Origin of the sequence: Isoptericola jiangsuensis, from assembly GCF_002563715.1 — a bacterium.
Taxonomy (GTDB): Bacteria; Actinomycetota; Actinomycetes; order Actinomycetales; family Cellulomonadaceae; genus Isoptericola; species Isoptericola jiangsuensis.
Window position 1 is genome coordinate 3,470,215 of the sequence record NZ_PDJJ01000001.1, and the last position, 56,108, is coordinate 3,526,322.

The 56,108-nt window shown below is 75.4% G+C and carries 52 protein-coding genes (2 of these 52 only partly in view); 22 read left to right on the forward strand and 30 right to left on the reverse strand.

The features are described 5' to 3' along the window. A protein-coding gene (locus tag ATJ88_RS18430) for a hypothetical protein (RefSeq protein ID WP_170023668.1) crosses the window boundary here: on the forward strand, positions 1-1,289 show its 3' portion. It extends 211 nt beyond the left edge of the window; 1,289 of the gene's 1,500 nt are visible here — the last part of the coding sequence; its start codon lies off the left edge, out of view; it ends in the stop codon at positions 1,287-1,289. A gap of 37 nt (positions 1,290-1,326) precedes the next feature. On the opposite strand, the gene ATJ88_RS15600 is transcribed toward ATJ88_RS18430, so the two are convergent. Then, on the reverse strand, positions 1,327-2,931 hold the full coding sequence (locus tag ATJ88_RS15600; protein ID WP_098464616.1) for a hypothetical protein: 1,605 nt from the start codon (positions 2,929-2,931) through the stop codon (positions 1,327-1,329). Positions 2,932-3,091: 160 nt separating this feature from the next. On the opposite strand from ATJ88_RS15600, the gene ATJ88_RS15605 reads away from it, so the two are divergent. The 4 genes from ATJ88_RS15605 to ATJ88_RS15620 all read left to right on the forward strand — a co-directional run bounded on the left by ATJ88_RS15605 (position 3,092) and on the right by ATJ88_RS15620 (position 6,812). After that, positions 3,092-4,153, forward strand: coding sequence for a zinc-binding dehydrogenase (locus tag ATJ88_RS15605; RefSeq protein ID WP_098464617.1), 1,062 nt, complete (start codon positions 3,092-3,094; stop codon positions 4,151-4,153). 71 nt (positions 4,154-4,224) lie between these two features. Beyond that, the gene (locus ATJ88_RS15610; RefSeq protein WP_098464618.1) at positions 4,225-5,022 is read left to right on the forward strand and encodes a hypothetical protein; all 798 of its coding nucleotides are present in this window, start codon (positions 4,225-4,227) and stop codon (positions 5,020-5,022) included. Positions 5,023-5,055: 33 nt separating this feature from the next. Beyond that, positions 5,056-6,285, forward strand: coding sequence for a homoserine O-acetyltransferase MetX (metX, locus tag ATJ88_RS15615; protein ID WP_098464619.1), 1,230 nt, complete (start codon positions 5,056-5,058; stop codon positions 6,283-6,285). A gap of 107 nt (positions 6,286-6,392) precedes the next feature. Beyond that, entirely contained in the window at positions 6,393-6,812 is a 420-nt protein-coding gene (locus ATJ88_RS15620; RefSeq protein WP_098464620.1) for a VOC family protein, read from the forward strand. Positions 6,813-6,819: 7 nt separating this feature from the next. Here ATJ88_RS15620 and ATJ88_RS15625 read toward each other — a convergent pair whose 3' ends face one another. Further along, a complete protein-coding gene (locus ATJ88_RS15625; protein WP_098464621.1) occupies positions 6,820-7,803 on the reverse strand; it encodes a hypothetical protein in 984 nt (327 codons plus the stop codon). Positions 7,804-7,861: 58 nt separating this feature from the next. Here ATJ88_RS15625 and ATJ88_RS15630 point away from each other — a divergent pair, with 58 nt between their 5' ends. Continuing rightward, entirely contained in the window at positions 7,862-8,821 is a 960-nt protein-coding gene (locus tag ATJ88_RS15630; protein WP_098464622.1) for a zinc-binding dehydrogenase, read from the forward strand. Positions 8,822-8,882: 61 nt separating this feature from the next. On the opposite strand, the gene ATJ88_RS15635 is transcribed toward ATJ88_RS15630, so the two are convergent. After that, positions 8,883-10,685, reverse strand: coding sequence for a restriction system modified-DNA reader domain-containing protein (locus ATJ88_RS15635; RefSeq protein ID WP_098464623.1), 1,803 nt, complete (start codon positions 10,683-10,685; stop codon positions 8,883-8,885). Positions 10,686-10,848: 163 nt separating this feature from the next. Next, positions 10,849-11,169 carry an MTH1187 family thiamine-binding protein gene (locus tag ATJ88_RS15640; protein ID WP_098464624.1) on the reverse strand — a complete coding sequence of 107 codons (321 nt, stop codon included), beginning with the start codon at positions 11,167-11,169 and terminating at the stop codon, positions 10,849-10,851. 96 nt (positions 11,170-11,265) lie between these two features. On the opposite strand from ATJ88_RS15640, the gene cofD reads away from it, so the two are divergent. Both cofD and cofC read left to right on the forward strand, forming a co-directional pair. After that, positions 11,266-12,204, forward strand: coding sequence for a 2-phospho-L-lactate transferase (cofD, locus tag ATJ88_RS15645; protein ID WP_245852481.1), 939 nt, complete (start codon positions 11,266-11,268; stop codon positions 12,202-12,204). After that, on the forward strand, positions 12,201-12,923 hold the full coding sequence (gene cofC / locus ATJ88_RS15650; RefSeq protein ID WP_245852483.1) for a 2-phospho-L-lactate guanylyltransferase: 723 nt from the start codon (positions 12,201-12,203) through the stop codon (positions 12,921-12,923). Before cofD ends, cofC begins: the two co-directional genes overlap by 4 nt. 71 nt (positions 12,924-12,994) lie before the next feature. Here cofC and ATJ88_RS15655 read toward each other — a convergent pair whose 3' ends face one another. Beyond that, positions 12,995-13,978 (reverse strand): aldo/keto reductase, encoded by a 984-nt coding sequence (locus ATJ88_RS15655; RefSeq protein ID WP_098465413.1) that lies wholly within the window; start codon positions 13,976-13,978, stop codon positions 12,995-12,997. 78 nt (positions 13,979-14,056) lie between these two features. Here ATJ88_RS15655 and pdxR point away from each other — a divergent pair, with 78 nt between their 5' ends. Next, positions 14,057-15,544 (forward strand): MocR-like pyridoxine biosynthesis transcription factor PdxR, encoded by a 1,488-nt coding sequence (pdxR, locus tag ATJ88_RS15660; protein WP_098464625.1) that lies wholly within the window; start codon positions 14,057-14,059, stop codon positions 15,542-15,544. Here the strand turns inward: pdxR and ATJ88_RS15665 are convergent. Next, complete coding sequence (locus tag ATJ88_RS15665; RefSeq protein WP_098464626.1) at positions 15,466-16,401, reverse strand: DMT family transporter; 936 nt, start codon at positions 16,399-16,401, stop codon at positions 15,466-15,468. The genes pdxR and ATJ88_RS15665 overlap by 79 nt on opposite strands. Positions 16,402-16,440: 39 nt before the next feature. Between ATJ88_RS15665 and ATJ88_RS15670 the strand changes: the two genes are divergently transcribed. Next, complete coding sequence (locus tag ATJ88_RS15670; RefSeq protein ID WP_098464627.1) at positions 16,441-16,932, forward strand: MarR family winged helix-turn-helix transcriptional regulator; 492 nt, start codon at positions 16,441-16,443, stop codon at positions 16,930-16,932. A gap of 34 nt (positions 16,933-16,966) precedes the next feature. On the opposite strand, the gene ATJ88_RS15675 is transcribed toward ATJ88_RS15670, so the two are convergent. From ATJ88_RS15675 to ATJ88_RS15685, 3 genes are all read right to left on the reverse strand, one after another. Further along, complete coding sequence (locus tag ATJ88_RS15675) at positions 16,967-17,572, reverse strand: nitroreductase family protein (RefSeq protein WP_098464628.1); 606 nt, start codon at positions 17,570-17,572, stop codon at positions 16,967-16,969. Positions 17,573-17,643: 71 nt separating this feature from the next. Further along, positions 17,644-19,782 (reverse strand): YhgE/Pip domain-containing protein, encoded by a 2,139-nt coding sequence (locus ATJ88_RS19055; RefSeq protein WP_098464629.1) that lies wholly within the window; start codon positions 19,780-19,782, stop codon positions 17,644-17,646. Further along, entirely contained in the window at positions 19,779-20,687 is a 909-nt protein-coding gene (locus tag ATJ88_RS15685) for an ATP-binding cassette domain-containing protein (RefSeq protein ID WP_211287528.1), read from the reverse strand. Before ATJ88_RS15685 ends, ATJ88_RS19055 begins: the two co-directional genes overlap by 4 nt. A gap of 82 nt (positions 20,688-20,769) precedes the next feature. Between ATJ88_RS15685 and ATJ88_RS15690 the strand changes: the two genes are divergently transcribed. Beyond that, positions 20,770-21,402 carry a TetR/AcrR family transcriptional regulator gene (locus ATJ88_RS15690; RefSeq protein ID WP_098464630.1) on the forward strand — a complete coding sequence of 211 codons (633 nt, stop codon included), beginning with the start codon at positions 20,770-20,772 and terminating at the stop codon, positions 21,400-21,402. Positions 21,403-21,453: 51 nt separating this feature from the next. Here the strand turns inward: ATJ88_RS15690 and ATJ88_RS15695 are convergent, their stop codons facing one another. Further along, positions 21,454-24,453: an FAD-binding and (Fe-S)-binding domain-containing protein gene (locus ATJ88_RS15695; protein ID WP_098465414.1), complete on the reverse strand. Its 3,000-nt coding sequence runs from the start codon at positions 24,451-24,453 to the stop codon at positions 21,454-21,456. A 209-nt stretch (positions 24,454-24,662) separates the two neighbouring features. Here ATJ88_RS15695 and ATJ88_RS15700 point away from each other — a divergent pair, with 209 nt between their 5' ends. Next, entirely contained in the window at positions 24,663-25,781 is a 1,119-nt protein-coding gene (locus tag ATJ88_RS15700) for an NAD-dependent epimerase/dehydratase family protein (protein ID WP_098464631.1), read from the forward strand. A 667-nt stretch (positions 25,782-26,448) separates the two neighbouring features. On the opposite strand, the gene ATJ88_RS15705 is transcribed toward ATJ88_RS15700, so the two are convergent. The 6 genes from ATJ88_RS15705 to ATJ88_RS15730 form a co-directional block, all read right to left on the reverse strand. Continuing rightward, positions 26,449-26,892 carry an OsmC family peroxiredoxin gene (locus tag ATJ88_RS15705; protein ID WP_098464632.1) on the reverse strand — a complete coding sequence of 148 codons (444 nt, stop codon included), beginning with the start codon at positions 26,890-26,892 and terminating at the stop codon, positions 26,449-26,451. Between the two features lie 59 nt (positions 26,893-26,951). Further along, positions 26,952-28,373: a hypothetical protein gene (locus ATJ88_RS15710; protein ID WP_098464633.1), complete on the reverse strand. Its 1,422-nt coding sequence runs from the start codon at positions 28,371-28,373 to the stop codon at positions 26,952-26,954. Between the two features lie 14 nt (positions 28,374-28,387). After that, positions 28,388-28,975 (reverse strand): RNA polymerase sigma factor, encoded by a 588-nt coding sequence (locus ATJ88_RS15715; RefSeq protein WP_098464634.1) that lies wholly within the window; start codon positions 28,973-28,975, stop codon positions 28,388-28,390. A 210-nt stretch (positions 28,976-29,185) separates the two neighbouring features. Next, a complete protein-coding gene (locus ATJ88_RS15720) occupies positions 29,186-30,871 on the reverse strand; it encodes a glycosyl hydrolase family 18 protein (protein WP_245852484.1) in 1,686 nt (561 codons plus the stop codon). A gap of 98 nt (positions 30,872-30,969) precedes the next feature. Next, on the reverse strand, positions 30,970-33,585 hold the full coding sequence (locus ATJ88_RS15725) for a glycosyl hydrolase family 18 protein (RefSeq protein WP_098464636.1): 2,616 nt from the start codon (positions 33,583-33,585) through the stop codon (positions 30,970-30,972). Positions 33,586-33,839: 254 nt separating this feature from the next. Next, a complete protein-coding gene (locus ATJ88_RS15730; RefSeq protein ID WP_098464637.1) occupies positions 33,840-35,465 on the reverse strand; it encodes a helix-turn-helix transcriptional regulator in 1,626 nt (541 codons plus the stop codon). Between the two features lie 191 nt (positions 35,466-35,656). On the opposite strand from ATJ88_RS15730, the gene ATJ88_RS15735 reads away from it, so the two are divergent. Both ATJ88_RS15735 and ATJ88_RS15740 read left to right on the forward strand, forming a co-directional pair. After that, a complete protein-coding gene (locus ATJ88_RS15735; RefSeq protein ID WP_098464638.1) occupies positions 35,657-37,552 on the forward strand; it encodes a DUF4012 domain-containing protein in 1,896 nt (631 codons plus the stop codon). A 129-nt stretch (positions 37,553-37,681) separates the two neighbouring features. Continuing rightward, entirely contained in the window at positions 37,682-38,380 is a 699-nt protein-coding gene (locus ATJ88_RS15740) for an LPXTG cell wall anchor domain-containing protein (protein ID WP_170023670.1), read from the forward strand. Positions 38,381-38,459: 79 nt separating this feature from the next. Here the strand turns inward: ATJ88_RS15740 and dtd are convergent, their stop codons facing one another. Genes dtd through ATJ88_RS15765 form a run of 5 tightly spaced genes read right to left on the reverse strand, consistent with a single transcriptional unit; the run spans position 38,460 to position 40,954 of the window. After that, positions 38,460-38,885: a D-aminoacyl-tRNA deacylase gene (gene dtd, locus ATJ88_RS15745; protein WP_098464640.1), complete on the reverse strand. Its 426-nt coding sequence runs from the start codon at positions 38,883-38,885 to the stop codon at positions 38,460-38,462. Continuing rightward, entirely contained in the window at positions 38,882-39,910 is a 1,029-nt protein-coding gene (locus ATJ88_RS15750; protein WP_098465415.1) for an asparaginase, read from the reverse strand. The genes dtd and ATJ88_RS15750 overlap by 4 nt, the downstream gene beginning before the upstream one ends. Continuing rightward, on the reverse strand, positions 39,904-40,230 hold the full coding sequence (locus ATJ88_RS15755) for a DUF2516 family protein (RefSeq protein ID WP_098464641.1): 327 nt from the start codon (positions 40,228-40,230) through the stop codon (positions 39,904-39,906). Before ATJ88_RS15755 ends, ATJ88_RS15750 begins: the two co-directional genes overlap by 7 nt. Before the next feature lie 9 nt (positions 40,231-40,239). After that, positions 40,240-40,662: a type II toxin-antitoxin system VapC family toxin gene (locus tag ATJ88_RS15760; RefSeq protein ID WP_098464642.1), complete on the reverse strand. Its 423-nt coding sequence runs from the start codon at positions 40,660-40,662 to the stop codon at positions 40,240-40,242. A gap of 4 nt (positions 40,663-40,666) precedes the next feature. Continuing rightward, complete coding sequence (locus ATJ88_RS15765) at positions 40,667-40,954, reverse strand: type II toxin-antitoxin system Phd/YefM family antitoxin (protein ID WP_098464643.1); 288 nt, start codon at positions 40,952-40,954, stop codon at positions 40,667-40,669. Between the two features lie 148 nt (positions 40,955-41,102). Between ATJ88_RS15765 and ATJ88_RS15770 the strand changes: the two genes are divergently transcribed. Beyond that, positions 41,103-43,106 carry an MDR family MFS transporter gene (locus ATJ88_RS15770; RefSeq protein WP_245852486.1) on the forward strand — a complete coding sequence of 668 codons (2,004 nt, stop codon included), beginning with the start codon at positions 41,103-41,105 and terminating at the stop codon, positions 43,104-43,106. 3 nt (positions 43,107-43,109) lie between these two features. Here ATJ88_RS15770 and ATJ88_RS15775 read toward each other — a convergent pair whose 3' ends face one another. Genes ATJ88_RS15775 through ATJ88_RS15785 form a run of 3 tightly spaced genes read right to left on the reverse strand, consistent with a single transcriptional unit; the run spans position 43,110 to position 45,980 of the window. Further along, positions 43,110-44,243: an FUSC family protein gene (locus ATJ88_RS15775; RefSeq protein WP_098464645.1), complete on the reverse strand. Its 1,134-nt coding sequence runs from the start codon at positions 44,241-44,243 to the stop codon at positions 43,110-43,112. A 7-nt stretch (positions 44,244-44,250) separates the two neighbouring features. Next, positions 44,251-45,420, reverse strand: a complete 1,170-nt coding sequence (ygfZ, locus tag ATJ88_RS15780; protein ID WP_098464646.1) for a CAF17-like 4Fe-4S cluster assembly/insertion protein YgfZ — start codon at positions 45,418-45,420, stop codon at positions 44,251-44,253. Further along, the gene (locus ATJ88_RS15785; protein ID WP_098464647.1) at positions 45,417-45,980 is read right to left on the reverse strand and encodes a heme-binding beta-barrel domain-containing protein; all 564 of its coding nucleotides are present in this window, start codon (positions 45,978-45,980) and stop codon (positions 45,417-45,419) included. Before ATJ88_RS15785 ends, ygfZ begins: the two co-directional genes overlap by 4 nt. A 153-nt stretch (positions 45,981-46,133) precedes the next feature. Between ATJ88_RS15785 and ATJ88_RS15790 the strand changes: the two genes are divergently transcribed. Then, positions 46,134-46,511, forward strand: coding sequence for a DsrE family protein (locus ATJ88_RS15790; protein ID WP_098464648.1), 378 nt, complete (start codon positions 46,134-46,136; stop codon positions 46,509-46,511). Positions 46,512-46,529: 18 nt separating this feature from the next. On the opposite strand, the gene ATJ88_RS15795 is transcribed toward ATJ88_RS15790, so the two are convergent. Continuing rightward, positions 46,530-46,979: a DUF4395 domain-containing protein gene (locus ATJ88_RS15795; RefSeq protein WP_098464649.1), complete on the reverse strand. Its 450-nt coding sequence runs from the start codon at positions 46,977-46,979 to the stop codon at positions 46,530-46,532. Then, positions 46,976-47,440: a thiol reductase thioredoxin gene (locus tag ATJ88_RS15800; RefSeq protein WP_098464650.1), complete on the reverse strand. Its 465-nt coding sequence runs from the start codon at positions 47,438-47,440 to the stop codon at positions 46,976-46,978. The genes ATJ88_RS15795 and ATJ88_RS15800 overlap by 4 nt, the downstream gene beginning before the upstream one ends. Positions 47,441-47,576: 136 nt before the next feature. Here ATJ88_RS15800 and ATJ88_RS15805 point away from each other — a divergent pair, with 136 nt between their 5' ends. Further along, complete coding sequence (locus ATJ88_RS15805; RefSeq protein ID WP_098464651.1) at positions 47,577-48,230, forward strand: YceI family protein; 654 nt, start codon at positions 47,577-47,579, stop codon at positions 48,228-48,230. Between the two features lie 28 nt (positions 48,231-48,258). On the opposite strand, the gene ATJ88_RS15810 is transcribed toward ATJ88_RS15805, so the two are convergent. After that, complete coding sequence (locus ATJ88_RS15810) at positions 48,259-48,993, reverse strand: hypothetical protein (RefSeq protein ID WP_098464652.1); 735 nt, start codon at positions 48,991-48,993, stop codon at positions 48,259-48,261. A gap of 86 nt (positions 48,994-49,079) precedes the next feature. On the opposite strand from ATJ88_RS15810, the gene ATJ88_RS15815 reads away from it, so the two are divergent. Both ATJ88_RS15815 and ATJ88_RS15820 read left to right on the forward strand, forming a co-directional pair. Beyond that, positions 49,080-49,823 carry a winged helix-turn-helix transcriptional regulator gene (locus ATJ88_RS15815; RefSeq protein ID WP_098464653.1) on the forward strand — a complete coding sequence of 248 codons (744 nt, stop codon included), beginning with the start codon at positions 49,080-49,082 and terminating at the stop codon, positions 49,821-49,823. 42 nt (positions 49,824-49,865) lie between these two features. Beyond that, on the forward strand, positions 49,866-50,798 hold the full coding sequence (locus tag ATJ88_RS15820; RefSeq protein ID WP_098465416.1) for an alpha/beta fold hydrolase: 933 nt from the start codon (positions 49,866-49,868) through the stop codon (positions 50,796-50,798). Positions 50,799-50,822: 24 nt separating this feature from the next. Here ATJ88_RS15820 and nth read toward each other — a convergent pair whose 3' ends face one another. Then, positions 50,823-51,554, reverse strand: a complete 732-nt coding sequence (nth, locus tag ATJ88_RS15825) for an endonuclease III (RefSeq protein ID WP_098465417.1) — start codon at positions 51,552-51,554, stop codon at positions 50,823-50,825. 211 nt (positions 51,555-51,765) lie between these two features. Between nth and ATJ88_RS15830 the strand changes: the two genes are divergently transcribed. Continuing rightward, the gene (locus tag ATJ88_RS15830; protein WP_098464654.1) at positions 51,766-52,443 is read left to right on the forward strand and encodes a Crp/Fnr family transcriptional regulator; all 678 of its coding nucleotides are present in this window, start codon (positions 51,766-51,768) and stop codon (positions 52,441-52,443) included. Between the two features lie 540 nt (positions 52,444-52,983). On the opposite strand, the gene ATJ88_RS15835 is transcribed toward ATJ88_RS15830, so the two are convergent. Together ATJ88_RS15835 and sp36 are read right to left on the reverse strand one after the other, a co-directional pair. Further along, complete coding sequence (locus ATJ88_RS15835) at positions 52,984-53,451, reverse strand: RidA family protein (RefSeq protein WP_098464655.1); 468 nt, start codon at positions 53,449-53,451, stop codon at positions 52,984-52,986. 5 nt (positions 53,452-53,456) lie between these two features. Further along, positions 53,457-53,618, reverse strand: a complete 162-nt coding sequence (gene sp36 / locus ATJ88_RS15840) for a Sp36 family protein (RefSeq protein ID WP_098464656.1) — start codon at positions 53,616-53,618, stop codon at positions 53,457-53,459. Between the two features lie 121 nt (positions 53,619-53,739). Here sp36 and ATJ88_RS15845 point away from each other — a divergent pair, with 121 nt between their 5' ends. Continuing rightward, positions 53,740-56,091 (forward strand): transglycosylase domain-containing protein, encoded by a 2,352-nt coding sequence (locus ATJ88_RS15845; RefSeq protein WP_098464657.1) that lies wholly within the window; start codon positions 53,740-53,742, stop codon positions 56,089-56,091. A 5-nt stretch (positions 56,092-56,096) separates the two neighbouring features. Further along, a protein-coding gene (locus ATJ88_RS15850) for a metallophosphoesterase (protein ID WP_425432704.1) crosses the window boundary here: on the forward strand, positions 56,097-56,108 show its 5' portion. It continues 891 nt past the right edge of the window; 12 of the gene's 903 nt are visible here — the first part of the coding sequence; the start codon lies at positions 56,097-56,099; its stop codon lies off the right edge, out of view.

Genomic DNA, 56,108 nt, shown 5'->3' on the forward strand with positions numbered 1-56,108 from the left:
ACCTGTCCGGGGGCGGCGACCCCCGCACCGTGGTGCTGCGCGGACCGGTCGGGTTCGGCACGTCCGTCGGGCAGGTGCGCTCCTACGAGCGCGAGGGCGACGACGAGTTCTGCACGCAGCTCGTCGTGGGGAGCCCGGAGGAGACCGTCAACGGGATGCCGCGCGCCGGCGCCGTGCACGTCTACTCCTACGACAGCACGGTCGAGGAGTTCCAGCTCCGGGGCCGGGTCACCGCGGACTCGGAGAGCGTGCTGGGCGTCCCGCAGACCGGGGCCCGGTTCGGCGCGACGGTCGCGTCGGCCTCGTTCGCCGAGGAGACCATCGACCCGGTGTCCGAGCTGCTGTGGGTCGGGTCGCCGGGGCACGACCTCACCGGCGCCCCCGACGCGGGCCGCGTCACGTCGTTCGTCCTCACCTCCGGCGACGGCGAGCTCCTCGCGACCGGCGGGGACGTCCTCGACCTGCCGGACGTGGGCGTCCGCGGGTCGGCCGCGGCCGGCGCCCGGCTGGGCTCGGCGCTGTCGGTGCGCGGCACCGTGCTGGCGGCCGGGGCGCCCGGCCTGCGCGTCGGCGGGGACGCCGGCGCGGGCGGCGTCGTCCTCGCGTTCACCCCGCTGGTGTTCCCCGACGAGCCGGAGGACCCCGTCCAGCACGCCCCCGTGCTGGTGCACCAGGACCTCGCGCGCGTCGCGGGCGTCGCCGAGGCGGGCGACGCGTTCGGTGCCGCCGTCCACCTCGTGCCCGTCCGGAACGATCCCGCCGTCGACCTCGTGGTCGGGTCGCCGGGCGAGGACCTGGGCGGGCGGGCCGACGCCGGGATGGTCAGCGTCGGCCGGGTGCACCCCGCCCTGAGCACGCCCGCGGGCGACTTCCGCTCCGTGCACCAGGGCACGCCGGGTTCCGCGGGCAACGTCGAGGCGGGCGACCGGTTCGGCAGCGCCGTGTCGTCGGCGTACCTGCGCTGGACGTGGCGGGTCGTCGTCGGGGTCCCCGGGGAGGACGTCGGGTCGGCGCGGGACACCGGCATGGTGCAGGTGCTCGGCACCGACCAGGGCTGGCACCAGGGCTCCCCCGAGGTCCCGGGCGGCAACGAGACCGGCGACCGGATGGGCGCGACGCTCGGCGGCGACCCCGGGGTCCGCGACGGCCTCGCCCCCGACGTCGGCGTGCCGGGCGAGGACGCGGCCACCGGCGCCGTCATCACCGGTCTCCTGGAGGAGGGTGCCGTCGTCGACCGGGAGCGCGGCACCACGGCGGGGGCACGGTTCGGTCAGGCCCTGGCCCCGTGACGCCCGCCCGGGGACGGTGGTCCCGGAGGACGACGCCTCAGGTGCGGCGGATCCTCAGCGGCGGCGACACGACGGTCGACACGTGCTGCGTGTCGGCGGGCACGTAGCGCACCCGCAGGTAGACGCTGCCGCGCCCACCGTCGGCGCGGCGCAGGAGCTTCGCCGGGATCCGCACCTTCTGGTCGCCGCGGTCGCTCGCGGTGAGCCGCCAGGTCACGCCGGACCGGGTGCGCCAGCCGTCGTTCCGGGCGGACGGATCACGCGTCTGGAGGACGAGCTTCCCGCGCTCCGGCAGCCCGGCCGTGCGCACCCGCACCAGACCGGGCTCGGCGCGGCCCAGGTCCGCGCCGACCCGGTAGGTCGTCGTCGGCATGGTCAGGCGGACCTTCGGGCGCGCGCGCTCCACGGTCGTGCGCAGGGTGCCCCCTCCCGTGTCGTAGCGCGACGACGACGGCGTGAAGCGGACCTCGAACCGTCGCGTGCCCGGCTCCACGGCCGTCGCCCCGAACCAGACGTGGGCACGCCCGTCGACGACGGTCACCGACCGCACGGTCCGCCCGTCGAGGGACAGCACGGCCCTCCCGTCGACCCTGGCGCCGTCCTCCGCGGTGACCTTCAGGGTCACTCTCTCCGCCGTGCCGTAGGTCCACGGGCCGTCGTGGTCCAGGTCGGTCCGCGTCGTCAGCGGCGGCTTCACGGTGACGTCACGACGCACCCGGGGCGAGTCGGCGAACCAGGCCGTCCCGTCGTACCAGACGAAGAACGGGACCGCTGTGCCCAGACCGAAGTGTTCCGGGTCGACGCGGAACGTCGCCTTACCGTCGCGGAGGGACGCCTCGACCGTGGTCGCCGCGCTGGCCCACCGGGACAGCACCACCTCGCCCGCCACGGGGACGTCCGGACCGAGGTCCGACGTGACCCGCACGGTGACCTCGACCGGACTCCCGTGGCGCCAGGTCCGGGGGTGCTCGACGGTGACCGCCACGGGGCGGGGCGCGACGCGGGCGTCCAGCACCCAGGTGCTCAGCACGGTGCCCGTGGCGGTGTCGCGCTGGGTCACGCGGTAGCGGCTGACCCGTTCGGTGCCGGTGACGGGCAGCTCGGCGACGCCGCCGACGAGCGGCGCCGTGCCGAGCACGGTCCCGCCCGTCGAGGCGAGCTCGATCTCCCCTGCGAGCGGCAGGTCCGTGCCGGTGAGGTCGATCCCCACCACCGCGGGGTCACCGTAGACCCGGGCGTCCCGTACCACCGGCCGGGTCGGGGCCACGACCTGCACGTCCGCCGACGCCGTCGACCACGCGCTCGCCGGGTCCGCGCTCGGCCCCTGCCAGACGTCGAGGCGGTGCTCGCCGACGGTCGTGTGGCGGTCGCTCAGCTCGAAGGTCGCCCGCCCGTCGACGAGCGGAACCACGGTGCGCGCCGTCCCGTCGACGGTGAGGAACACCCGCGGGGCGGGCAGCCCGTCGTGCACGGCCTCGATCTCCATCGTGACGGCCTGGCCGGCCCACCATCGATCGGCCACCGTGAGCGTCACGGCGCTCGCGGGCTCCGACGCGGCGGCGGGGACGAGCCCGGTGGCGACGAGCACGGCGACCAGCCAGGCGGCCACGACGGTGGTGGTCCGCCTCGTCCGACGGGGCATGCGGGTCCTCCGAGGGGGATGGGCCGCACGGTCGCGGCGGACGGTGCGCACGGTCGCGGCGGACGGCCGGCGCGCCCAACCTAGCGCGCTTCTCGACCCCTGACCAGGAGGAACACCGGACCTGGTGCAGCACCGCCGCGCGTGGACCTACCGTGGTCCCATGCTCGCCACCGTGATCCACGCCGCCCATGACATCCGCGTCGAGACCCGCCCCGACCCGGTGCTCCGCACCCCCCACGACGCCGTCCTGCGCGTGCTGGCCGCCTGCGTGTGCGGCTCCGACCTGTGGCCGTACCGCGGGGTCGCTCCGACGAAGGCGCCGCACCCGATCGGGCACGAGCTCGTGGGGGTCGTCGAGGAGCTGGGTGCCGAGGTGACGTCGGCATCCGTCGGGGACGTCGTGATCGTGCCGTTCTCGCTGAGCTGCGGGCGGTGCCAGTCGTGCCGGGCGGGGTTCCCGTCCGCGTGCGACGTGGTGACGTTCTTCGGCTCGACGGATCGGGACGGCCACCCGGTGGACGGCGCGCAGGGCGAGCGGGTGCGGATCCCGCTGGCGCAGCACTCCCTGTTCCCGGTGGGTCGCACGGAGGCGGAGGTCGAGGCGGCGGGGCTGCTGCCGCACCTGCTGACACTGTCCGACGTGATGTCGACCGGGCACCACGCGGCGGTGTCCGCGGGGGTCGGCCCCGGTGACACGGTGGTGGTCGTCGGCGACGGCGCCGTCGGCCTGTGCGGCGTGGTGGCGGCGCGGCGCCTGGGCGCGGAGCGGGTGGTGGCGATGTCGCGGCACGCCGACCGCGCGGCGCTGGCCCGGGAGCTGGGCGCCACCGACGTGCTGGCCGAGCGCGGCGAGGAGGGCGTCGACGCGCTGCGGGAGCTGCTCGGCGGCGACCTGGCCGACGCCGCGCTGGAGTGCGTGGGCACCGAGGAGTCGATGGCGCAGGCGCTGGGGTCGGTGCGCGGCGGTGGTCGCGTCGGGTTCGTCGGGGTGCCGAACGGCGGCCCGACGCTGCCGGTCCGCCAGCTCTTCGGCCGCAACCTCACCGTGGGCGGCGGGATGGCGCCGGCCCGCGCCCACATGGCGACGCTCCTCGACGACGTGCTGTCGGGCGCGATCCGGCCGGGCCTCGTGTTCGACGCCGAGATGCCGCTGGCCGAGGCGGCCGAGGCGTACGCGGCGATGGACGAGCGCCGGGCCACGAAGGTGCTGCTGCGGCCCTGAGCGCCCTTGACCCGACCCACTCCCGCCGGGTGTGCACCGGCCGCCGGATCGCGCTGGACTAGGGTTCCGCCGTGCTGAGCAGACCTGTCGGGGCGCCGTCCGCGTCGCTGTCCCCGGTCCGCCTCCGGGACGTGCCCCGCGTCGCGGCGACCCTCGGCCGGGCGTTCGCCCCGGCGCGCAGCCGTGTGCTCGGGGTTGCGGCCTGGCCCGTCTGGGTCGTCCTCCTGGTCCTGCAGGGCGGCTGGGTCCACGACGGCGCGGACGTCGTCGCACGGGTCGTGCGCCGTGGCCCGTGGCTGCAGATCACGAGCGCGGCCCGCGCGGTGCTGCTCGCCGTCGTCGCGGGCGGCACCGTCGGGGTGTTCCTCGGCGCCCTGGGGGTCCTGGTCGAGCTGGGTGACCCGCTGTCCGCCCTGGTGGTGGCCGTGCTGACCTGGCCGGTGGCGGCGATCCTGGTGGTGACTGTCGAGACGGTCCGGGTCAACGTCCGGGTCCTGCGGGTGATCGCGTCGGCGTCACGCGGCGCGTCCGTCGCCGAGCGCCAGGACGACGTCCGCTCCTTCCGGTCGGCCGAGTGGCTGGTGTCCTCCGCGGCATCGCCCGACGCGGCGGGTGGCCTCGTGCTGGTGGCCGAGCACGTCCGGGACCTCGCGGCTCCGGGCGAGGCGGTGGCGGCGGTCGCGGCGTCGCCCGAGCTCGCGCGGCTGTACACCCGGTTCGGGTTGCGCCCGCTGCCGTCGCGCCCGCTGCTGCTGGTGGGCAGGGTCACGGCGGACGTCGCGGCGGACATCACGGCGGACTACGGCGCCACGCCGACCAGGGGCGTCAAGCCGTCTCATCATGTGGTCCCGCATCGTGAGATCGGGTAGGCAGGGGTTCGGACGGGGCTTACCGTCGAGTCCATGACGTCGCCCACGACCCGCGCCGCCGGGACCGCCCCCGCCCTGCGGGCGCCCCGCGGCCCGCGCCGCTCCCCCGCCGGTCCCGTGCCGGCGTCGGGCGCCTGGCGCGAGGGCGACCCCGTCGCCGACCGCCGGTTCGCGGACGTCGGCACGTTCGACCTGGAGAGCGGCGCCCGCCTCCCCGACGTCCGCGTCGCCTACGAGACGTACGGCGAGCTCGCGCCCGACGGTTCCAACGCCGTCCTCGTGCTGCACGCCCTCACCGGCGACGCGCACGTCCACGGCGCCGCAGGCCCCGGGCAGGCCACCGCCGGGTGGTGGGAGTCGATGATCGGCCCCGGCGCCCCGATCGACACCGACCGGTACTTCGTCGTCGCGCCCAACGTGCTCGGCGGCTGCCAGGGCACCACCGGCCCGGCCTCCACCGCCCCCGACGGGCGCCCCTGGGGCGGCCGGTTCCCCCGCGTGACCACGCGCGACCAGGTCACGGTCGAGATCGAGCTCGCCCGCCTGCTCGGCATCGAGAGCTGGGCTGCCGTCGTCGGCGCCTCGATGGGCGGCATGCGCGTGCTCGAGTGGGCGATCCTCGGGCCCGAGGCCGGCATCGAGGTGCGGTCCTTCGCCGCCATCGCCACCTGCGCGCAGTCGTCCGGCGACCAGATCGCCTGGGCCCACCCGCAGCTCGGCGCCATCCGCGCCGACCCCCGCTGGAACGGCGGCGACTACTATGACGCCGCCGACGGCGAGGGCCCGCACGCCGGGCTCGCCGTCGCCCGGCAGATCGCCCACACCACCTACCGCACCGCGTTCGAGCTCGACGAGCGGTTCGGCCGCCTCCCGCAGGGCGGCGAGGACCCGCTGGTCGACGGTCGCTACGCCGTGCAGTCCTACCTCGACCACCACGGCGACAAGCTCGCGCGCCGGTTCGACGCGAACTCCTACCTGCGCCTCACCGAGTCGATGATGACCCACGACATCGGCCGCGACCGCGGGGGCGTCGAGGCGGCGCTCGCCCAGGTGACCGCCCGCCCCCTCGTCGTGGCGGTCGACAGCGACCGGCTGTTCCCGCCCGCGCAGTCGGCCCGCATCGCGGCCGCGCTGGGCGGCGACGTCCCCGTGCGCACCATCGCCTCCGACTTCGGCCACGACGGCTTCCTCATCGAGCACGACCAGCTCGGCCCGCTGGTGCGCGACCTCCTCGGCGAGGTCGCGCGCGCCGACGTCGGGTAGCGGCCACCGCACCTCCGGCGGGTTCGAGGCCGCGCGGGTGTCGGCGGCTGCCCCTACCGTGGATGACGGCCGCCGACGGCGGCGGCCCGTCCCCAGGGAGGTCACCCATGGTCCGTCTCAACCCGTACCTCAGCTTCCAGGGCAAGGCCCGCGAGGCGCTGGAGTTCTACCGTTCCTTCCTCGGTGGCGAGGTCGAGATCAGCACGTACGGTTCGATGCCGGGCATGACCGACGACCCGGCCGAGCAGGACCTCGTCATGCACGGCCAGCTCGAGACGGACCACGGCCTGACCCTCATGGCCGCCGACAACCCCTCCTCCATGCCGTACGTCGCGCCGAGCAGCGGGGTGACGGTCGCCCTCACCGGCGGCCCCGACGACCTGGAGTACGTCCAGGCGGCGGTCACGGCGCTGTCCGACGGCGCGACGGACGTCATGCCGTTCGAGAAGGCGCCGTGGGGCGACCACTACGGCCAGCTCACCGACCGGTACGGCGTCTCCTGGATGTTCGACGTCGGACCCGCCTGACCGCGGCTCAGGCCAGCAGCAGGTCCGCCCGACGACGCTCGAGCAGCTGCAGGTCGAGGTCGACCTCGGCCCGCCGCTCCACCAGGCGGCGTCGCACGTGGTCGACCGCGCCGAGCGCCTCGGTGACGCGGTCCTGCGCGTCCTTGATGTGGCCCGCCACCGCCCAGTCGCTGAACACGTTGTCGAACCAGATGTCGAAGGTGCGGGACAGGCCCTCGACCCCGATCGGCCCGACGCCGCGCTCTCCCACGTCGCCGAGCTCGACCGCGAGGTGCGACAGCGCGGCGTCGGCCGTCCGCACGAGCTCCGCCGCCCGGTCCAGCCGGTCGTGCTTCGCCATGCTCGCGACCCAGTCACCACCGAGGAACGTGTCGTAGGTCGACCAGCCGGCCGCCCGGTCCAGCTCGCGCGCGGCCGCGGCCAGCGCCGACCCGGCGCGCACCGCCGCGGCGTCCGCCTCGTCGATCTCGACGATCTCCGCCTGCCGTCGCCCCGTGGTCGCCGCGACCTCCGAGAGCGCGGCCGCGACCTCGCCGCCGCCCGCGACGAGCCACGCCTCCCGCGCGGCGAACGCGGCCGCCCGGCGCGAGGCCACGTTCCCCAGCCCGGTCACGGCCTGCTCGGCGGCGGCCAGCTCGTCCTCCGCGGCCCGGCAGCGCGCCTCGGCCGTCGCGACCGCGTACTCGGCGGCCTGCTGCTGCGCCCGTTCCGCGTCCAGCCGTTCGGCGCGGTCGCCCCGCAGCGCCGCCCACACCCTCGTCGCGCTGAACGACTCCAGCCGTGCGACGTCCGCCGACTCGTCGGCCAGCCGACGACGCATCGCGGCGACGTCGTCGCGGGCGCGCACCACGACCGCCGCCGCCCGGCCCCGCCGGGCCAGGTAGTCCGCGAGGAGCGTCGCGTCCCGCTGCGCGGCCACCACCAGCGCGGACGTGCCGGTGTCCCCGGCGGCGCCGGTGGCGGGGGGTCCGTCGTGCACGTCGTCAGGCATGGGGCCAACCTAGCCGTCGCGACCCGGCCGGACCGCGGAAGTGGTCTAGCGTGGCCCCATGCTCGCCGCCACCGTCGCCCGCTTCGCTCCCGACTCCCCGCTCGACGGCCTGGAGGTGTCCGACCGGCCGGAGCCCGCTGCGCGGGAGCACTGGACGGTCGTGGACGTGCGCGCCGCCGGCCTCAACCACCACGACCTGTGGTCGCTGCGTGGCGTCGGGCTCGGCCCCGACCAGCTCCCCATGATCCTCGGCACGGACGCCGCGGGCGTCACCGCGGACGGCACGGAGGTGGTGGTGCACGGCGTCGTCGGCGCCGACGGGCACGGCGTGGGCCCGCGCGAGCGCCGCACGCTGCTGTCGGAGAAGTACCCCGGGACGCTCGCCGAGCGGGTCGCCGTGCCCACCGCGAACCTCCTGCCCAAGCCCGCGGAGCTGTCGTTCGCGGAGGCGGCGTGCCTGCCCACGGCGTGGCTCACGGCCTACCGCATGCTGTTCCGCGCCGCCGACCTGCGCCCCGGCGACCGTGTGCTCGTGCAGGGCGTCGGCGGAGGCGTCGCCACCGCCGCGATCGTGCTCGGCGCCGCCGCCGGGCTGGAGGTCGTCGCCACGTCCCGCGACGAGGCGAAGCGCACCCGCGCGCTGGACCTCGGCGCCGCGCACGCCGTCGCCCCCGGGGACCGGCTGCCCGCCCGCGTCGACGCCGTCGTCGAGTCCGTCGGGCAGGCCACCTGGGCGCACTCGGTGCGTTCCGTCCGCCCGGGCGGCACGATCGTCGTCTGCGGGGCGACCAGCGGCGACGCGCCGCCCGCCGAGCTCACCCGCGTCTTCTTCAACGAGATCCGCGTCCAGGGCGTCACCATGGGCACCCGGGAGGACCTCGCCGCGCTGCTGCGGTTCATGGCCCGCACCGAGGTGCGGCCCGTCATCGACTCCGAGGTCCCCCTCACCGACGTCCGCACGGGCCTCGCCCGGCTCGCCGCCGGCGAGCAGACCGGCAAGATCGTCGTCCTGCCCTGACCTCGGACGGCCGCGTCGGCCCGGTCCGCCGGGCCGACGACCGCCCGAGGAGCCGCGCCCGTCAGGCGAAGCGCGCCCGGTAGGCCTCCAGGAGGGACAGCCCCTCCGGCTCCAGCCGCCACACGTTCCAGCCGTCGTCCGTCGGCGCGCCGCTCGCGGCCGTCGCCGCCCGGTCGGGGTGCCGGAACACCGAGCCGTCGGGCAGCTCGATGACGCCGTCGGGGTGCAGCACCGCGTCGAACCGCTGACGGCGACGCGGCCGCTCCCAGACCAGCCGCGTGGGGTGGCCGAGCATGCTCGCCAGCGCGATGAGGTCCCCGTCCACCTCGTCGACCTCGGGTGCCGACGCGGCCGAGGCGTCGTAGAGGTCGCGGTCCGGCGGCGGGGTGTACGACGGCGCCTCCAGCGGGGGCACCTCGAGCCGCGGCAGGTCGTCCGACGCGCTCGTCCAGCGTTCCGGCGTCGACGGGGACCACGGGCGGTCCTCGACCGCCGACAGCGGCACCGACGTGTCCAGCGGGTCGGCGGCCCGCGACGCGGGCGGGTCCCAGGGCGCGGGCTCCGACCGTCGCGCCGGCGGCTCCCACGGTGCGGGCTCGGCGGCACGCGGGGCCGGCGGGTCCCACGGCGCGGGCTCGCTGCGCGGCACCGACCGGCGGAACGTCGGGGCGGCGGCACGCGCGAAGTCGTCGCCCAGCGTGGCCGTGTCGGCGCTGGCCGGGGACGTGGTGCGGCGGGCCAGCTCGGCGAGGTCGAGGTCCTCCGCGGACCCGGCGGACGCCGCGGTGAACGCGGCCAGCTCCGGTGTGACCTCCGGCGCGGGGGCCCCGGGCCGGAAGCGGTCGGCGCGGGACCGGCGGCGCGGGGGCTCCGGCCTGGCCGGCACCGGCGGGGGCGGCGGGACCGGGGTGAGCGCGGGCGCCGGCGGCGCGGGGGGCACCTCCGGCAGCGAGAGGCTGCGGGGTCCGGACTGCTCGCGACGGGCGGCCCGGCTGCGGGGCGCCGGCCGCTCGGCGGGACGCTCGGTGGGGCGCTCCGGCGCGGGGGCGGTCGCCCGGGACGCGGCGCGACGCTCGACGGCGGGGGCCGGCGTCTCCGCCGGACGGGCGGACGCCGGTCGCGCGACCGCGGGCTGCGCCGCCGTCCCGGACCCGGCCGCGGTCCGCGGAGCCTGCACGACCGGCTGGCGGCCCGTCAGCGCGAGCCCCACCTTGACGCCGTCGGCGAACGTGCCGTCGTCGGCGGCGCGCGACGACGCGGGGGCGGCACCGGAGAGCTGCGGCGACGTCGCACCCGAGGCCGGGTGGATCACCAGGGGCGAGACGTCGACGAACCGGCGCCCGTCCTGCGTGTGCATGACACCCATCTTCAGCACCTCGACCGGCATCGTCGGCTGCCGCAGGAAGTCGACGGCGTTGAGGATCTCCTCGCCCGCCTCCTGGCAGATGACGATGAGGCGGGCGCTGGACCGGCCCGGCTGGGAGCGGGTGATGGGCACCGAGTCGTAGAACGCGGCGATGTCGCGCTGGAACGCGTTGGGGCCGCCGTGGTATCGCGAGGCGAGCTCGCCGCGCGTGAGACGACCGGCCCAGCCGGCGTGGTCGAGGGCGCGCGTCAGGGCCGCGCGGTCGAGCTCGGCGACGAGCTCCACGACGACGGGCGAGCCGGTCGCGTCGAGCGCGAGCAGGTGCGGCTCGTCGGGACCCACGCCCTGCGCGACGGGGAAGATCTGCTCGCCGAGGAGGCCGTCGATGTGCGAGTCGACCACGCGGTGCGCGGTGGTCGCCAGGCCCGGTTCGGCACCCGCCTGCTGCCCGGACTGGACGAGGAGGGGCCGGTTGGCGTCGACCTCGAACAGTGGCATGGCGGTGGATCTCCCCGGGGAAAGCACACGGCCCGCATGGCCGCGATTCGACATAGCCTACGGCCGGGTTCCCGGTGATCTGCAACACCCCAGGTCCGTGGCCCGGGTCACGGACACGACGGGCGAGACACGCAGTCCGGACACGTCCGACGCGCCGGGCGCGTCACGCGTGTCCGGACTCCTCCTCGTCGGCCGCGAGGGCCTCCTCGACCCGCTGCACCTTGGCCTCCAGCTGGCCGGTGCGGCCCGGCCGGATGTCCGCCTTGAGGACGAGCGAGACGCGGTTCCCGCCGGCGACGACGGCCTCGGTGGCCCGCTGGATCACGGGCATCACCTCGTCCCACTCCCCCTCGATCTCCGTGAACATCGACGTGGTGCGGTTCGGCAGCCCCGACTCACGGACGATGCGCACGGCCTCGGCGACCTGCTGGGTGACGGACTCGCCCGCACCGAGCGGGGCGACGGAGAACGCGAAGACGGCCATGGGCCCATCCTGCCCCGTCGGACGGTCCCCGCACAGGCCGGGTCGTGCGCGCCCGCGCGGCTCCGGGAGGGCGCCGGCGACGCTTAGGCTCGTCGGGTGAGCATCTCGGTGACGGTCCTGGCCGGTGGCGTCGGCGGCGCCCGACTCGCGCACGGGTTCGCGCTCGCGCAGCCCGGCGCGGCCCCGACGTGCGTGGTGAACGTCGGGGACGACACGGTGCGGCACGGCCTGCACGTCTCCCCCGACCTCGACACGGTGATGTACACGCTGGCGGGCCTCAACGACGAGGAGCGCGGCTGGGGGCTGACCGGCGAGTCGTACGCGGTGCTGGACCGGCTCGCGCGGCTCGGCGAGGACACGTGGTTCACCCTCGGCGACAAGGACCTGGCGACGCACGTGGTGCGCACCGCCCGGCTGCGCGAGGGCGTGCCGCTGAGCGAGGTCACGGCGTCCCTGGCGGCGGCGCTCGGGGTGGCTGCCCGGCTGCTGCCCGTCACCGACGACCCGGTGCGCACGCTCGTGCGGACACCGTCGGGCACGCTCGCCTTCCAGGAGTACTTCGTGCGACGGCAGCACGCCGACGCGGTGCTCGGACTGACGTTCGACGGGGTGGACGCGGCCCGGCCCGCACCCGGGGTGCTCGACGCCGTGACGGGCACGGACCTGCTCGTCGTGGCGCCGTCGAACCCGTTCCTGTCGGTCGAACCGGTGCTGGCGACGCCGGGCGTCCGCGACGCCGTCCGGTCCACCCGGGCGCGACGCGTCGCCGTCAGCCCCATCGTGGGCGGGCGCGCGGTGAAGGGACCGGCCGCGCAGATCCTGGAGACGCTCGGCCACGACGTCTCCGCGCTCGGTGTCGCCCGCCTCTACGCCGGGCTGGTGGACGTCATGGTGATCGACGACGCCGACGCCGCGCTGGCCGGGCCGATCACGGACCTCGGGTTCGACGTCGTCGTGACGGACACGATCATGGGCGGCCCGGCGGGCCGCGAGCGCCTGGCCCGCGAGCTGCTCGGGCTCGCGTCGGCACCGTGACGGCGCAGGCGCCGGTGGTCGCCGTCGTGCCGGTGCGCGACGGGGTGAGCGGGAAGTCGCGGCTGGCGGCGGCGCTCGACCCGGGTGCCCGACGGCGCCTGGTCGTCGCGCTGGCCCGGCACGTCCTGGGGGTGCTGGACGGGTGCGCGGCGGTGGACCGGGTGGTCGTCGTGACGGCGGACCCGGGGTTCGTGGCGGAGGTGCTGGACCCGTCCGGGCACGGGACCGGCGGGCCGGGCCCGGACAAGCGGTCGGTGCCTCCGGCCCGGGTCGGAGGCACCGACGTGATCCGCGAGCCGGCCGGGCGACCGGGGCTGAACGTCGCCCTCGAGCACGCGCGGACGGCGGTGCGCGCCGTCGGGCCCGGTCGTCTCCTCGTGGTGCACGCCGACCTGCCGCTGCTCACCGGGGACGACGTGGCGGCCGTGCTGGCCGGGCCGGGCGACGTGGTGGTCGCCACCGACCGGCACGGCACGGGGACGAACCTGCTGGCCGTCCCGCTCGGGTCGTCCGGCGACGCGGCTCGCCCGTTCGGGTTCCGGTTCGGTGCCGGGTCCCGGGCCGCGCACGAGCAGGAGGCCGCGGCATCGGGTCTGACGTGCGCGGTGGTGGACCGGCCGGGGACGGCCCTGGACCTCGACACCCTGGCCGACTGGGACGACCTCCCGACCGGCGCCCGACGGTGGCTGCGCGACGTCGTCGGGCCCGGGCCCGCCTGAGCAGCCGGCGGTCGCGGGCCCCCGGGCCCGCACCCTTCCCGCCGGGTGGGGGTGCGGGCCCGACGGACTCGTCAGGCGGCGTCGAGCCGCTCGCGCACGTCCGCGGGGAGGTCGAGCTCGGCGGCGTCGAGCAGCTCGTCGAGCTGCGCGACCGAGCTCGGCCCGACGAGCGGGATCACCGGCCACGCGCCGCCCAGCAGCCAGGCGACGGCGACCTGCGACGGCGTGGCGCCGAGCTCGTGGGCGACCTGGCGGAGCTCGGCGATGCGGGCGCGGTTGCCCGCGCGGTCGGCGCCGCCGTAGAGCGGCTTGTCGTCGCGGGCGAACGCGCCCTGGTGCACGGGCGAGTAGGCCACGACGGACAGCCGGGGGCGGCCCTCGACGCCGGTGGAGGCGGCGTAGTCGAGGAGGTCGGCGTTCGCCCAGTCCTGGCGGGCGGGGACGGGCGGCGGGTAGATGTACGAGAAGTTCTCCTGGACGACGGAATAGCCGGGCACGCCCTGCCGCTCGGCCTCGGCGCGGGCCTCGACGACGCGCCACGTGGCGACGTTGGAGATGCCGGTGAGCCCGACGACGCCCTCGGCCTGGAGCTTGCCGAACGCGCCGACGGTCTCGGCGAGCGGGGTGTCGTGGTCGTCGACGTGCCCGTACAGCAGGTCGATCTTCTCGATGCCGAGGTGGCGCAGGCTCTCGTGCGCCTCCCGGGCGACGACGTCGGCGCCGAGGCCCTGGAAGTTCGTGGGCGGGGTGTTGGACAGCGGCTTGCTGCGGTCCTTCTGCGCGGCGCCGAGCTTGGTGGCGATGCGGACCTCGTCGCGGGCGCCGCGGGAGGCGAGCCAGCGGCCGAGCAGGTCCTCGCTGTCGCGGCCGTGCCCGCCGGCCCAGAGGCTGTAGTTGTTGGCGGTGTCGAGGAAGGTGCCGCCGGCGGCGAGGTAGCGGTCGAGGATCGCGAACGACGTCTCCTCGTCGACGAGGGTCCCGAGGTTCATCGTGCCGAGGGCGAGGGTGGAGACGTCGAAGGCGCGGTCGCCGTCGCCGAGGGTGGTGTAGCGCATCATGTGCTCCTGACGTGGGGGTTCGTGCGGCACCGATGACGCTACGGACGGATCGGTCCGGGTGTACGGTCCATTGGCATGGCACCGGACCAGACCGATTCGCGGGTCGACCTGGCGTGGGAGACCCTGCTCGACCTGGAGGCCGACGACGGACCGCTGGTCGAGCGGCTGGAGCACGCCCTCCGCGACGCGGTGTCCACCGGGCGGCTGCCCGCCGGGGCGGCGCTGCCCGCGAGCCGACGCCTCGCCGAGTCGCTGGGGGTCTCGCGGTGGGCGGTCACCGAGACGTACGGGCGGCTCGTGGCGGAGGGCGTGCTGGAGGCGCGCGTCGGGTCCGGCACGCGGGTGCCGTCGTCGGCCCGCCCGGTCGCTCCCCGTCGCCGTCCGGCCACGAGGTCGGCGGCGCGTCCGGGCGCGGTGCCCGGCGCGACGGCGCCGTCGGGCACCCTGCCGCCGACCGCACCCCGTCCCGGCCACGACCTGCGGCCCGGCGTCCCCGACCTGCGGCACGTCCCCCGCGACGCGTGGGTGCGCGCCACGCGGGAGGCGCTGGCCGCCGCGTCCAACGACGACCTCGCGGGCGCCCCGGCGGCCGGGCACCCCGCCGCCCGTACGACCGTGGCGGCGCACCTGCGCCGCGCGCGGCTGGTCGACGCGCCGGACACCGCCGTCGTGCTGACGCGTGGCGCGACCGATGCGACGGCCCGGCTCGCCGCGGCACTGCACGCGGCCGGGCACCGGCACCTGCTGGTGGAGGACCCGTCGTGGCCGGTGCTGCGGGACGTCGCGCGCCGCGCCGGGCTGGAACCCGTCCCGGTGCCGGTGGACGCCGGCGGGGTGGACGTCGACGCGCTCGTGGCGGCGTCGGCGCGGACCGGGGCGCGGGTCGCGCTGCTCACCCCGGCGCACCAGTTCCCCACGGGGGTGCCGCTGAGCGGCGAGCGGCGCGAGCAGGTGCTCGCCTGGGCGCGGTCGGTGGACGGCCTGGTGGTGGAGGACGACTACGACGCGGAGTTCCGCTACGACCGTCGCCCCGTGGCGGCGTTGCAGCGCCTCGACCCGGAGCGGGTGGTGCTGGTGGGCTCGGTGAGCAAGACCCTCAGCCCGGCCGTCGGGGTCGGGTGGGTGGTGCTGCCGGTGGCGTGGCGGGCGGCGTTCGCCGACGTCCCCGGCGGCGGACCGTCGGTGCTCGACCAGCTCACGTTCGCGCGCCTCGTCGCGGGCGGCGGCTACGACCGGCACCTGCGCGCGGCCCGCGGCCGGTACCGGCGCCGCCACGACGCCCTGGCCGCCGCGCTGGACGAGGTGCTGCCGCAGGTGCGGCTGACGGGCCTGGCGGCGGGCCTGCACGTGCTCGCCCACCTGCCGGCGAGCGCGCCGGACGCCGCGGAGGTGGTGCGGGCGGCGGCACGGCTCGACGTCGGGCTGGTCGACCTGCGGCGCTACCAGTGCCGTCCGGCGGCGACGTCGCGGGCGCTGGTGCTGGGCTACGGCAACCTGGCGGACGCCCGGCTGGCCGCGGCGGTCGCGCGGCTGGCGGCGTGCGCCGGCCCGGCGGGGGCCTGACGCCGCCGGCGTCCGCCCGTGCGCTGCCCGAGCAGGACGCCACCGAGCACGAGCGCGGCCCCGACGGCCTGCCGCGGACCGAAGGCCTCCCCCACGAGGAGGGTGCCGAGGACGACGCCGGTGACGGGGTTGAGCAGCCCGACGAGTCCGACGGTGCCGGCGGGCAGGCGGCGCAGGCCGCTGAACCAGGCGAGGAACGCGACCGCGGTCGCGACGACGGCGACGTACGCGAACCCGCCGATCGCGGCGCCGTCGACCGGGGGCGGGCCGCCCTCGACGACGAGCGCCACGGGCAGCAGGAGCAGTCCGCCGGCGGTGAGCTGCCAGGCGGTGACCGCGACCATGGGCTCCGCGGGGGCCCACCGCTTGGTGAGGACGAAGCCGACGGAGGACATGAGCATGGCGGCGACGGACGCGAGGACGCCGACGAGCGGGACGTCCGCGCCGCCGTCGGCGACGAGAACGACGACGCCCGCCATGCCGACGACGGCCCCGGCGGCTCCCCACCGGGTGGGTCGCTCGCCGAGCAGGGGCCAGGCGAGCAGGAGCAGCACGAGGGCGGAGGCCGCCATGACGGTCGAGGCGACGGACGACGGCAGCAGCGTCGCGGCGACGTAGACGAGGACGAAGAACGCCCCGACGTTGAGCGTGCCGAGCACGAGGGAGCGCCACCACCAGTCGCGACGCGGGAGGCGGCGGGCGACGGCGAGCAGCAGGAGCCCGGCGGGCAGGGCGCGGAGCGCGGCGCCCCACAGGGGCTGGTCGGGCGGCAGGAGCTGCCGGGTGACGACGTAGGTGGATCCCCAGGCGATCGGGGCGACCGCGGTGACGGCCACCCACTTCCAGTTCGCTTCCATGGAAGCGATAATCGCTTCCGCGGAAGTTATATTCCGGGGATGGACGAGCCCGACCACGTCGCCCGCATCCAGGACGCCTGGCGCCGCGAACGCCCCGACCTCGACGTCGCCCCGCAGGGCATCATCGGCCGCCTGCACCGCCTCGCCGCCCACCTCGACGACGAGCTCGCCGTCGTCTACGCCCGCCACGGCCTCGGGTTCGGCGAGTTCGACGTCCTGGCCACCCTGCGCCGCGCCGGCGCCCCCTACGAACGGGCGCCCGGCGAGATCGCGCAGCACACCATGGTCACCACCGGCGCCGTCACCAAGCGCCTCGACCGGCTCGTCGCGGCCGGGCTCGTCGAGCGCCGCCGGGCCGAGGACGACGGCCGGCGCCGCGTCGTCGCGCTCACGCCCGAGGGCCTGCGCGTCATCGACACCGCGTTCACCGAGCACATGGCCAACGAGCGCCGCCTCGTCGACCAGCTCTCCGGCGCCGACCAGGCCGCGCTGGCGGACATCCTGCGCCGCTGGCTCACCGCCTACGAGTGACGCGACCCGGCACCGGCCGCCCCCACCCCCCCGCTCACCACGAGCCGCGGTGCACAACCTCGTCCAGCGCCTTGCGCGGCCGCCGCGACGGCGAGCCCGCCGGCCCGCCCGGCGCCGGGTGCCCGACGGCGACCACGCCCGTCGGCTCCCACGCGGGCGGCACACCGAACTCCGCGGCGAACGCCGGCCGCTCACCGCGGCCGATGCCGAAGAAGCAGGCTCCCAGCCCCTCGTCGACGGCCGTCTGGAGCAGCAGCAGGGACGCCATCCCGGCGTCGACGTGCCAGTACGGCACCGGCCAGCGGGACTCCTCGGCGTCCGTCCACCCCTTGTCCGGCTCCGCGTACCGCCCCAGGTAGGCGGCCTTCGACGCGAGCACCACGATCAGCACGGGCGCGGTGCGCATCCCGTCCAGCCACGCCGACATGTCCCGCGGCGACGACGCCGGGGTGGTCGCCGCCCAGAACCGCTCCCGGTCCGCCGGGGTGTCCAGCACGAGGAACGACCAACCCTGCGTGAACCCGGCGCTCGGGGCACGCACCGCATGCCCCAGCATCCGGTCCACGACCTCCGGCGGCACCGGGTCCGGGCCGAACCGACGCACCATCCGCCGACGGCGGACCACCTCACGGAACTCCATGGGCACCAGCATGCCCGCCCCCGCACCGGCCGCGCACCGACCCGCGCCACGACGGCCCGCCCGAGGGTCGCTCAGAGGACGAGCTCGGGCTGGAGGCGCGTCACCGACCACACCCGCTGCCGCCGCGCGGCCACCGCCGTGGCGCTCAGCGCCACCACCAGCACCCCGGCGAGCACGCCCGCCGCACCCAGCGCCGTGGCCAGGCTCCCGCCGTACAGGAGCTGGCGCAGCCCCTCCACGGCGTACGACATCGGCAGCAGGTGGTGCAGCGCCCGCAACGGCTCCGGGATGGTCTGCCACGGGAACGTGCCGCCCGCCGTGACGAGCTGCACCAGCATGAGCACCAGGCCCAGGAACTGCCCCGCGGCCCCCAGCCACACGTTCAGCGCCTGCAGGACCGCCACGAACGTCACCGACACCAGCGCGAGGAACAGCCACGTCGCCAACCCGTACGCCGGCGCGATGTCCAGGGCGAACGTCGTCACGCCCAGCATCACCGTCACCTGCACCGCACCCACGACCGCCGGCACGACCCAGCCGCCCAGCGCCGCCGCCATCGGCGAGCGCCCCGCGGCCAGCGCCCGCGACGACAACGGCCGCACGAGCAGGAACAGCACGTACGCGCCGATCCACGTGGCCAGCGACAGGAAGAACGGCGCGAGGCCCGCACCGTACGTCCCCGCCGACGTCAGCGCCTGGTCCCGCACCTCGACCGGGTTGCCGAGCGTGTCCGCCGTCGCCGTGCGCGTGTCGTCGTCGACGTCCGGCACCTGCCCCAGCCCCTCGGCCAGCCCGTCGCGCAGCTCGCCCGTCCCGTCGGCGACGTCCCCCGCGCCGTCCGCGAGCCGGGTCGTGCCGTCCGCGAGGTCGCCCGCGCCGTCGGCCACCTGCGCGGTGCCGTCCGCGAGCCGCGCGACGCCGTCGAGCAGCGCCGGGGTGGACCCCGCGAGCTGCGCCGTGCCGTCCGCGAGCCGCCCCGCACCGTCCGCGGCCGACGCGATCCCGTCCGCCAGGTCCGGCGTCGCCGCGGCGAGGGTCGCCGCGCCGTCCGCCACCCGCTGCGCCCCGTCCGCCAGGGTGTCGAGCCGGTCGGACGCGTCCGACACCTGCCCGACGGCGTCCGCGACCTCCGCGCGCCGCTCGTCCAGCGCCGGGGTCACCCGGTCCGCGACGTCCGCCGCCACGGCGTCCGCCTGGTCCCGGGTCAGGGTGCCGTCGGCCACCAGCGCGTCCAGGCCGTCGACGAGCGCCGCGTCCACGTCGTCGCGCGCGCCGTCCAGCGCGGGCAGGACCTGCTGCGCCGCGTCAGCCGCCTGCCTCCCGGTGGCCGCCACCTCGGCGTCGCCGTCGGCGACCTGCTGCGCGCCGTCCGCCAGCTCGCGGGTCCTCGCCGGCAGGGACGCCGTCGCGTCCTCGAGGGTGCCCAGCCCGTCGTCGAGCTGCTGCGCGCCGTCGTCCAGCCGGGTCACCGCGTCGCCGAGCGGCGCCACCTGGGCGTCCAGCGTCGCCGCACCGTCCGCCACCCGCCCCGCACCGTCCGCCAGGGTGTGCGCCCCGTCGTCGGCCTCCCGCGCGCCGTCCGCCAGCTCCTGCGCACCGTCGAGCAGCCGGTCCGCGCCGTCCACCGCGTCCGCCAGGTTCGTGTGGATCGACGCGAAGCCCCGCAGGAACTCGTCCGCCGCCTCCGTGCCCACCTCCTGCGCCACCGCGTCCCGCACCCGCCCGACGATCGTGTCCGCGATCGTGCCCGCCAGATAGTTGTTCGCGTCGTTCGTGATCAGCGTCAACGACGCCTGCCGCGGCTCGAACTCCCCCGACGACACCAGGTCCGCCGAGAACGTGCGCCCGATGACGAGCGCCGCGTCGAACCGACCCGACCGCACGCCCGCCTCCGCGTCCCGCTGGGACGTCTCCACCCAGCCGAACCCGCCGTCGTCCAGCAGGTCCGCGGCGACGTCCTCGCCGAACGTCCGCTCCGTCTCGGCGCCCGTCACCGAGTCCGTCGTGGTCGTGCCCTCGTCCAGCACCACCAGCGCCGCCGGCACCTCGTCGAGGTGGCCGTACGGGTCGTGGTTCGCGAACAGGTACAGGCCCGCGTACAGCGTCGGGATCAACGCCATCGCGAGGACCGCCAGCTTCGGCATCGTGCCCGCCATCAGCCGGCGTGCCTCCGACGCCGCCAGGCGCAGCGGCGTGAGCAGCGCGCTCATCGGGTCCCCTCCGGACGTGACGTCAGACGCTCGTCGGACGGCACGTCGTCGGAGGGCACGTCGTCGAGCCGCAGGTCGTCCGGCGGCTCGGTCGGGTCGTCGGCATCGAGGTCGATGTCAGTCTCGACGTCGGGGTCGGTCTCGACGTCGGTCTCGGCGTCCGAGTCGTGCTCGACCCCGACCTCGGCGTCGCCGTCGCCGTCGGCGTCGGCGTCCGGCGCGGTTGCGAGGGCCGCAGGCTCGGCCGGCGCGACGGCGCGGGCGACGACGCGCGGCGGCTCGTGGAGGGAGTCGCCGACGGCGGGCGGCAGGTCGACGCCGAGGTCGCGCGCGGAGGACCGGGTGCACTCGACGAGGACGCCGAGGCCGTCGGCGGCGAGGCCGCGGGCGAGGTCCCACCAGTCGGCGGGGTCGCCGCCGTGCCGGTCGGGCAGGGTGAGGACGACGAACCGGACGGCGGGGTCGGCGGTGGCGAGGCCCGCGAGGACGGCGGTGCGGACGGGGGCGGGGAGCTGGTCGACGCGGCGGCCACGCTCGCCGGACAGGGCACGCTCGTCGAGGAACTGCCGCACGTCGCGGGGGCGGGAGCGGCGCCCGGCGAGGGCGAGCCCCTCGGCGACGACGTCGGCGAGGGTGAGGGCGTCGTCGGGCTCGTTGACGCCGGGGACGTCGACGACGGCGCTGGCGGCGCGCAGGGCCGCGGGACGGGCCTCGACGCCGTCGACGAGGACGCGGCCCGACGACGGGGCGAGCCGGCCGGTGGCCACCAGCGCGAGCGCGGTGTGGCCGTGCCCGGGCTCGGCGGCGACGAGCACGGCCTCCCGGGTGGACCAGCCGAGGTCCATGGTGGCGAGCATGGGCTCGCGGCGTCCGTCGACCGTCACGCGGTCCAGCACGACCTGCATCAAGACTCCCCTTGTTGACTCCCGATCAACAACGCTACGCCTGTTGTTGACCAGCGGTCAACAGGCGCGGTAGAACTGGACCATGACCTCGCACACGCGGCAGGACCCCGCCGAACGGCACCGGCAGCTCCTCGCCGTCGCGTGCGCGCAGGCCGAGGCCCACGGCCTCGACACCCTCACCCCCGCCCTCGTCGCCGAGGCCGCCGGGGCGTCCAAGGCCCTCGTCTTCCACTACTTCGGGTCCACCGCCAAGCTGCGGCGCGCCGTCGCCCTCGACGCCGTGGCCCACCTCGACGCCGCGCTCGAACCCGACGACCTCCCGCTCGCCGAACGCCCCGCCCGCGCCATGACCGGCTTCGTCGACTCCGTCACCGCCCACCGGCACGTCTGGGAGGGCATCTGGCGCGGCACCCTCGCCGACGACCCTGCCACCGCCGACGCCCTCCAGGCCGTCCGACGCCGCCTGCTCGCCCGGCTCGTCGCCACCGCCGACACCCTCGGCTTCACCCCGAACGACCGCCTCCGGCTCCTCGCCGACGGCTGGATCGCCCTCGTCGAGAACCTCACCGCCGCCTGGCTCGCCGGCAGCGACATCGGCCGCGACGAGCTCGAACGCCTGCTGCTGTCCAGTCTCGTCGTGCTCGTCCCCGAGCTGCCCGAACCCGCCCGCAGCGCCGTCGTCGAGCTCACCCGCCGGACCGCCACGCGGCCCTGAGCCCGACCGCCCCCGGCTGCCGGCCGGGCGCGCGGACCGGGGAGCCCGGCGTCAGAGCCGCTCGGCCAGGACCTCCACCAGCGCCTTGCCCTCGACGCCCTCCAGCTGGAGCGCCTGCGTACGGCACGAGAACCCGTCCGCGATGTACGCCTCGTCCTCGCCCCGCGCCCGCAGCGCCGGCAGCAGCGCGTTCTCCGCCACCGCCACCGACGTCTCGTAGTGGCCCTTCTGCATGCCGAAGTTCCCCGCGAGACCGCAGCAGCCCGCCAGCTCGGTCACCGTCGCGCCCGCACCCGCGAGCAGCGCACGGTCCGCCTGGAAGCCCATCACCGAGTGCTGGTGGCAGTGCGGCTGCACCACCGCGGTCACGTCGCTGAGGTCCGGCACCGTCCAGCCCGAACCCTTCGCCGGAGCCGTCGCCGGATCCGTCAGGAGCTCCGCCAGGGTGCGCGTCGCGCGGCCCACCGCGGCCGCGCGCGGGTCGTCGGGGAACAGGTCCTGCAGGTCCGAGCGCAGCACCGCCGTGCACGACGGCTCCAGCCCGAGGATCGGGATGCCGTTCACCGCGTACGGGCCCAGCACCGACAGCAGGTCGCCCAGCCGGCGGCGTGCGCCGTCGAGCTGCCCGGTGGAGATCCACGTCAGGCCGCAGCAGGCCTGCCGGTCCGGGACGATCACGTCGTAGCCCGCGGCGTCGAGCACCTTGAGCGCCGCCTTCGGCACCGACGGCGCGAGGGAGTCGCTGAACGAGTCGGTCCACAGCACGACCTTCGGCCGTCCCGTGCCCGGCGGCGTCCCCGGCTCCTGCCGGTGCGCCATCCCCGGCACGCCCTGCGTCGCGTAACCCAGGCCCCACCAGCGACGGAACGGCATCTCCGCGAACTGCGGCATCTGGCGGCGCGTGTCCATGCCGCCCGCCCACAGCACCGCCCGGCGCACCCAGTCCACCGACAGCACCCGGTTCAGCGTGCGCGGCGCCAGGCCGGCCAGCCGCGCCCACCGGGGCAGCCAGCCGAGCGCGTAGTGGTCCATCGGGCGCAGCTTCCCGCGGTACGTGCGGTGCAGCACCTCCGACTTGTACTGCGCCATGTCCACCCCGGCGGGGCAGTCCGACGAGCACGCCTTGCAGCTCAGGCACAGGTCGAGCGAGTCCCGCACCTCCGGCGCCGCGAGACCGCCCACGAGTGTCCCGTTCACCGCCTCCTGGAGCACGCGCGCCCGCCCGCGGGTCACGTCCTTCTCGTCCTTCGTCGCCTGGTACGACGGGCACATGAACCCGCCCGCGGCATGGTTGTCCGCGCGGCACTTGCCGACGCCGACGCACCGGTGCACCGCCGTCGTCAGGTCGTGGTGGTCGTGCGCGAAGCTGAACCCCGCGTAGCCCGCCTTCTTCGCGACACCGCGCAGCGTGCCCGACCCGACCAGGCCCCGCTCCCCCACCGGCAGGCGCGACGACACCGCGTGCGCCGCCGGACGCCGCAGGTCCGCGTCCACCGCCGCCGGGCGCACCAGGACCCCCGGGTTGAGGACGTCGTCCGGGTCGAACAGCGCCTTGACCTGACCCATCAGCGCGATCGCCTCCGGCGAGTACATCACCGGCAGCAGCTCGGACCGCGCCCGGCCGTCGCCGTGCTCGCCCGACAGCGAGCCGCCGTACCGGCCCACCAGCTCCGCCGCGTCCGTCATGAACGTGCGCAGCACCGACCCCGACGTCTCCATCGGGATGTCGATGCGCAGGTGCACGCAGCCGTCCCCGAAGTGCCCGTACGGCAGGCCGTCCACGCCGTACCGCGCCATCAGCGCGTCCAGGTCGCGCAGGTAGTCGCCCAGCCTCTCCGGCGGGACCGCGGAGTCCTCCCAGCCCGGCCACGCCTGCTCGCCCGACGGCGTCCGGCCCGCCAGGCCCGCGCCGTCCGCGCGGATCTGCCACATCTTCGTCGCCTCGGGGCCCGCCGGGTAGATGGCCGCGCCCAGCGCCGACGACGCGCCCACGATCATCTCCGCGACCTCGCGCGCCTCGCCCGGCGACGTCCCGCCGACCTCGATCATCAGCCAGCCCGCCCCCTCGGGCAGGTCCGGCACCGAGTCCGCGCCCTTCGCCCGGCGCACCACGTCCACCAGGCGGGCGTCCAGGCCCTCGATCGCCAACGGGTCGTGGCGCAGCAGCACCGGCACGTCGTCCGCGGCCGACGGCATGTCCGCGTACCCCAGCACGACCAGCGTCGGCGCCTTCGGCACCGGCACCAGCTCCAGCGTCGCCCCCAGCAGCGTCACCAGCGTGCCCTCGGTGCCCACCAGCATCTTCGCGAGGTCCGACCCGTTCTCCGGCAGCAGGTGCTCCAACGAGTACCCCGACACCTGCCGGCCGAACCGGCCGAACTCCGTGCGGATCAGCGCCAGGTTCGCCCGCACCAGCTCCGCCAGCCCCGGTACCGCCGCGAACGACGCGTCCCCCCTGCCCGCCGTGAACCGGCGGCCCCGGCCGTCCACCACGTCGAGGGCCACCACGTTGTCCGCCGTGCGGCCGTACGCCACCGCGTGCGGGCCGCACGCGTTGTTGCCGATCATGCCGCCCAGCGTCGCCCGGTTCTGCGTCGACGGGTCCGGCCCGAACCGCAGCCCGTGCGGCGCCGCGACCCGCTGCAACGACGACATCACCACCCCCGGGTCCACCACGGCCGTCCGCGCCTCGGCGTCCACCCCGTGCACCGTGTGCAGGTGCTTCGAGAAGTCCAGCACCGCACCCGGCCCGATCGAGTTGCCCGCCACCGACGTGCCCGCCCCGCGCGCCGTCACCGGCACCCTCAGCTCCCGCAGCACGTCCAGGGCCGCCACGACGTCGTCCGGCGACGTCGGGTACACCACGACCTCCGGCACCACCCGGTAGTTCGACGCGTCCGTCGAGTACTCCGCCCGGCGGCGCGTCGTCGTGTCCACCGCCCCGGCGACCACCGTGCGCAGCGCCGTCGCGACCGCCTCACGGGCGTCGGCCGCCGCCCGGCGCGCCTCGCGCTCCGCCTCCTGCTGCGCCGCGAGCGCCGCCGCCTGCACGTCCTGCGGGCTCGGCGTGGCGTCGGGGGTCGTGGCGGGTCCGTCCGGGTTCGTCGACTGGGCAGGCACGGGCCGATTCTGCCACCGCCCGCCGTCGGGGCACCCCCACCGTCCGCCATCGGGACGAGTTCCCAGGTCGCGGCCCCGACGCGCCCGCCGCCGTGCGGGCTCCCCGTGCGGCCCGCCGGACGCGCCGATAGCGTCGCCCCATGCGCGTCGTCGTCGTGGGAGCCACCGGGAACGTCGGGACCTCGATCCTGAGAGCGCTCGTCGACGAACCCGCCGTCACGTCGATCGTCGGCGTCGCCCGCCGCGTGCCGCGCGCCGACGGCACCAGCACCGTCACCCCGCCGTTCGACGCCCCCGAGTGGGTGCGCGCCGACCTCGCCGACCCCGACACCCGCGACGCCCGCCTCGACGAGGCCCTCGCCGGCGCCGACGCCGTCATCCACCTCGTGTGGGCCATCCAGCCCGCCCGCAAGCCCGACGTGCTGCACGACCTCAACGTCGGCGGCGCCCGCGCCGTCACCGACGCCGTCGTCCGCAACCGCGTCCCGCACCTGATCTTCATGTCCGCGTCCGGCGTCTACTCCCCCGGCCCCGCCGACGGGCACGCCATCGACGAGTCGTGGCCCACCGACGGCGTCCCCGGCTCCCCCTACGCCCGCGACAAGGCCGAGGTCGAGGCCCACCTCGACGACGTCGAGCAGCGGGAGCCCTGGCTCACCGTCACCCGGATGCGCCCCGCCATCATGCTGCAGCGTGAGGCCGGCGCCGAGATCGGCCGGTACTTCCTCGGCCCCGTCGGCCGCATCGGTCTGAAGGTCGCCGCCGGACCCCTCGGCCACGCCGTCGGGGGCCTCCTGCGCGGCTGGAACGGCGAGCCCGAACCCGCCGAGCAGCCCCGCTTCCCCCTCGTGCCGTTCCCCGAGGGCGTCCGCCTCCAGGTGCTGCACCCCGACGACACCGCCCGCGCCGTGCGCACCGCCGTCGTCGGCCGCCACGGCGGCGCGTTCAACCTCGCACCCGACGGTGCCCTCACCGGCCAGGACCTCGCCGACCTGCTCGCCGACGGCCGGCGCGTCCCGGTCCCGCTGTCGCTCGCCCGCACGGGCCTCAAGGTCGCGTCCGCGGTCCGCCTCGTGCCCATCGACCCCGGCTGGCTGGAGATGGCCGCCGCCGACGTCGTCATGGACTCCACCCGCGCCCGCACCGTCCTGCGCTGGTCCCCGACCCGCCCCCAGACCGACGTGCTGAACGAGGTCCTCGACGGCGTCCTCGACGGCACCACCGGCGACACCCCGCCGCTGTCCACGAAGGGCAGGTAGCCGAGTCAGCGCAGGGCCACGCGAGTCAGCGCAGGGCCACGCGAGTCAGCGCAGGGTCGTCCGGTGTCGGGACGAGGCGCGCACGGTCGCGTTCACGGGCCCCAGGGGGCCCTCCACTTCGGGTCTGACGACCGTGCGCGCCTCGTCCCGACCCCGGACTTTCCTCACCAGGCGTCTCGCGTGCGTCCGACGACCTCGGCGATCGTTCTTGGGCCGCGCGCTCAAGCCTCGCCGGACGTCCAGGGCCGCGCCGGGCACCCGGCCTCGTGAGCGACGTGGTCGTCGCCGGCTCGCGGGCCGTCCCGTCGTGTCGCGCCGTGCCGACGGCACGACGCTGCGCTGAGTCGCGGCAACCTGCGCTGAGTCACGCGGAATCGCGCTGGGTCGCGGAGACCTGCGCTGAGTGGCGGAACCTTGCGCTGACTCGCGGGCAGTTGCGCTGAGTCGCGGGAGGTTGCGCTGAGTGGCGGGAGGTTGCGCTGACTCGCGTCGGGACGGGACGACGGAGCCGGGGGTCGGGGTGGCCGGGCACGGTCGTCCACCCCGAAGTGGAGGGCCCCCTGGGGCCCGTGAACGCGACCGTGCCCGGCCACCCCGACACCCGTCGAGCGCGACCCCCGGCGAGCGCGACGAACGCTGACTCGCGCGCGGGAACGCTGAGTCGCGCTCAGCCCTCCCAGGTGACGTCGAGCGTGATCTCGCCGACGCCGGTGAGGGCCTTGGACACGGGGCAGCCGGCCTTCGCGGCGTCGGCCGCGGTGCGGAACGCCGCCTCGTCGACACCGGAGGCGTAGCCGCGGACGGTGAGGGCGATGGTGGTGATCTGCGGGGCGCCGGACGAGTCGGCACCGAGGGTGACGTCGGCGGTCACCTCGACCTGCTCGGGGGTGCCACCGACCTTGCCGAGCTCGCCGGAGAACGCCATGGCGTAGCACGACGAGTGCGCGGCGGCGATGAGCTCCTCCGGGCTGGTGACGCCCTCCGCCTCGTCGGCGGCGCGGCGCGGGAACGACACGTCGAAGGTGCCGGTGCCGGAGCTGGTGAGCTCGAGCTGGCCGGAGCCTTCCATGAGGGTGCCGTTCCAGGCGGTGCGGGCGGTACGGACGGGCATGACGTGCTCCTTCGCGGGGTACGGCAGGGACTGACCGACCGTACCCCGCGCGGGGCGGGTCAGGGCGAGCCGAGGTCGAGCGCGTCGTCGGCGACGGCGACGACGGTCCACACGTTGCCGTCGGCGTCGGAGAGCTCGTAGGCGGGCACCAGGAGGGTGGCGCGGTCGGTGCGGTGCTCCTGGGCGAGACCGAGGCGGGCGTCGGTGATGGTGATGTCGCTGACGGGCCAGGGCAGGGGGTCGCCGGCGGTGGGCGGGGCGGGCGGGGTGGTGGGGCCGGAGTCCTGGGGCTCGACCATGAAGCGGGTCTCGAGGGTGGGGCCGAGGGTGACGGGCCACAGGTTCTGCCCGAACCGGGGGTCGCCGAGGCGTTCGACGGCCTCGGCGGGGCTGACGACGGGGTAGGTGCCGAGCTCGGTGCGGGCGGCGAGGAACCCGTCGAGCCAGGCGATGCCCTCGGTGGAGACGGTGGCGCTCCAGGTCGCGCCGGTGCGCTGACCGTCGACGACCTCGTGGGCGGTGACCCAGCGGGTGCCGGGCTCGCCGTCCTGCGAGGGCTCGAACTCGAAGCCGTCGGGGTCGACGCCGAGTCGTTCCATGACGTCGCGCAGCCCGGCGACGGCTTTCTTGGCCGACACGTTCCCCTCAGGCTCGGTGCACACCTGGTCGCCGTCGATCGCGGGCTGCTCCATCTCGGCCAACTCCTGGGCACTCGCTGTCTCGCAGCGCCACGGGTCGGCGGCGGGGTCGTGGTAGCTGAGGTAGGCGGTGGAGTCGGCGGACAGCCAGAGGGTGGGTCCGTCGCCGTCCTGGGGCCCGACGGACCAGGAGCCCCAGTCCCAGCGGGGTTCGCCGGCGACGCCGAGGGCGGCGGCGGCCCGGGCGGCACCGTCCTTCGTCGCGACGTCGGTGGCGTCGTAGGCGTAGGCGGCGGCCTCGGTGCCGCTGGTGGACAGCCCCTCCTGGGAGAAGGCGGCACGGCCGTCGAACCAGCTGGGCACGGCGGTGTCGTAGGACGTCGCGGAGTCCCCGGCGACGGTGGAGTTCTCGGCGGCGAGCCCGTCGGCGGCGACGCGGCCGGCGGGCGCGGGCGCGGGTGCCATCTCGTTCGCGCCCTGCGGACCTGCACCGCCGAGCGTGACGGGGGGAAGCGCGTCGGACGCGGGAGCCGCGCCGTCCGCCGTCGCGGCGCCGACGGCGTACCCGCCGCCTCCCAGGACGACCGCGCCGGCGACGGCGGCGGCGACGAGGCCGGCGGTGCGGCGACGCCGACGGTGGGCGAGCTCGTCGGGCGGGGCGGCCGGGGTCCCGGTGGGGGTGGCGTGCGCGGCGGTGCCCGGGACGGTCTCCCGGGGTGAGTCGTCGGTGCGGCCGCCGGTCAGGGCGTCCACCTTGGCGCGCAGCACGCCCTCGCGGGTCGTGGTGCCGTCGGCGGGGTCGGCCCCGGTGAGCCGGTCGTAGGCCTCGTCTCGTGCGTCCATGTCGGTGGTCCTCCTCACGCGTCGTCGTTCGCGGCTCGTGCCGCCGTGCCGGTCGGGTCGTCCCCGGTGGTGCGCCCGGTGTCGTCGCCGGTCCGTTCGACGTCGGCCCAGGCGGTGCGCAGCCGGGCACGGGCGCGGGACAGGGCGGCGTCGGCACCGCCGCGGGTCACGCCGAGGACGGCGGCGAGGTCGTCGCCGCCGAGGCCGTCCCACGCGACGAGCAGCAGGACGCGGCGGTCCCGGGCGGAGAGGCGTCCGAGGACGGCACGGACGCGGTCGTCGTCGAGGGCGAGCTCGGCGGGGTCGACGTCGTCGGGTTCCTCGGGGACGGCGGCGACGGGCAGCGCGCGGGCCTTGCGGCGGTGGTTCGCGAGGACGTACCCGGCGGTGCGGTACAGCCACGGCAGCTCGCCACCGGTCGGGACGTCGTCGCGGCGGCGCCACGCGGTGGCGAGCACCTCGGCGGCGAGGTCCTCCGCGTCGTCCCGGGACGTCGCGAGGCGACGCACGAAGTAGCGGTGCACGGCCGTGGCGTGCGCGGTGAACAGCGCGTCGAACCAGGCGTCGTCGTGCGGTGGTGGCGCCTCCGTCGTCGTGGTCAACGCTCCTCCTGGCGGTCGTCGTCGATCGCGGGCGCGGGCGCGCCCTCACCCCTCATGTGTGCCGTGCCCGTCCACTCTTGCAGCCGGGACGCCACCATTTCTCCCGGGGACGACGACGACCCCCGACGTGGACACGTCGGGGGTCGTCGTCCGGCCGGTGCGCAGGGGAGTCGTCCGCGCGGCCGGTCCCGGCCGGGGCCGGGGGTCAGGTCAGCAGGTGCCCTGGTCCTCCCAGACGCCCCACTGGCCGGTGGTGCCGGGCTCCTCGCCCGTCGTCCACCACTTGGCCCGCCACTTGTGGCCGTTGTGCACGACGACGTTGCCGCCGGTGTAGACCGCGGAGCGGCTCCACGCGGTGCCGGCGCACGTCGGCGCGGTAGGCGACGGCGACGGGGTCGGCGTCGTGGTGGTGGTCGGCGACGGCGACGGGGTCGGCGACGTGGTGGCCGTCGGCGTCGGCGACGGGGTCGGCGTGACGGTGCCCGGGTTCACCGGGCCCTTGGCGCCAGTGAACAGGCCGGCGGCGACGGCGTCGAGGAGCTCGCCCTGCTCGTCACCGGAGAGGTCCCACCACATGCCGCCACCGAGGCCCTGGGAGCGGATGTACTGCGACTTCTGCGCGATCGTCTGCGGCGTGTCGAGCGACCACCACTGGTCGCCGTTGTAGCGCCACGCGGAACCGGTCGCGGCGTCGTAGTAGCCGGTGCCGAGGTTCTTGAGGATGTCGTAGTCCTCGTTGCCCGCCTCCCACGTGCCGGGGCCGGCGTCGGTGGCGGTGCCCCACGGCTGGGACGACGTGGCGCCCTTCCAGCCGCGACCGTACATGGCCATCCCGAGTCCGAGCTGGGCCGGGTCGATGCCCGCCGAGGTGTACTGCTTGACGGCCTTGTCGACGGAGAACTGCTGCGCGGCCGGGCGGGGGTCCGCCGGGTCGTCGTAGAGGTTGATCTGGTGGCCCGTCAGGGTCTTGTTCCAGGCGCCGTGCAGGTCGTAGCCCTGGATGTTGCCGAAGTCGAGGGACTGGAAGATCCGCGGGTCGTTCCAGCCGCCGGCGGCGATGTCGGCCGGGTTGGCGGGCAGGAACGCGCTGAGCAGGTACTCCTTGCCCGTGGTGGCGCCGTAGGCGTCGAGCTGCTTGCGGAACTCGGCGAGCAGGAGGCGGAAGTTCGCCTTGTCGTTGACGGTGTCGACGTGGTTGCCGACCTCGCCGTTGTTCGAGCCGGGCCACTCCCAGTCGATGTCGATGCCGTCGAACACGCCGGCGGCGGCGCCGGCGCCACCGCGACCGTCGATCGTGGGCAGGTTGCCCTTGATGTAGAGGTTGATGCAGGACGACACGAACTTCTCGCGCGAGGCCTGCGTCGCGGCGGCCTTGGAGAAGTTCTTCGACCAGGTCCAGCCGCCGATGGACAGCATGACCTTGAGGTGCGGGTACTTCGCCTTGAGCTGCTTGAGCTGGTTGAACGAGCCGGCGAGCGGCTGGTCCCACGTGTCGGCGACGCCGGCGACGGAGTTCGCCGCGGTGTAGCCCATGCCGAAGTCGGCCCACGCGTCGCCCGCGCCGTCCGACCCGTTGGGGCCGGTGCCCTGCGCCTTGTTGGCGATGAAGCACTCGAGGGTCTGGTGGTGGATGTTGCCGAAGGAGTAGTTGATGTGGGTCAGCTGCTCCGCGGCACCCGAGGTGACGAGGTCCTGGACCTGGAAGTTGCGGCCGTAGACGCCCCACTGCGTGAAGTACCCGACGTTGCGGTACCCGTTGATGGCGCTGTCGCCGGTCGAGGTCTCGGCCGCCGACGCGCTGGTGGCCGCGACGGCGCCGAGGGCACCGGCGAGCGCGACGGCGGCGCTCGTCAGGGCAGCCACGAGGCGCATCGGCCTGCGTGCTGGTGTGGACATGGTGGTTCCTTCCTGTGGTGCCCGACGTCGGGCGGTGCGGGGAGGCCCGGCCGCGCCGCCTCAGGGGGCGGGCGACGCGACCGGGAGCAGGGGTCGGGTCAGCAGGCGCCCTGGTCGGCCCAGGGGTTGGCGTCTCCGACGGTCGAGGGCGTGTCGCCCTGCGTGTACCACTTGGCCTTCCACGTGCGGCCGGCGTGGGAGACGAGCGCTCCCCCGGTGTAGACCGTCGTGGAGCTCCAGGCGGCGGCGGTGCACTCACCGGTGCCGCCCGTCCCGCCGGTGCCGCCGGTGCCGCCGGTCCCGCCCGTGGGCAGGTCGACGACGGTGACGCCACGCGGGTGGTCGTAGGTGGTGGCGTACTCGGTGCCGTCCACGGTGATCGTCACGTTGGAGAACTGCGCGACGGGCAGCGCCCACTTGAGCTGGTTCGTGATGGAGCCGCCGGCGGGGATGCCTCCGGTCGGGACCGTGAACGTCGCCGTGTGGAAGTTGGCGCCGAGACCGCCGACGTTGGGGCCGCTACGACCCGGGGTCGACGTCGTCTTGTAGCCGGACCAGTCGCTCATCTTGCCCGTGTCGGTGGTGCCGTACTGGAAGGTGACGGTGGCACCGGCGGGGATGTCGGTCGCGCCGTGGTTGGTGAAGACCACCTTGGGCGCGATCGGGTAGTTGCTGTCGCCGAGCGCGAACTCGGTGTACTCGAGGTCGACGTCGAGAGCCTGCGTCGGCATCGCGCGCTCCGCCTTGGTGGCGTCGTAGGCGCCGCCGCCCACGAACTTGGCGTGCATGAGGTCGACGAGCGTGCTGCCCATCTCGTACTGGCCCTTGGCCTGGTCGTACTCGAAGTCGCCCGCGAGCTCCCAGATCATGAGGCCGCCGAGGCCGGTGGAGTTGACGTAGTCGGCCTTGGCGGTGATCGCCTCGGTCGAGTCGCCGGACAGGAACGTCTTGGTCTGCGCGTTCCACCACCACTCGTTCTTCGACACCGGGTCGAAGTGGCGGGTGTAGGTGCCCTCGATGGTGGTGGGGACCTTGTAGGCGGCGGCGTAGTCGCCCACGACGCCCTTCTCGAGGTTGAGGACGTGCCAGATCGGGTTGGCGCCGGCCGGGATGGCGTTGCCCTGCGGGTCGGAGTCGAACCACAGGTTGTCGATGCCGTCGGCACCGTCGCCGCACTTGCCGTTGGTGCCCGCGGGGCAGACGGTGCCCGCGGTGGCGGGGGCGCGGCCGTTCATGCCGTAGGTGCCGCCCTGCACGTTCTGGTGGCCACGGGTGTAGAAGGGCACACCCATGTTGATGCGGCCGCCCTGCATGGCGCCGCGGAAGTAGTGCGCGGCCCAGTCGGCGTTGAGGTAGCCGTTGCCCTCGTAGGCGGTGTACACGCCGCCCGCGGTGAGCTCGGCGTCCTTGCCGTCGTCGAACAGGGCGCCGTTGCCGCCCACGTACTCGTTCCAGGAGCCGTGCAGGTCGTACGTCATCATGTTGACGTAGTCGGCGTACTCGGTGATCTGGTACACCTCCATGCCGCGCAGCAGCCAGCCGGACGACGGCGTGGCGGTGGTGAGCAGGTAGTACTCGCCGTCCTGGGCGCCCGCGGCGTCGAGGTGCTCGCGGAGGGTCTTCATGAGGGCGACGTAGCCGGAGAAGAGCTGCCCGCGCTTGGCGTTGGCGATGGCGAAGTCGTCCGGGTTGCCCGCGTCCTTGTTGGAGGTCGGGTACTCGTAGTCGATGTCGATGCCGTCGAACCCGTAGGTGCGGATCATGTCGACGACCGACTCGGCGAAGACGTCCATGCGGGCCTGCGACTCGGTGAGCGTGTAGAAGCCGCCCGACGCGACGCGGTTGCCGTCGCCGTCGAAGTAGCCGCCGGTCTCGGCCCAGCCGCCGACGGCGGGGAGGACCTTGACGCCCGGGTTGGCCTTCTTGTACTTGGCGAGCAGGTTGAAGTGGCCCGTGTACGGCAGCGTCGGGTCCATCTCGGCGCCCGCGACGCCGGGCCACGTCAAGTCGGTCGCGGAGTTGCCGGGGGCGTCCGCGTTGACCGACACCTTGTAGTCCGGGCCGACGTGCGCGAACGCGTAGTTGATGTGGGAGAGCTTGTCCCAGGGGATGTCGCTCGCCAGGTAGGAGGGCTGGCCGTTCTTGCCGGTGCGCCAGCTCGTGAAGTAGCCGATGACGCGACGGTCGAGGCCGTTGGGGAGGATCTCGCGGCCGTCGGCGTCGTAGACGTCGCAGTAGGGCGTGTCGACGCCCGGGGTGGCGGCCATGCCGTCGGGGCGGCACTTCTCGTCCGGGTTGGTGGTGCCGGGGTCCGTCGTCGGCTCGGGCGAGGGGGTGGTCGTGGCCGTGGGGCTCGGCGACGGCGACGGGGACGCCGTGACGGTCGGGCTGGGCGACGGGGACGGCGACGTCGTGGCGGTCGGCGAGGGCGACGGGGTGGACGTGCCGCCGCAGGCGCCCTGGGAGGCCCAGGCGCCCCAGGCGGTGGAGCCGGGCACCTCGCCCTGGGTGTACCAGCTCGCGCGGTAGTTCTGGCCGCTGTACGAGGCCACCTCACCGCCGCGGTAGACGGTGGCCGCGCTCCACGGGGTGGCGCAGTCGGTGGCGGCCGTGGCGGTCGTCGTCGTGGCGATCGCGGTGAGACCGGTGACGGCGAGTGCGGCGGCGACGCCTGCCGCGGCGATCCTGTGCCGTACCGAGGGTGTTGCTCTCATGGGGGTCTGACTCCTGCTCGCTGGTCGGTCGGTGGAGGCCGAGCACCACGACGGGCCGTGGCCCGCTGTGCTCCTCGTCGAGCACCGTTCAGGGCAAAAGTAAGGACTCTTACCTTTCAAATGGATCAGGGAATCCCACACGAATCGGCCAGGAGGGCCGGTTTTCCGAGTACGTGTTTTCCCGTACTCGGTGAGTGACACCAGTCACTCGTCCGCCGCGCAGGCCGACGACGCCCGCCGGGCAGCAGGTCCGGCTACCGCGCCGGACGCAGCGCCAGCACCACGAGCTCCGAGCGCGACCGCACCCCGAGCTTGCGGAACGCGCGACCCAGGTGGACCTCCACGGTGCGCACCGACACGCACAGCCGCTGCGCCACGTCCCGGTTCGACAGGCCCTCCACGACCAGCCTGGTCACCTCGATCTCCCGCACCGTCAGCAGCTCGGACCAGCCGACCGGGAGCACCAGCTCGTCCGCGCAGGGCATCGCCCGAGCCGCAGCCGGACCCCGCGCAGCCTCGCCCGCCAGCAGCGACGTCGCCCGCGCCACCTCGGACGCCCCGCCCGCCCGGAACGGGGGCAGCACCTCGCGCGAGCCCGCCGCGACCGGCAGCCCACCGCGCCGCAGCGCCGCCACCGCACCCGCGGCGACCTGACGCCGCGGCGCGATCCGGGCCAGGTCGTGCGTCGTGCGGCTGCGCACGCCCTCCCGGTCGTGGTCGAGCCGCCGTCCCACCTCCACCGCCAGCCCGCCCACGACGTGGGCGACCGGCAACCGGGAGGCCGCGTCGTCCAGCACGGCCGACGCCGCCTCGGAGTCGTCCCCGCACAGCAGCACGAGGCTCTGGGCCACCCGCAGGTGTGCCTCCGCCAGCGGGGTCAGCCGTCCGCCCCCGACCACCCAGACACCGCGCCGGGACCAGGCCGGCACGGCCCGGACGGCCGCCAGGGCCAGGACGGTCGCGGCGGCGGCCGGGTCCGCGTCGAGCAGGCGCAGACCTGCGACGACGTCCGCGAGCACGGCCCGGTCCGCCGGCGCGGGCGCGTCCACCGCGACCTGCTCGACCAGGGCCGCCAACGACGCGCCGGGCCCGGCCACCGCGAGGGTCTCGCTCCCGGCGGGCCAGCCGTCCAGCAGCAGGTCGACGGCGACCAGGACCTCGGCGGCCGCCGCCTCCACGGCGCCGGCGCCGCTCCGGCGCGCCCGGTGCAGCCACCGGCGTGCGTCCACGAGGTGACCGCTCCACAGGGCTGCGCGTCCCGCGACCAGGAAGGCCCGCGCACGACGCTCCCCCGTCCCGTGGCTGACCGCCTCGCAGGCGACCTCGTAGGCCGCGAGCGGGTCACCCCGACGCAGGAGCACGCCCGCGAGCTCGACCAGGCCGTCGGCCAGCAGCTCGTCGCCGGTGACGGTGCCGCGGGCGGTGTGCCACAGGGCCACGCCCGTCTCCCCGACGGCACGGGCCGCCCGGGACAGGTCGCGGTGCGCGGCGGTCACGGCGTCGAGGTCGGCCTCGGCCCGCACGCCCTCCAGCCGGGCGGCGTCGACCGGGCGGAACCGTCCGGCGCGGACCTCGAGGATCCCGTCGAGGCCTCCGAGCAGGACGTCGGCGGGGCAGCCCGAGGCCCGGACCAGCACGTCGACGTGGTCGACGACGGCGACGGCGGCCAGCAGGGCGAGCCGGCGCACCGTCGGGTCGCCGGGCGGGGTCGGTCGGGCGGCGAGCGGCAGGTGGTCCGGCAGGTGCGCGGTCCCCGACAGCTGGTCGTGGTCGAGCCCGGCGGCCAGCACGTCGAAGACGTCGCCGTCGCCGTCGCCGAGACGGTCGAGCGCGGCCGCCACGTGCGGCGCCACCGGCGCGCCCGCGGACCTCGGGACCACGGCCAGGGAAGGTCCTCCCGAGTGCGACGTCATCGTCCACCTCCAAGCCTTCCGTACGATGTCATCGCAGGTCACAGGTTTGTCAGGATTCCATCATAAAGCCACCTTCCCGTCACCACGAGTGCTCCGGCGAAACGGGTTCACCCGGTCGCGGGGCCGCCGGCTCCCGCCGCGGGCCGTACTGTGCGGTCATGCCCGACGCGACGGACCGTCACGGGACGCCGCCGGTGGTGCGGCGCGCACCGCACCGCCGCCGTCGCCGCGCCCTCGGCTGGCTGCTCGTCGCGATCCTCGTCGTGGCGGTCGGCGTCGCCGTGTGCGCCGTGCTGATCGTGCGCGACGCCTTCACCGCACGGGACGCGCTCGACGAGGCCGCCGCGGCCGTCCCCGCCGTCGAGCAGGCCGTCCGCGACGGCATGACGGTCCGCGACCCCGACGCCGCGCCGCTCACCGGGACACCGGCCCTGCTCGACCTCCAGCGGTCCACCCAGACGGCTCGCGAGGCGACCGACGGCTGGTTGTGGGCGGCGGCAGCGCACCTGCCGCTCGTCGGGGAGTCCGTCGGCGCCGCGACGACGGTCTCCGCCGTGATCGACGACGTCGCCGACGTGGCCCTGCCCGCCCTGGCGGAGACGGTCGACGCGGCGACCCGGACCGGGCGGACCGAGCAGGGCGGCCTCGACCTCGCCCCGCTGTCGGCGGTGGCGGGCGACGTCACCGCGGCGCGGGAGATGATCGCCGCGTCGGGCGCGGACCTCGCCGCGATCGACACCGCGCACATCCAGGACCGGTTCGCCGAGCCCGTGCAGCTCCTCGACGCCCAGCTCACCGAGCTGGACGTGCTCCTCGCCACCGCCGAGCGCGCGACCGTCCTGCTCCCGGCGCTGCTCGGCGCCGACGGGCCCCGCCGCTACGTGCTGCTGGGGCTGTCCAACGCGGAGCTGCGCGCCGGGGGCGGCATCCCGGGCGCTCTCACCGAGCTCCGCGTCGACGACGGCTCGCTCGGCGTCGGCGCACAGGCGTCGACCGGCGCGTTCGGGCCGTACGCGGAACCGGTGCTGCCGCTCGACCCGGAGGACGAGGCGGCCTACTCCGCACGCCTCGGCCGCTTCGTCCAGGACGTCACGCTCACGCCGGACTTCGCGACGACCGGGCCGCTGGTGGCCGAGATGTGGCAACGGTCCCGCGGCGAGGAGGTCGACGGGGTGCTGGCGACGGACCCGGTCGCGCTGTCCGCGCTGCTGGAGGTCACCGGTCCCGTCGAGATCGACCTGCCGCCCGGGCTCGCGACCGCGCTCGGCACCGGCACGCTGGTCGTCGAGTCGTCGACCGTCGTGGACCTGCTGCTGCGCCGCACCTACGACGTGCTGGACCCCGGGCTCGCGGACCGGTTCTTCGCCGTCGTCGCGGCCGCCGTGTTCGACGAGCTGACGGCGGACGACGTCTCCCCGGCCGCCCTGCTGCCCGCCCTGGAGCGGGTGTCGCACGACCACCGGCTGCTCGTCTGGTCCGCGCGCCCCGACGAGCAGGCCCTGCTCGCCGGCACCCTCGTCGCGGGGACGTTCGCCGACGACCGCGCGCGGGACGCCGTCGGGGTGTTCCTCGACGACCTCGTGGTGGGCAAGCTCAGCGCCTACCTCGACGTGCAGGTCGGCCTCGGGGCGTCGGCGTGCACCGACGCCGTCGGACGCGAGGACACGGTCGAGGTCACGCTGACGAACCGGTTGGACGAGGGCACGGCGCAGGACCTGCCGTCGTACGTCGCCGGCCCCGAGGGCGACCCGGACCGGGGCCGCATGCTGCTCACCGTGTCGGCGTACGGACCCCGCGACGGCGGCCTGCCGCGGCTGGCCCGGGACGGCGGCACGGTCGGGGGCGACACCCTCGAGGTGCACGGTCGCCAGCGGGTCGCGATCACCGTCGACCTGCGGCCCGGGGAGTCCACGGTGGTCGCCGTCACGGTGCCCGCCACGGCCGCGGGCGCACGCGGGGAGGGCTCCGCGGCGCCGGGCACGCTGGAGGTCTGGACGACGCCTACCGTCTCCGCCCCGGGACTGCACGTGCTCGACGTCCCGCGCTGCGGGTGAAACCTCTCTTTCTGCGCGGTTTCACCCGCACCGGACGGTCCGGGCACCCTCCCTCGTCACTAGCGTGGAAGCACTCTGCACGTCGCAGGGGCCGACCAGGAGGGCAGCCGGATGAGTCGACGAGGAGCGGTGCGCAGACGCGCGATGGCGGGGACGGGGCTCGCCGTGGCGCTGCTCCTCGGTGGGGCGGGGACGGCGTTCGCGGACATCGACCCCGAGCCCTCACCCGGGACGTCCGACGACGTGGACGGGTACGCCCCCGAGCCGGTGCTGACGGTGGGGCTGGTGGATCCGGTCTGCGACGGCGACGTCCCCTACCTGCGGTACGCGGTGAGCGTCGAGAACCTCGAGGACCCGCCGGACACCGTGACGATCACCTGGGTGAACCCGGGCGGCGCGAACGTCGTGCAGCCGGACCTGCCGCTGTCCGGCCGGGTCCTGTGGCCGGGTGCGGTGGTCGGCGACGACGGCACGGCGCTCGACTGGCCGGGCTGGCGCCTGGAGGACGGCGTCTGGGTCGAGGGCGACGAGTTCGACTGGGTGCGGCCCAGCGTGGGACTCGAGTTCGAGGTGAACCCGACGGCGACGGCGACCGTCGGCTACCCCGAGTCGTCCCCGGCGTGCGCCACCCCGCCCGGCGAGACCCCGCCCCCGGAGACGACCCCGCCGGGCGAGCCGGGTGACACCCCGACCCCGGGGACGTCGACGACCGAGCTCCCGCGCACGGGCGCCGAGGTGGCCGGCCTCGTCGCGCTGGCCGTCGGCCTCGTGGCCGCCGGTACCGCCGCCGTCCTCGCCGTCCGGCGCCGCCGCACCACCGAGGACTGACCCCCCACGAACCACCGCCGGCCCCGACGCGCACCCGTCGGGGCCGGCGGTGCCTGCGCCCGGGCGCGTGAGGGTCGGCTCAGGTCTCCAGCAGCAGCGTGATCGGGCCGTCGTTGACCAGCTCGACCGCCATGTCGGCGCCGAACACGCCGGTGGCGACCTCCAGGCCCCGACCACGCAGGTCCGCGACGACCGCGTCGACGAGCGGCTCGGCGACGGGCCCGGGCGCGGCGGCCTGCCAGGTGGGGCGGCGGCCCTTGCGGGCGTCGCCGTAGAGCGTGAACTGGCTGACGACGAGCACGGGCGCGCCCTCGTCGGCGGCCGACCGCTCGCCGCGCAGGATGCGCAGCTCCGCGACCTTCCGGGCGATCGTCGCCGCGTCGTCGGGGCCGTCGTCGTGCGTGACGCCGACGAGCACCACGAGCCCGGGACGCTCGATCTTCCCGACGACCTCCCCGTCGACGGTCACGCTCGCGCGGGTCGCCCGCTGCACCACGGCCCTCATGCCTGCTCCTCCCCGGCCGGCCGGCCGGTCGTCGTGGACGGCCCGAACGCCGCCCGCACCTCGCCCACGGACCGGCCGCCGCCGAGCACCGGCGTCCGCGCGAGCGCGTCCAGGGCGTCCGGGTCGACGCCGGGGACGTCGGCCGCGCCGGCGGCCCGCAGCGCGCGGGCCAGCACCGCCGGGCGCGGACGCGAGGCGCCGTCGAGCACCTTGAAGGCGAGCGCCGCTCCGCCGGGCAGCGCGGCCGCGTACACGCCGTCCGCGCCGTCCTTCGCGATCGCGCCCGGCACGGCGCGCATGGCCGCCGTCGCGTCCCGGTGCTCCCCCGCGACCAGCTCGGGGTGGGCGGACATCGCCGCGACGACGCGCGCCTCGGGCGACCCCTCAGGGGCCGTGACGAGCCGGGCGAACCCGCGGGCCAGACCGGTGAGGGTGGTGGAGAACAGCGGGGCCCCGCAGCCGTCGACGGTGGCGTGCTCCGCCCCGTCGGGGCCGCACAGCTCGGCGACCGCGGTCCGCACCGCCTGCTGGAGCGGGTGGTCGGGCGCCAGGTAGCCGTCCGTCGGCCAGCCGGCCGCGACGCACGTGGCGAGCATCGCGGCGTGCTTGCCGGAGCAGTTCTGGGTGAGCCGGTCCGGGCCGTGCCCCGCGGCCTGCCAGGTGACAGCGGTCGCCGGGTCGAGCGGCAGGTCGGGCGTGTTGGCCAGCGCCCGGGGGTCGAGCCCGGCGTCCTGCAGGACCTGTCGCGCGATCGCCACGTGCCGCACGGTGCCGTCGTGGCTCGCGGCGGCCAGCGCCAGCCGGCGAGGTCGCAGGTCGAGCCCGGCGCGCAGCATCGCGACGGCCTGCACGGGCTTCAGCGAGGAGCGCGGCCAGATCGTCGTCGTCGGGTCGCCGACGGCGAGGACGACGTCCCCCGTGGCGTCGAGCACGACCAGGTGGCCGAGGTGCACGGACTCGACGAGGTCGCCGCGGACGACCTCGGCGAGCGGTGCCGCACCCCGGGCGACGGCGGCCGTCACCAGCCGCTGGGGCGCTGCGGGCGTCCCCGGCCGGTGCCGTACGGCTGCAGGCGCGGGCGGACGTCCACGAGGTAGACGATCGCGGCGACGCAGGCGATGAGGTTGAGGAAGCTGCGCGAGGTCACCATGAGGGGCGGCAGCCCGAGGAACCCGATCGCGGTCGCCACCCCGAGGATGAGCAGCCAGATCGGCTTCGTCAGCTTGCCCTCGGACGTGAAACCGCGCGCGGGCCGGCGCAGCGCGTCGACGAGCGCGTAGACCTGCACGACGAAGACGACCACCGCCAGGGCGATCAGGACGTACATCTGGAGGTTGCCGATCACGCGCCCAGGCTACGGCAGGACGCGCAGCCCGTGGGACCGCGCGGCGGCGGCGACGCCGTCGTCCCACGCCGCGACCAGGGTGTCCGGCCCGGCGACGGCCAGCGCGCTGGCGAGGTGGACGGCGTCGGCGCCGCGCAGCGGGTGCGGGCCCGCGGCGAGCGTGGACGCCTCGCCGGCGAGCGCCTCGGTCAGCTCGACGCGGTGCAGCGCCGGCCACAGTCCGTCCCAGCGCTCGGTGGCGCGGCGGCGGGCCGGCTCGTCGAGGACCCCCGCCCGGCCGCCGGCGGCGAGCGTGGCGCGCAGCTCGACGTCGGACAGGCAGGACGTCACCACGACGTCGGCGCGGTTCCACAGGGCGCTGGCGAGCTCCGACCCGGGCTCGCGGACGCAGAGCTTCACCAGGGCGCTGGCGTCGAAGTAGACGAGGGCCATGGGGTCAGCGACGGATGCGCCGGACGAGACCCGACAGCGCCGACGTGCCGCGGGCGGCCGACGCCGCGACGGGCTGCTGCTCCGGGGCCGGGACGGCGTGCAGCGGCCGGGTGGTGCGCGCGGGCGTCACCAGTCCCTCCCGCACCAGCTCCGACAGCAGGTCCGCGCTGCCCACGCCGGTCAGTCGGGCGACGGGGACGCCCCGGTCGGTGATGACGACCTCCTCGCCCGCTCGGGCCTTCTCGATCCACGACTTGAGCTCGGCACGCAAGGCACTGACGGCGACCTCCATGACCGGTGACGCTACCGCAGACGACACCGTGCGAACAGGTGCACCGGCACGGCGGCACGGCGCGTCGCGGAACCTCACCCTGGTCGGGCGCCGGCGACGGTGCCGTGGCAGGCTCCCACCCAAGGGTGAGCGACCAGGAGGCAGCCGCGTGGACGCGCAGACGGCAGATCCGAGAGCACTTCCGCAGTCCAAGGTCTGGGCGATCTTCGCCGGGCTGATGCTCGCGATGCTCCTCGCGGCCCTCGACCAGACCATCGTGTCCACGGCGCTGCCGACCATCGTCAGCGACCTCGGCGGGGCCGACCACCTGTCGTGGGTCGTCACGGCCTACATGCTGGCGTCGACGGCGACCACCGTGCTGTGGGGCAAGCTCGGCGACCTGCTGGGCCGCAAGGAGCTCTTCATCCTCTGCATCGTCATCTTCCTCGTCGGGTCGATGCTGTGCGGGACGTCGACCACGATGGGGCAGCTCATCGGCTGGCGGGCGCTCCAGGGCGTCGGCGGCGGCGGGCTGATGGTGCTCAGCCAGGCGATCATCGGCGACGTCGTCTCGCCGCGGGAGCGCGGCCGCTACCAGGGGCTGTTCGGCGCCGTGTTCGGCGTGTCGTCGGTGGCGGGGCCGCTGCTCGGCGGGTTCTTCGTCGACAACCTGTCGTGGCAGTGGGTGTTCTACATCAACGTGCCGATCGGCGTCGTGGCTCTGGTCGTGGTGGCGTCGGTGCTGCCCCGGATCACGCCGGGCACGCGCCCGCGGATCGACTACGGGGGCATCCTCCTGCTCGCGTTCGTGTCGACGTCGATCGTGCTCGTGACGAGCCTCGGCGGCACCGTGTGGGGCTGGGACTCGGTGACGACGTACGCCTGGGCCGTGGCCGGTGTCGTCGCCCTGGTGGCGTTCCTCCTCGTGGAGCGGCGCGCGACCGAGCCGGTGCTGCCGCTGCGCCTGTTCTCCAACAAGGTGTTCAGCGTCGCCGCGGTCGTCGGGTTCGTGTCCGGCTTCGCGATGTTCGGCGCCATCACCTACCTGCCGCTGTACCTCCAGACCGTCAAGGGCTCCACCCCCACGGCGTCGGGCCTGGAGATGACCCCGATGATGCTGGGTCTGCTGCTCACGTCGATCGTCTCCGGCCAGCTCATCACGCGGACCGGCCGGTACAAGCCGTACCCGATCATCGGGACGGCGACCACCGCCGTCGGCCTGTACCTGCTGTCCCTCATGGACCGCGACACGTCCACCCTGCAGGCGGCCGCGAGCATGTTCGTCCTCGGCCTGGGGCTGGGCCTCGTCAACCAGGTGCTCGTCATCGCCGTGCAGAACGCCGTCGCCTACCGCGACCTCGGCACCGCGACGTCCGGCGCGACCTACTTCCGCACGATCGGCTCGTCGGTGGGCGTCGCCGTGTTCGGCACGATCTTCGCCAACCGGCTCGCGACCAACCTCACCACCGCGCCGCCCGCCGGCGCGACGGACGCGTGCTCGCCCGACGCGCTGGAGGCCAGCGTCGCGGGGATCGCGCAGTGCCCGCCGGAGGTGCAGGGCTGGTTCCTCGACGGCTACACGGAGACCCTCCAGACGGTGTTCCTGTTCGCCGTGCCGGTCGCGCTGGTCGCGTTCGCCTTCGCCTGGCTGCTCCCCCAGGTGGAGCTGCGCACCGCGACCCGCGACACGGAGCCCACCGAGTCGGCGGGCCGCGCCGCGGGCGAGGCGTTCGCGCTGCCGTCGAGCCGCACCTCCCTGGAGGAGCTGCGCATGATCCTGTGGCGGCGCGTCGGTGCGGCCGACCCGCTGCGCGTCTACGAGATCACCGCCCAGGACGCCGACCTGTCGCCCGAGGAGGCGTGGATGGTGACCCGCGTCGCGCTCAAGCGGACCCGCGACGTGGGGACGATGGCGGAGCGGGCGCACGTCTCGCCCGCGACGGTCCGCGCCATCGCCGCGGGTCTGGCGGCTCGCGGGATCGTCGCGGTCGACGGCGACACGGTACGGGCCACCGACCAGACCGACCTCGCGGCGGAGGTGCTGCGCGAGGCGGAGCGCCGGCGCATCCAGCAGCTCGTCCGCGAGTGGCCGGGCGACGAGCCGGAGATCGACGAGCTCGCCGACGAGGTCGCCGCCGTCCTGGGCCGCGACCCGGAGGACTCCGCCGTCTGATCCTCAGAGCTCGGGGAGGAGCGCCCGCGCGTCCCGCGGGTCCGCGCCGGACGCCTCCAGGAGGTCGACCAGCGGCGAGCGCAGCAGCAGCGCCAGGGACGCCACGCGCAGGTCGCCGCCGCCGAGGGAGTGCGGGTCCGCCTGCCGCGCCGTGGCGGTGAGGACGTCCAGCGCCCGCTCGGTCGACGTGCCCGCGGCGAGCGCACCCGCGAGGAGCCGCACGCCCGCGGCCGCCCGCTCCAGGACCTCGGCGGTCTGGCCGACGGCGGGCCAGGAGCCGTCGGGGCCGACGACGGTCGGGGCGCGGCGGGCCAGGAGCCGCACGCTGCGCATGGCCCGGTCCACCAGGACGGCCTGCGCGGCCAGCCGGACGATGTCGTCGCGTCGGGCCCGGTTGACGCTCACCCGCGCCATCTCCGCCGACCGGTGGGCGGTCTGGATCCAGTCCGCCAGCACCGGCTCCGACGCCCGGCCCCGCACCAGCGCGGACGCCAGCTCGTCGACGTCCGTGCCGTGCAGGCCGCGTGCCACCGACTCCAGGGTCTCCGCGAGCTCGGTCGTGGCCTCGCCCGCGACGACGCGCAACCGGCGGCGCGGGTCGTCGGGGGTCAGCAGCGTCACGGCGAGCGCGACGGCGCCGCCCACCAGCGCGTCGGTCCAGCGGCCCACCGGGCCGTCCGCCGCGATGGCAGCGGGCAGCCCGACCACGACGATCGCCTGGACGCCCGCCTGCGTGACGAGCAGGGGGCCGCGGTCGACGAACCGCGCGAGCATCGCGGAGACCGCGAGCACCACGGTGAGCTGCCACCAGCCGGACCCGATGAGGTGGACGACGAGGTCGCCCATGCCGATGCCGAGCGCGACGCCGACGGCGACCTCCGCCACGCGGCGCAGCTCGCGGTCGAACGAGAAGCCGAGGCACACCCAGGCCGCGACGGCCGCGAAGAACGGCTGCGCGTGCCCGAGCGCGTAGTGGGCGATCGCGTACGCGATCCCCGCGGCGAGCGACGCCTGCACGATCGGCCAGAAGCCGGTCCGCACCCGTCCGACGCCCTGCCGCAGGCGGACGCGCCGCACCAGCGACCGGAGCGCGGCCCCCGCGGCGTCGCCCGCCGTCGGCTCGGGTGCGTCGCTCACGGGCGGGTCACAGGAGGCTCTGCGTGCCGCCGCTGCCGCGCGGGGTCAGGCCCCGCATCGTGTCGCCCCGCGCCTCGGGCCGGTCCGCGGACACGCCCTCGCCGGGCACGACGACCTCCTGCGTGGCCGCGACCGCGACCTGCTCGGCGTCGGGGCCGGGTCCCACAGGGCCCACGACGGCCAGCACGGCGTCCTCGGGCACGTTCCGCTTGACCACGGCGAGCGCGACGGGGCCGAGCTCGTGGTGCCGGGCCACGGTGGTGACGACACCGACGACCTTGCCGTCCGGACCGTCGAGGCGGACCTCCGCCCCGGCCTCGGGCACGACGTGCAGCGAGCCGTCGAGATGGAGCTGCACGAGCCGGCGCGGCGGGCGGCCGAGGTTGTGGACGCGCGCGATCGTCTCCTGGCCGCGGTAGCAGCCCTTGTGCAGGTGCACGGCGGTGCGCAGCCAGTCGAGCTCGTGCGGGACGGTGCGGTCGTCGACCTCGCGCGCGAGCCGGGGCCGCCACGCCTCGACGCGCAGCGCCTCGGTCGCCCAGGTGCCGGCGAGGCGTCGGCCCGCGGCCTCACGCTCCGCGACGGCGGCGGCGAGGTCGTCGCGCGGCACGAGCACGAGCCGCCACGGACGGTCCGCACCGGGGTGCTCCTCGGCCGGGACGCCGTAGCGGGTGCCGCCGGGCGCGACGCGCGGCCAGGCGTCCCGCCAGGTCACGGGCTCGTCGGGGCCGCCCTCGGCGTCCACGGGCTCGCCCAGGGCCGCGTACGCGCCCGTGACGTCGTCGATGTCGACGCGCATCATGAACCGCATGCGGGTGAGCCACGCGACGAGCGGGTCGACGTGGTCGCGCTCGGTCACGAGCCAGGTGGACGTGCCGTCGTCGACGACGGCCAGGGCGTGCTCGACCCGCCCCTGCGGGGAGAGCACGAACAGCTCGGTGGAGGTGCGCGGCGGCAGCGCCTGCACGTCCTGCGAGGTGATGGAGTGCAACCAGGTGAGGCGGTCCGGGCCCGTGAGCCGCACGACCCCGAGGTGGGACTGGTCGACGACCGCCGCACCGCGGACGAGCGCGCGCTGCTCCGCGACCGGGTCGCCGTAGTGCCAGGCGACGCCGGCGTCGGGTCCGGCGGCGGCGACCGCACCGGTCCGGTCGAGCAGCGGGCTGCGGTACGTCACAGCCGGTCGAGCTCCCCGGACGCGTACGAGCCCATCGGGTGCCCGAAAGCGGCGAGCTCCTCGACCCACAGCAGCCTGCCCTCGACGTTGCCGTAGAGCCGCTTGGCGGCGGTCACCTCGGCAGCCGTGGAGGTGCGGGCCACGAAGTCCGTGGCGAGGTCGACGCGGCCGTCGCCGACGGCACCGAGGAACAGCGACAGGCGGCCGGAGGCGTCGGTGACGAGGACCTCGACGACGTGCTTGTCGTCGGGCAGACCCTCGGGACGCTCCGACGAGATGCGCCAGTAGCCGGTCTCGGTGGACCAGACGGTGTCGAAGCCGGCGTCGTCGCCCGCCTCGCCGTCCGGGACCTCGCCGTCCGCCGCGGCGCCGGAACGGACGCGCAGCGTCGACTCGAACCGCAGGTACGGGCCGCCGTCGTGGTCGAAGACGAGCTCCTGCACGAAGGGCGTCTCGTCGATGCCCTCGTACTTGACCACGCCCGTCCCCGCCCACCGGCCGACCAGCCAGGCGAGCGGGTACACCTCGGGCGCGAGGCCGTCGGGGAAGGCGAAGGGCATCAGCGCTGGCCCTGGAACAGCTTGTAGACGACGTACCCGGCGAACCAGGTGATCACGCCGACGGTGACCACCAGGAGGCTGGTGAAGAAGATCTCGAGCGCGTGGATCGACATGGTCGAATGGTACCCACGGCCGTGCCGCTAGGGTCGCGCTATGACCGACACCACACCGCCGCGCACGCTCGTGATCAAGTCGACCTCGGGCACCGACCGCCCCGAGGCCGCCAACCAGGCGCTGACGGTGGCGGCGGCCGCGGTGGCCGCGGGCGTCGAGGTGTCCCTGTGGCTCACGGGCGAGGCGGCGTGGTTCGGCGTCCCGGGGCGGGCCGCCGACCTGGAGCTCGACCACGCGGCGCCCGCCGCCGACCTCCTGGAGGCCGTGCTGACCGCCGGGACGGTCACGGTGTGCACGCAGTGCGCGGCCCGGCGCGGCATCACCGAGGACGGCGTGCTGCCGGGGGTGCGGGTCGCGGGCGCCGCGGTGTTCGTCGAGGAGTCGCTGCGCCCGGGCGCCCAGGCGCTCGTCTACTGAGCGGCCGGCAGGGACCGGTCAGGCGGCGCGGCGCCGCAGCCGGCCCAGCAGCAGGTAGGCCTCGCACCCGAGGCACAGGCCGAGGGTCGCGTTGAGGGCGGCCGCGAGGAAGGCGACGCCCGCGGCCCACGGCACGACCGCCGTCGCACCGGCGAGACCCGCCACGACGCCGACGCCCGTCACGACCAGACCCACGAGCTGCGCGAAGCGCGGCGGGGCGACGTCCTCCAGCTCCGTGGGCGGCGCCAGGCGCGGGCGCACGAGCACGCGGAACAGCCAGCCCTGCCACGTCGCCTGCGGCCCCTTGACGGCGCCCGGCACGAACGAGAGCGCCACGAACGCGAGCAGCACGAGCGCGGGGGCGGTCCCGCCCATCAGGACGACGACGGCGAGCAGCGCCGCGGTGATCCCGGCGCCCACGCGGGGGCCGCGGGGGTCGATGCCGGTACGGGTGGTCGCGGTCGTCACGGGATCCTCCTCGGGGAACGGGCGGTGGCGTCCACGGCCGCGAGCGCCTCGCGTGCCTGGACGGGGGACATCGTGCCCGACGCGCGGGCCACCTCGGTACCCGTCGCGTCCAGGACGAGCACGGTGGGGGTGCGCAGCATGCGGGCCCGGCGCACCAGGTCGGGGCGCTCGTCGACGTCGACCTCGACGTGCACGACGCCGGGCTCGGCGTCCCGCACGGCGGTGAGGGTGCGCGCGGTGGCGCGGCAGGAGGAGCACACCTGGGCGGACAGCTGGAGGAACGTCGCGCGTTCCCCGAGGGTCGCGCCGGCCGTCGCGACCTCGTCGCGCCACGTCCCGGCGGCCTCGTCCCCGGCGGGCGCGGCGGTCGTCCGCACCCGTCCCTGCGCGCGGCGCCACACCAGGCCCACGAGCACCGTCACCACCACGACGACCGCCAGGGTCGTCCACTGTGCGGGCATGTCCGCACCTCCTTCGTCCCGGGCGGGAACATATCGGTTTGCATGAATGTTCCCCGGGTCGTCGCCCGGGGCTCCGTCCTCGGCGCGTCACGCGCCAGACCCGTGCCCCCTCACGCCGCCCCTCAGGAGGCCCACGATGCCCGATGCGCCCACCAGGACCTGGAACGACCTCGTCATCCCCGCCCCGGGGAGGTACGACCTCGACGAAGCGCACAAGCGCATCGGCTTCCTCGCCATGCACATGATGGTCAGCCCCGTGCGCGGCGAGTTCGGCTCCGGGTCCGCGACCATCCACGTCGCCGAGGACCCCCTCGACTCCTGGGTGACCGCCACCATCGACGCCGCGTCGATCTCGACGCACCTCGACGACCGCGACACCCACCTGCGCAGCCCGGACTTCCTGGACGTGGAGAACTTCCCCACGATCGAGTTCCGCTCCCGCGGCATCGAGTGGCAGCCCGCCCCCGACCCGATCTTCTCCTGGGCGATGCTCAAGCGCAGCAGCCCCGGCCGCCTCGGCCTCCAGCGCGAGCCCGGGAGCAGCGCCAAGTTCGTCCTGCACGGCGACCTGACGATCCGCGGCGTCACGCGGCCCGTCGCGCTCGACGCCGAGTTCGGCGGCGCCGGGACCGACCCGTACGGCCGCAACATCTTCGGGTTCAGCGCCACCGCCGAGTTCGAGCGGGAGCAGTTCGGCCTGCTGTGGAACGTCGCGCTCGAGACCGGCGGCGTGCTCGTCGCCAAGAAGGTCCGCATCGAGCTCGCCGGCGAGGCGATCCGCGCCGCATGACCCCTGGCAGGCCCGGCGGGCCCGACCCTCAGGCGACGAGACGCCCCACGACGAGCACCAGCATGCCCGTGACCGTCACCGGCACCGCGACCGCGGCCGTCGCCGCGCGGCGGCGCGCCAGCGTGGGCTGGCGGTCGAACAGGAACCTCAGCGCGGCCGCCACCAGGCCGGCCACCAGGCCGACGACGAGCCCCAGGACGGGCTCCACCTCCGGCAGCGCCGACGCCGCACCGACGCCCGCCCCGGCGCCGAGGGCCGCCGCGAGCAGCGAGCCCGTCCAGCCCGCCGCCACCGGCAGGGCCGAGACCGCGGAGGCCACCGCCAGGGCGACGGCGCTCGTCGTCACCAGGTCCTCGCCCGCGTCCGTGCGGGCCGCGGCGACCCAGCCCGCCGCGCACACCGCCACCACGATCCCCGCCGTGGTGCCGCTCACCGACTCCACCAGACGAGGTCGGCCGCCGCGCCGCAGCATCTGCGCGACGAACGCCAGCACCAGGGACAGGGCGATCACGGCCGGCAGGTTGCGCAGCACCGGCTCCCCCTCGGTGAACCACGTGACCGCCAGACCGCCCAGGCCCGCGACCAGCACCACGAGCGTCGTCGCACCCTCGGCCGGGAGCCGCAGCAGCGACGCCCAGCCCCACGCGAGCAGCAGCACCAGCAGCGCGGCGGCGCCCGTCGTCCACAGCGGTCCGACGAACGACGCGACCGCCAGGAGGGTGGCGAGCACGGCGGTCGTCACGGCACGGGAGGTCACGGTCACGAGGTCGAGTCTCCCATGATGGGCCGTTGTGACCTGTCGCTCACGGCACGGTACCTTTGCCACCAGCAGCAACGGGAGGAGCACGCGTGGCCGAGCTGTTGATCCTGACTCCGGCGACCGGCGGATCGGTCGAGGTGCTGCCCGCACTCGGCCTTCTCACGCACAAGGTGCGCGTGCTGCCGATGGAGCCGTCCGCCCTGGTGGACGCACCGGACGCCGACGTCGTCCTGCTCGACGCACGGCGTGACCTGGTGGCCGCCCGGACCACCTGCCGGCTCCTGCACGCCACCGGACTGACGGTGCCGCTCGTGCTGATCCTCACCGAGGGCGGCCTCACCGTCGTCAACCACGAGTGGGGTGCCGACGACCTCCTGCTGGAGACCGCCTCCCCCGCCGAGGTCGAGGCCCGCCTGCGGCTCGTCGTCGAGCGGTCCGCCCGCGGTCCGGCCGAGGACTCCCCGCAGGAGATCTCCGCCGGTGAGCTCGCCATCGACGCCGGCGGGTACACCGCCCGGCTGCGCGGCCGCCCCCTCGACCTCACCTACAAGGAGTTCGAGCTCCTCAAGTACCTCGTGCAGCACCCCGGCCGCGTCTTCACCCGCGCCCAGCTGCTCCAGGAGGTCTGGGGATACGACTACTACGGCGGCACCCGCACCGTCGACGTCCACGTGCGGCGCCTGCGCGCCAAGCTCGGGCCCGAGCACGAGCAGCTCATCGGCACCGTCCGCAACGTCGGCTACCGGTTCGACCCGCCCAAGGAGCGCGCCGCCGACGGCGGCAGCGACCCCGGCACGCACGGGTCCGCCGCGCCGGTCACGTCCGGCGGCTGAGCCGACGAGGCCGTCAGCCGGTAGGTTGCGGACGTGACCGCCATGTCCGACGCCTCCGACTACACCAGCGCCCTGGTCGACGGACCGTGGCGCCACGAGTTCGTGCCGGCCAACGGCTCACGTTTCCACGTGGCCACCGCCGGACCCGACCGGACCCACGGCGACGACCGGCCGCTCGTCCTCCTCCTGCACGGCTACCCGCAGTTCTGGTGGACCTGGCGCCACCAGCTCGCCGGGCTCGCCGACTCCGGCGTCCGCGTCGCCGCCATGGACCTGCGCGGCACCGGCGCGTCCGACAAGCCGCCGACCGGCTACGACGTCCCCACCCGCACCCGCGACGTCGCCGGCGTCGTGCGGTCCCTCGGCCACGAGCACGCCGTCGTCGTCGGCTGCGGGACCGGCGGGATCCTCGCCTGGGCGACGGCCGCGCTGCAGCCCGGCATCACCGCCGGCGTCGCCGCGCTGTCCGCACCCCACCCGCTGCGCCTGCACGTCCCGCCGCGCCGCCTCCTCACCCCGGCCGCGCGCCGCCTCCTCGCCCTCACCCTGATCCCGTCGTGGCCCGAACGACGGCTCGTCGACGGACGCGGCGTCGACGCCGTGCTGGCCGCCGGCGGCGGCCCGGCCCTGCCGGAGGACGTGCTCGCCCGCTACCGCGACGTCCTGCGCATCCCGTTCGCCGCGCACAGCTCGACGGAGTCCGTGCGCTGGCTGACCCGCACGTCCGTCCGCCCCGACGGCCGCCGCTACCTCGCCGCGCTCCGCCGTCCCGTCGACGTCCCCGTCCTGCAGCTCCACGGCGCCGAGGACGCGTTCTGGCGCCCCGAGAGCGCCGACGTCGACGGCGCCGCCCTCGCCCGGCGGTTCCGGTTCGAGGTCGTGCCCGACGCCGGGCACCTCCTGCCCGAGCAGGCACCCCGCCAGGTCACCGAGCTCCTCACCGACTGGCTCAAGCCCGTCCTCGCCGGCGAGTGACGGCCGGCGGCACCCGCCGGCCGGTCAGCCCCGCGGCCCCGGCCGCACGAGCTTCGCCGCCGCCACCGGGTCCACCTCCCCCACACCCGCCGACGGGCACCACCGCGCCACCGGGCACGCCCCGCACGCCGGCCGCCGCGCATGGCACACCCGGCGCCCGTGCCACACCAGGTGATGGCTCAGCATCGTCCAGTCCCGCTTCTCGAACAGCTCACCGACGGCGTGCTCCACCTTCACCGGGTCCTCCTCCGTGGTGAGGCCCAGCCGCCGCGACAACCGCCCGAAGTGCGTGTCCACCGTGATCCCCGGGATCCCGAACGCGTTGCCCAGCACCACGTTCGCCGTCTTGCGACCCACCCCCGGCAACGTCACCAGGTCCGCCAGCCGCGGCGGCACCTCACCGTCGAACCGCTCCACCAGCGCCTGCGCGAGACCGATCGTCGCCCGCGTCTTCGCCCGGAAGAACCCCAGCGGCCGCAGGACCTCCTCCATCTGGGCCGGGTCCGCCGCCGCCAGCGCCGCCGCGTCCGGCCAGCGCGCGAACAACGTCGGCGTCGTCGCGTTCACCCGCACGTCCGTCGTCTGCGCCGACAGCACCGTCGCCACCAGCAGCTCCAACGGCGTCGTGAAGTCCAGCTCCGCGCGCGCGTCCGGGTACGTCTCGGCCAGCACCCGGTCGATCTTCCGCGCACGGCGGACGAGGGACAGGTGGGACTCACCGGACGCGATAGGCTGCTGGCGCTTCACCGTGGGCACCACCGCAGCGTATCCACCGCCTCCGACGTCGGCCCGACGCGCCCTCCGGGAACTCCTGGCGCGCCCCGGCCGTTCTCCCCTCGGCCGTCGACGCGACGAGCCTTCCGGGCGCGGAACTCCCTGGTGAGGCAGACTGAGACCTGGAACACACTTTTGTGCGCACACCGGGCCGACCCGACGAGGCCGACCCTGAGAGATCGTGAGGAATGCTGTGGACGACACCGTCGTGCTCTCCGCCCCCCTCTTCTCGGACATGGAGAGCGAGGAGTCCAAGGCGCTCTTCGACTCCATGGTTCCCGTGGAGCTGAGCCGCGGGGACGTCCTGTTCCGCGAGGGCGAACCGGGCGACCGTCTCTACGTCATCGCGCAGGGCAAGATCAAGCTCGGACGCCGGTCCAGCGACGGCCGGGAGAACCTGCTGTCCATCCTCGGCCCCGGCGAGATGTTCGGCGAGCTCTCCCTCTTCGACCCCGGCCCCCGCACCGCCACCGCCTCCTCGGTGTCCGAGGCGCTCATCTACGAGCTCCGCCACCAGGCCCTCGTGCAGTGGATCGCGCAGCACCCCAGCGTCGCGACGACCCTGCTCGGTGCGCTGGCCCGCCGCCTGCGCCGCACCAACGAGACCCTCGCCGACCTCGTCTTCTCCGACGTCCCCGGCCGCGTCGCCAAGGCCCTCCTGGACCTGTCCAACCGGTTCGGCGAGACCAACGACGAGGGCGTCCGCGTCGCCCACGACCTCACGCAGGAAGAGCTCGCCCAGCTCGTCGGCGCCTCCCGCGAGACCGTCAACAAGGCCCTGGCCGACTTCGCCACCCGCGGCTGGGTCCGCCGCGAGGGCCGCGCCGTCGTCCTGCTGGACCTCGACCGCCTGGAGCGCCGCGCCCGCTGAGTCCGCTCGGCTCGTCCCGCGTCCGGTGACGGGGCGAGGTCCTGCCGCACGATCGCGTTCACGGGCCCCAGGGGGCCCTCCACTTCGGGGATGACGACCGTGCGGCAGGACCTCGCCCCGTCACCTTTGCCGTCCCGTCGCGTCACGCTCGTCGCACGCGAGTCAGCGCACCCCCACGCCAGTCAGCGCACCTCCACGCCAGTCAGCGCACACCGACGCGAGGCGACGCGGGCTCCAAGTCGACGGCGCCCGCCCGATGCGCCGGGCCAACCGCGACGCGAGCCGACGACGGAGCGGGGTGGCGGCGTCGTGGGCGCGGCCGTCTCCTGCCCGAAGTGGAGGGCCCCCTGGGGCCCGTGAACGCGGCCGCGCGCACGACGCCGCCACCCCGCGGGACGTAAGCCGCACGCCCACCCCGCGGGACGTAAGCCGCACGGCCACCCCGCGGAACGCAAGCCCACGACTGTGCACCGACAGACGACAGCACCCCCACGGACGGTGAGCGTCCGCAGGGGTGCGAGGGTCGGTGCGCGGCGGGCGTCAGGCAGGGAGCTCCGCGATGATCTCGACCTCGACGGGGGCGTCCAGCGGAAGGACCGCGACGCCGACGGCGGAGCGGGCGTGGGTGCCCGCGTCGCCGAAGATCTCGCCGAGGACGGTGCTGGCGCCGTTGAGGACGCCGGGCTGGCCCGTGAACGACGGGTCGGACGCGACGAAGCCCGTCACCTTGACGATGCGGACGCCCTCCAGGGTGCCCGCGACGCTGCGGACGGCCGCGAGGGCGTTGAGCGCGCAGGTGCGTGCCAGGTCCGCCGCCGTGGCGGGGTCGACGAGGCCGTCGCCGTCACCGACCTTGCCGGTGACGGGCAGCGCGCCGTCGACGAACGGGAGCTGTCCGGCCGTGTAGACGTGGGCGCCGGACCGGACGGCCGGCTGGTACGCCGCGACGGGCGCGGCGACGGCGGGCAGGGTGATGCCGAGCTCGGCGAGTCGTGCGTCGACGCTCATGCCGCTCATGCCCCCGAGGGACGCTTGAGGTAGGCGACGAGGCCGGTGCCGTCCGGCCCGGGCACGACCTGGACCAGCTCCCAGCCGTCCGCACCCCACTGGTCGAGGATCGCCTTGGTGTTGTGGATGAGGAGGGGGATGGTCGCGTACTCCCACGTGGTAGCCATGGCGCGATGGTAGCCCGGGCACCCTCCGCACGAGGCCCGGCACGACCATTCCACAGGACCTGCACACGGGGCCGGTCGGGTTCGGGTCGTGCGCCGGGGGGCAGCCCCTAGGCTGTAGGCCATGGCGTCTCCTGAGTCCCGCCGCATCACGCGCACCATCCCCGCCACCCAGCTCGTCGCCCTGCTGCTCGCCTTCGTGCTGGCCGCGGGGGCCGGTGGCGTGCTCGCCGCCGGGTTCGTCATCCCGGCGGTCGCGGGTGCGAACGCGGCGGCGGACGCGACGATCGAGATCTACGACGACGTGCCGGCGGAGCTGGAGCCGCGGCCGCTGTCGCAGCAGTCCCGCATCTACGCGTCGAACGGGCGGCTGCTGGCGACGTTCTACTACCAGAACCGCATCGTGGTGTCGCTGGACGACATCTCGGAGTACATGCAGCACGCGGTGATCGCGATCGAGGACGAGCGGTTCTACGAGCACAACGGGATCGACGCGCGCGGCATCACGCGTGCCGCGGTGAACAACCTGAGCGGTGACGCGACGCAGGGCGCCTCGACGATCACGCAGCAGTACGTGAAGAACATGCTGATCGAGTCGGCGCTGCAGGACGACGACCCGTTCGCGGTGATCGACGCGCACGAGGACTCGCTGAACCGCAAGCTGCGCGAGGCGAAGATGGCGGTGGCGCTGGAGAAGCAGATGTCCAAGGAGGAGATCCTCCAGGGCTACCTGAACGTGGCGCAGTTCGGCTCGAAGAGCATCTACGGCGTGGAGTCGGCGTCGCGCTACTACTTCGACAAGTCGGCGGCGGACCTGACGCCCGTGGAGGCGGCGACGATCGCGGGCGTGACGAAGGCTCCGGGTCTGTTCGACCCGACGCGCAACCCGGAGAAGGCGGAGGAGCGCCGCAACGCCGTCCTGCAGAACATGTGGAAGCTCGGGTACATCACCACGGACCAGCGCGACGAGGGCCAGGCGACGCCGATCGAGGACACCCTGAACGTGACGCCGACGTCGGCGGGCTGCCAGTCGGCGAAGCAGGCGGCGTTCTTCTGCGACTACGTCATCAAGGAGGTCCTGCTGGACTCGGCGTTCGGCGAGACGCGCGCGGACCGGCAGGAGCTGCTGTACCGGGGCGGCCTGGAGATCCACACCACGCTGGACTGGAAGAAGCAGAAGACGGCGTTCAAGACGATCAACGACGCCGTGCCGGAGGACGACGACTCCAACCTGGAGGCGTCGATCGTCACGGTGGAGCCGGGGTCGGGCGAGATCCTCGCGATGGCGCAGAACGTGCCGTACTCGGGGACGAAGGAGGCGGACAAGGCCAGCCGCGACACGACGGTGAACTACAACGCGGACTACCTGCACGGCGCGTCGGGCGGCCTGCAGCCGGGCTCGAACTTCAAGCCGGTGGTGCTGGCGGAGTGGCTGCGCTCGGGGCACACGCTCAACGACCGGGTGAGCGCGAACCACAACTCGTACACGGTGGGGAACTTCCAGACGCCGTGCGTGGGGAGCCTGGGCTACGACACCTGGGACCCGCGCAACGCGGAGGGCAACGCGGGCGGCACGATGTCGGTGCTGCAGGCGACCTACCAGTCGGTGAACACCGCCTACGCGTCGATGGGCTACCAGCTCAACCTGTGCGACCTGCGGCACACCGCCTTCGAGATGGGTTTCCGCCCGACCAGCAAGAGCACGCCCACGGATGAGGCGGGCCCGCTGCGCACGACGAACGTCAAGGAGAAGGACATCGACGTCGTCGCGCCGATGATCGTCGGCACGCAGGAGACGTCCCCGCTGGGGATCGCGTCGATGTACGCGACGATCGCCTCGGGCGGCACGTACTGCAAGCCGGTCGCGATCCTCGAGGTGACCGGGCCGCAGGGCGAGTCGTACGACGTCCCGCAGGCCGACTGCGACAAGAACGCCCTGGCGACCAACATCGCGAACACGATGGTGTATGCGATGGAGAAGGTGTTCACGGACGGGACGGCCCGCCGTCTCGGCGGGCTCGCGGACGGGCGGCCGGTGGCCGGCAAGACCGGGACGTCGCAGGTCGCGGCGCAGACGTGGTTCACCGGCTTCACGCCGCAGCTCGCGACGTCCGTCTGGGTCGGCTCGATCGAGAGCCAGACCGAGGACCACACGAACGGCATGTGGGTCAACGGCGAGTACTTCGACCCCCTGTACGGCTCGTCGGTGGCGGCGCCCGCCTGGAAGGTCTACATGGACCAGATCATCCAGGGCATGCCGGTGAAGGACTTCGGCGAGCCGGACCCGGCGCTGATCGGTGCGGTGTCCACGCCGACGCCGGCGGACGACGGGTCGGACGACGACGACTCGGGCGACGGCGACTCGGGCGACTCGGGGTCGGACGGCGGCGACTCGGGGAACCAGGGTGGCGGCAACGGCGGGGGCCCCGGCAACGGGGGTGGCCGCGGCAACGGCAACGGCGGGAGCGACGACTGAACGCGCTGAAGGTGCTG

Excerpts from the sequence above, each read along its gene's own strand:
- ATJ88_RS15600 (WP_098464616.1), bottom strand. The coding sequence starts at position 2,931 with ATGCCCCGTCGGACGAGGCGGACCACCACCGTCGTGGCCGCCTGGCTG.
- ATJ88_RS15605 (WP_098464617.1), top strand. The coding sequence starts at position 3,092 with ATGCTCGCCACCGTGATCCACGCCGCCCATGACATCCGCGTCGAGACC.
- metX (WP_098464619.1), top strand. The coding sequence starts at position 5,056 with ATGACGTCGCCCACGACCCGCGCCGCCGGGACCGCCCCCGCCCTGCGG.
- ATJ88_RS15620 (WP_098464620.1), top strand. The coding sequence starts at position 6,393 with ATGGTCCGTCTCAACCCGTACCTCAGCTTCCAGGGCAAGGCCCGCGAG.
- ATJ88_RS15625 (WP_098464621.1), bottom strand. The coding sequence starts at position 7,803 with ATGCCTGACGACGTGCACGACGGACCCCCCGCCACCGGCGCCGCCGGG.
- ATJ88_RS15630 (WP_098464622.1), top strand. The coding sequence starts at position 7,862 with ATGCTCGCCGCCACCGTCGCCCGCTTCGCTCCCGACTCCCCGCTCGAC.
- ATJ88_RS15635 (WP_098464623.1), bottom strand. The coding sequence starts at position 10,685 with ATGCCACTGTTCGAGGTCGACGCCAACCGGCCCCTCCTCGTCCAGTCC.
- ATJ88_RS15640 (WP_098464624.1), bottom strand. The coding sequence starts at position 11,169 with ATGGCCGTCTTCGCGTTCTCCGTCGCCCCGCTCGGTGCGGGCGAGTCC.
- ATJ88_RS15655 (WP_098465413.1), bottom strand. The coding sequence starts at position 13,978 with ATGCGCTACACCACCCTCGGCGACGGCGACCGCGCCTTCGACGTCTCC.
- pdxR (WP_098464625.1), top strand. The coding sequence starts at position 14,057 with ATGGCACCGGACCAGACCGATTCGCGGGTCGACCTGGCGTGGGAGACC.
- ATJ88_RS15665 (WP_098464626.1), bottom strand. The coding sequence starts at position 16,401 with ATGGAAGCGAACTGGAAGTGGGTGGCCGTCACCGCGGTCGCCCCGATC.
- ATJ88_RS15670 (WP_098464627.1), top strand. The coding sequence starts at position 16,441 with ATGGACGAGCCCGACCACGTCGCCCGCATCCAGGACGCCTGGCGCCGC.
- ATJ88_RS15675 (WP_098464628.1), bottom strand. The coding sequence starts at position 17,572 with ATGGAGTTCCGTGAGGTGGTCCGCCGTCGGCGGATGGTGCGTCGGTTC.
- ATJ88_RS19055 (WP_098464629.1), bottom strand. The coding sequence starts at position 19,782 with ATGAGCGCGCTGCTCACGCCGCTGCGCCTGGCGGCGTCGGAGGCACGC.
- ATJ88_RS15685 (WP_211287528.1), bottom strand. The coding sequence starts at position 20,687 with ATGCAGGTCGTGCTGGACCGCGTGACGGTCGACGGACGCCGCGAGCCC.
- ATJ88_RS15690 (WP_098464630.1), top strand. The coding sequence starts at position 20,770 with ATGACCTCGCACACGCGGCAGGACCCCGCCGAACGGCACCGGCAGCTC.
- ATJ88_RS15700 (WP_098464631.1), top strand. The coding sequence starts at position 24,663 with ATGCGCGTCGTCGTCGTGGGAGCCACCGGGAACGTCGGGACCTCGATC.
- ATJ88_RS15705 (WP_098464632.1), bottom strand. The coding sequence starts at position 26,892 with ATGCCCGTCCGTACCGCCCGCACCGCCTGGAACGGCACCCTCATGGAA.
- ATJ88_RS15710 (WP_098464633.1), bottom strand. The coding sequence starts at position 28,373 with ATGGACGCACGAGACGAGGCCTACGACCGGCTCACCGGGGCCGACCCC.
- ATJ88_RS15720 (WP_245852484.1), bottom strand. The coding sequence starts at position 30,871 with ATGTCCACACCAGCACGCAGGCCGATGCGCCTCGTGGCTGCCCTGACG.
- ATJ88_RS15725 (WP_098464636.1), bottom strand. The coding sequence starts at position 33,585 with ATGAGAGCAACACCCTCGGTACGGCACAGGATCGCCGCGGCAGGCGTC.
- ATJ88_RS15735 (WP_098464638.1), top strand. The coding sequence starts at position 35,657 with ATGCCCGACGCGACGGACCGTCACGGGACGCCGCCGGTGGTGCGGCGC.
- dtd (WP_098464640.1), bottom strand. The coding sequence starts at position 38,885 with ATGAGGGCCGTGGTGCAGCGGGCGACCCGCGCGAGCGTGACCGTCGAC.
- ATJ88_RS15760 (WP_098464642.1), bottom strand. The coding sequence starts at position 40,662 with ATGGCCCTCGTCTACTTCGACGCCAGCGCCCTGGTGAAGCTCTGCGTC.
- ATJ88_RS15765 (WP_098464643.1), bottom strand. The coding sequence starts at position 40,954 with ATGGAGGTCGCCGTCAGTGCCTTGCGTGCCGAGCTCAAGTCGTGGATC.
- ATJ88_RS15785 (WP_098464647.1), bottom strand. The coding sequence starts at position 45,980 with ATGCCCTTCGCCTTCCCCGACGGCCTCGCGCCCGAGGTGTACCCGCTC.
- ATJ88_RS15790 (WP_098464648.1), top strand. The coding sequence starts at position 46,134 with ATGACCGACACCACACCGCCGCGCACGCTCGTGATCAAGTCGACCTCG.
- ATJ88_RS15800 (WP_098464650.1), bottom strand. The coding sequence starts at position 47,440 with ATGCCCGCACAGTGGACGACCCTGGCGGTCGTCGTGGTGGTGACGGTG.
- ATJ88_RS15805 (WP_098464651.1), top strand. The coding sequence starts at position 47,577 with ATGCCCGATGCGCCCACCAGGACCTGGAACGACCTCGTCATCCCCGCC.
- ATJ88_RS15820 (WP_098465416.1), top strand. The coding sequence starts at position 49,866 with ATGTCCGACGCCTCCGACTACACCAGCGCCCTGGTCGACGGACCGTGG.
- ATJ88_RS15835 (WP_098464655.1), bottom strand. The coding sequence starts at position 53,451 with ATGAGCGTCGACGCACGACTCGCCGAGCTCGGCATCACCCTGCCCGCC.
- sp36 (WP_098464656.1), bottom strand. The coding sequence starts at position 53,618 with ATGGCTACCACGTGGGAGTACGCGACCATCCCCCTCCTCATCCACAAC.
- ATJ88_RS15845 (WP_098464657.1), top strand. The coding sequence starts at position 53,740 with ATGGCGTCTCCTGAGTCCCGCCGCATCACGCGCACCATCCCCGCCACC.